General features: G+C 37.6%; 57 protein-coding genes (2 of these 57 running past the window's edge). 55 read left to right on the top strand and 2 right to left on the bottom strand.

The genetic code is table 11. From position 1 onward, the window contains the following. The 15 genes from leuS to CRN97_RS00800 all read left to right on the top strand — a co-directional run. Window positions 1–1,701, top strand: partial view of a leucine--tRNA ligase gene (gene leuS, locus CRN97_RS00870; RefSeq protein WP_097075501.1) — the 3' portion only. The gene continues 705 nt to the left of window position 1, outside the view; only the last 1,701 of its 2,406 coding nucleotides appear in the window; its start codon lies beyond the left edge, outside the window; its stop codon occupies window positions 1,699–1,701. Between the two features lie 71 nt (window positions 1,702–1,772). After that, window positions 1,773–2,978 (top strand): NADP-dependent isocitrate dehydrogenase, encoded by a 1,206-nt coding sequence (locus CRN97_RS00865; RefSeq protein ID WP_097075500.1) that lies wholly within the window; start codon window positions 1,773–1,775, stop codon window positions 2,976–2,978. 218 nt (window positions 2,979–3,196) lie between these two features. Further along, the gene (locus CRN97_RS00860; RefSeq protein WP_074788952.1) at window positions 3,197–3,952 is read left to right on the top strand and encodes a segregation and condensation protein A; all 756 of its coding nucleotides are present in this window, start codon (window positions 3,197–3,199) and stop codon (window positions 3,950–3,952) included. A gap of 24 nt (window positions 3,953–3,976) precedes the next feature. Continuing rightward, window positions 3,977–4,549, top strand: a complete 573-nt coding sequence (scpB, locus tag CRN97_RS00855) for an SMC-Scp complex subunit ScpB (RefSeq protein ID WP_074788951.1) — start codon at window positions 3,977–3,979, stop codon at window positions 4,547–4,549. A 201-nt stretch (window positions 4,550–4,750) separates the two neighbouring features. Then, complete coding sequence (locus CRN97_RS00850; protein WP_097075499.1) at window positions 4,751–6,085, top strand: carboxyl transferase domain-containing protein; 1,335 nt, start codon at window positions 4,751–4,753, stop codon at window positions 6,083–6,085. 18 nt (window positions 6,086–6,103) lie between these two features. Continuing rightward, a complete protein-coding gene (locus CRN97_RS00845) occupies window positions 6,104–6,829 on the top strand; it encodes an OadG family protein (RefSeq protein WP_097075498.1) in 726 nt (241 codons plus the stop codon). Between the two features lie 18 nt (window positions 6,830–6,847). Next, a complete protein-coding gene (locus CRN97_RS00840; RefSeq protein ID WP_033154167.1) occupies window positions 6,848–7,204 on the top strand; it encodes a biotin/lipoyl-containing protein in 357 nt (118 codons plus the stop codon). A 14-nt stretch (window positions 7,205–7,218) separates the two neighbouring features. Continuing rightward, on the top strand, window positions 7,219–8,367 hold the full coding sequence (locus CRN97_RS00835; protein WP_097075497.1) for a sodium ion-translocating decarboxylase subunit beta: 1,149 nt from the start codon (window positions 7,219–7,221) through the stop codon (window positions 8,365–8,367). Window positions 8,368–8,402: 35 nt separating this feature from the next. Beyond that, complete coding sequence (locus CRN97_RS00830) at window positions 8,403–9,821, top strand: oxaloacetate decarboxylase subunit alpha (RefSeq protein WP_074788948.1); 1,419 nt, start codon at window positions 8,403–8,405, stop codon at window positions 9,819–9,821. 92 nt (window positions 9,822–9,913) lie between these two features. After that, on the top strand, window positions 9,914–10,828 hold the full coding sequence (locus tag CRN97_RS00825; protein WP_044934565.1) for a MurR/RpiR family transcriptional regulator: 915 nt from the start codon (window positions 9,914–9,916) through the stop codon (window positions 10,826–10,828). Then, window positions 10,828–12,057, top strand: coding sequence for a BaiN/RdsA family NAD(P)/FAD-dependent oxidoreductase (locus tag CRN97_RS00820; RefSeq protein ID WP_097075496.1), 1,230 nt, complete (start codon window positions 10,828–10,830; stop codon window positions 12,055–12,057). Before CRN97_RS00825 ends, CRN97_RS00820 begins: the two co-directional genes overlap by 1 nt. 23 nt (window positions 12,058–12,080) lie before the next feature. Beyond that, window positions 12,081–12,737 (top strand): (d)CMP kinase, encoded by a 657-nt coding sequence (cmk, locus tag CRN97_RS00815; protein WP_097075495.1) that lies wholly within the window; start codon window positions 12,081–12,083, stop codon window positions 12,735–12,737. 11 nt (window positions 12,738–12,748) lie between these two features. Further along, window positions 12,749–13,594 (top strand): 4-hydroxy-3-methylbut-2-enyl diphosphate reductase, encoded by an 846-nt coding sequence (gene ispH / locus CRN97_RS00810; protein ID WP_044934558.1) that lies wholly within the window; start codon window positions 12,749–12,751, stop codon window positions 13,592–13,594. After that, complete coding sequence (gene rpsA / locus CRN97_RS00805; protein ID WP_044934556.1) at window positions 13,582–14,700, top strand: 30S ribosomal protein S1; 1,119 nt, start codon at window positions 13,582–13,584, stop codon at window positions 14,698–14,700. The genes ispH and rpsA overlap by 13 nt, the downstream gene beginning before the upstream one ends. A 161-nt stretch (window positions 14,701–14,861) precedes the next feature. Continuing rightward, a complete protein-coding gene (locus tag CRN97_RS00800; RefSeq protein WP_097075494.1) occupies window positions 14,862–15,635 on the top strand; it encodes a CheR family methyltransferase in 774 nt (257 codons plus the stop codon). On the opposite strand, the gene CRN97_RS00795 is transcribed toward CRN97_RS00800, so the two are convergent. Continuing rightward, on the bottom strand, window positions 15,632–16,690 hold the full coding sequence (locus CRN97_RS00795; RefSeq protein ID WP_097075493.1) for a ribonuclease H-like domain-containing protein: 1,059 nt from the start codon (window positions 16,688–16,690) through the stop codon (window positions 15,632–15,634). The two genes, CRN97_RS00800 and CRN97_RS00795, sit on opposite strands and share 4 nt — an antisense overlap. A 160-nt stretch (window positions 16,691–16,850) precedes the next feature. On the opposite strand from CRN97_RS00795, the gene rsxC reads away from it, so the two are divergent. From rsxC to recG, 23 genes are all read left to right on the top strand, one after another. Beyond that, window positions 16,851–18,170 (top strand): electron transport complex subunit RsxC, encoded by a 1,320-nt coding sequence (gene rsxC / locus CRN97_RS00790; RefSeq protein ID WP_097075492.1) that lies wholly within the window; start codon window positions 16,851–16,853, stop codon window positions 18,168–18,170. A gap of 17 nt (window positions 18,171–18,187) precedes the next feature. Beyond that, window positions 18,188–19,126, top strand: coding sequence for an RnfABCDGE type electron transport complex subunit D (locus CRN97_RS00785; RefSeq protein ID WP_074788941.1), 939 nt, complete (start codon window positions 18,188–18,190; stop codon window positions 19,124–19,126). Next, window positions 19,119–19,742 carry an RnfABCDGE type electron transport complex subunit G gene (locus tag CRN97_RS00780; RefSeq protein WP_097075491.1) on the top strand — a complete coding sequence of 208 codons (624 nt, stop codon included), beginning with the start codon at window positions 19,119–19,121 and terminating at the stop codon, window positions 19,740–19,742. The genes CRN97_RS00785 and CRN97_RS00780 overlap by 8 nt, the downstream gene beginning before the upstream one ends. After that, window positions 19,735–20,592, top strand: coding sequence for an electron transport complex subunit RsxE (rsxE, locus tag CRN97_RS00775; protein ID WP_044934544.1), 858 nt, complete (start codon window positions 19,735–19,737; stop codon window positions 20,590–20,592). The genes CRN97_RS00780 and rsxE overlap by 8 nt, the downstream gene beginning before the upstream one ends. Next, on the top strand, window positions 20,592–21,176 hold the full coding sequence (rsxA, locus tag CRN97_RS00770; protein WP_033154153.1) for an electron transport complex subunit RsxA: 585 nt from the start codon (window positions 20,592–20,594) through the stop codon (window positions 21,174–21,176). The genes rsxE and rsxA overlap by 1 nt, the downstream gene beginning before the upstream one ends. A 13-nt stretch (window positions 21,177–21,189) precedes the next feature. Further along, window positions 21,190–21,981, top strand: coding sequence for an RnfABCDGE type electron transport complex subunit B (locus CRN97_RS00765; protein WP_044934543.1), 792 nt, complete (start codon window positions 21,190–21,192; stop codon window positions 21,979–21,981). A 9-nt stretch (window positions 21,982–21,990) separates the two neighbouring features. Continuing rightward, window positions 21,991–23,760 (top strand): flavocytochrome c, encoded by a 1,770-nt coding sequence (locus CRN97_RS00760; protein WP_097075490.1) that lies wholly within the window; start codon window positions 21,991–21,993, stop codon window positions 23,758–23,760. Window positions 23,761–23,874: 114 nt separating this feature from the next. Next, a complete protein-coding gene (locus tag CRN97_RS00755) occupies window positions 23,875–25,782 on the top strand; it encodes an EAL domain-containing protein (RefSeq protein ID WP_097075489.1) in 1,908 nt (635 codons plus the stop codon). A gap of 37 nt (window positions 25,783–25,819) precedes the next feature. Next, window positions 25,820–26,653 carry a glutamate 5-kinase gene (proB, locus tag CRN97_RS00750; protein ID WP_074788937.1) on the top strand — a complete coding sequence of 278 codons (834 nt, stop codon included), beginning with the start codon at window positions 25,820–25,822 and terminating at the stop codon, window positions 26,651–26,653. A gap of 2 nt (window positions 26,654–26,655) precedes the next feature. Next, window positions 26,656–26,877, top strand: a complete 222-nt coding sequence (locus CRN97_RS00745; protein ID WP_179670634.1) for a DUF896 domain-containing protein — start codon at window positions 26,656–26,658, stop codon at window positions 26,875–26,877. Next, the gene (locus CRN97_RS00740) at window positions 26,858–27,451 is read left to right on the top strand and encodes a 5-formyltetrahydrofolate cyclo-ligase (protein WP_097075488.1); all 594 of its coding nucleotides are present in this window, start codon (window positions 26,858–26,860) and stop codon (window positions 27,449–27,451) included. The genes CRN97_RS00745 and CRN97_RS00740 overlap by 20 nt, the downstream gene beginning before the upstream one ends. Then, the gene (locus tag CRN97_RS00735; RefSeq protein ID WP_097075487.1) at window positions 27,448–28,692 is read left to right on the top strand and encodes a glutamate-5-semialdehyde dehydrogenase; all 1,245 of its coding nucleotides are present in this window, start codon (window positions 27,448–27,450) and stop codon (window positions 28,690–28,692) included. The genes CRN97_RS00740 and CRN97_RS00735 overlap by 4 nt, the downstream gene beginning before the upstream one ends. A gap of 12 nt (window positions 28,693–28,704) precedes the next feature. After that, on the top strand, window positions 28,705–30,135 hold the full coding sequence (gene miaB / locus CRN97_RS00730; protein ID WP_097075486.1) for a tRNA (N6-isopentenyl adenosine(37)-C2)-methylthiotransferase MiaB: 1,431 nt from the start codon (window positions 28,705–28,707) through the stop codon (window positions 30,133–30,135). Further along, complete coding sequence (gene ruvA / locus CRN97_RS00725; protein ID WP_097075485.1) at window positions 30,132–30,740, top strand: Holliday junction branch migration protein RuvA; 609 nt, start codon at window positions 30,132–30,134, stop codon at window positions 30,738–30,740. Before miaB ends, ruvA begins: the two co-directional genes overlap by 4 nt. A gap of 12 nt (window positions 30,741–30,752) precedes the next feature. Further along, the gene (ruvB, locus tag CRN97_RS00720; protein ID WP_033154145.1) at window positions 30,753–31,766 is read left to right on the top strand and encodes a Holliday junction branch migration DNA helicase RuvB; all 1,014 of its coding nucleotides are present in this window, start codon (window positions 30,753–30,755) and stop codon (window positions 31,764–31,766) included. A 66-nt stretch (window positions 31,767–31,832) separates the two neighbouring features. Next, window positions 31,833–32,258 (top strand): cell division protein ZapA, encoded by a 426-nt coding sequence (locus tag CRN97_RS00715; protein ID WP_044934527.1) that lies wholly within the window; start codon window positions 31,833–31,835, stop codon window positions 32,256–32,258. Between the two features lie 43 nt (window positions 32,259–32,301). Continuing rightward, a complete protein-coding gene (locus CRN97_RS00710) occupies window positions 32,302–34,410 on the top strand; it encodes a U32 family peptidase (protein WP_179670633.1) in 2,109 nt (702 codons plus the stop codon). 53 nt (window positions 34,411–34,463) lie between these two features. Continuing rightward, the gene (locus tag CRN97_RS00705; protein WP_179670632.1) at window positions 34,464–35,741 is read left to right on the top strand and encodes an FtsW/RodA/SpoVE family cell cycle protein; all 1,278 of its coding nucleotides are present in this window, start codon (window positions 34,464–34,466) and stop codon (window positions 35,739–35,741) included. Beyond that, the gene (locus CRN97_RS00700) at window positions 35,734–37,164 is read left to right on the top strand and encodes a peptidoglycan D,D-transpeptidase FtsI family protein (protein WP_097075482.1); all 1,431 of its coding nucleotides are present in this window, start codon (window positions 35,734–35,736) and stop codon (window positions 37,162–37,164) included. The genes CRN97_RS00705 and CRN97_RS00700 overlap by 8 nt, the downstream gene beginning before the upstream one ends. A gap of 135 nt (window positions 37,165–37,299) precedes the next feature. After that, complete coding sequence (rpmB, locus tag CRN97_RS00695) at window positions 37,300–37,485, top strand: 50S ribosomal protein L28 (RefSeq protein WP_015549663.1); 186 nt, start codon at window positions 37,300–37,302, stop codon at window positions 37,483–37,485. Window positions 37,486–37,625: 140 nt separating this feature from the next. Then, on the top strand, window positions 37,626–37,985 hold the full coding sequence (locus CRN97_RS00690) for an Asp23/Gls24 family envelope stress response protein (protein WP_033154141.1): 360 nt from the start codon (window positions 37,626–37,628) through the stop codon (window positions 37,983–37,985). 13 nt (window positions 37,986–37,998) lie between these two features. After that, window positions 37,999–39,534: a DAK2 domain-containing protein gene (locus CRN97_RS00685; RefSeq protein ID WP_097075481.1), complete on the top strand. Its 1,536-nt coding sequence runs from the start codon at window positions 37,999–38,001 to the stop codon at window positions 39,532–39,534. Window positions 39,535–39,538: 4 nt separating this feature from the next. After that, window positions 39,539–41,587, top strand: a complete 2,049-nt coding sequence (recG, locus tag CRN97_RS00680) for an ATP-dependent DNA helicase RecG (RefSeq protein ID WP_242961980.1) — start codon at window positions 39,539–39,541, stop codon at window positions 41,585–41,587. On the opposite strand, the gene CRN97_RS00675 is transcribed toward recG, so the two are convergent. Continuing rightward, window positions 41,555–43,306 carry an Rqc2 family fibronectin-binding protein gene (locus CRN97_RS00675; RefSeq protein ID WP_097075480.1) on the bottom strand — a complete coding sequence of 584 codons (1,752 nt, stop codon included), beginning with the start codon at window positions 43,304–43,306 and terminating at the stop codon, window positions 41,555–41,557. The genes recG and CRN97_RS00675 overlap by 33 nt on opposite strands. A gap of 140 nt (window positions 43,307–43,446) precedes the next feature. Here CRN97_RS00675 and CRN97_RS00670 point away from each other — a divergent pair, with 140 nt between their 5' ends. From CRN97_RS00670 to hisD, 17 genes are all read left to right on the top strand, one after another. Next, on the top strand, window positions 43,447–44,325 hold the full coding sequence (locus CRN97_RS00670) for a YicC/YloC family endoribonuclease (RefSeq protein ID WP_074788927.1): 879 nt from the start codon (window positions 43,447–43,449) through the stop codon (window positions 44,323–44,325). Between the two features lies 1 nt (window position 44,326). After that, window positions 44,327–44,587: an extracellular matrix/biofilm biosynthesis regulator RemA family protein gene (locus CRN97_RS00665; protein WP_044934514.1), complete on the top strand. Its 261-nt coding sequence runs from the start codon at window positions 44,327–44,329 to the stop codon at window positions 44,585–44,587. Then, window positions 44,583–45,218, top strand: a complete 636-nt coding sequence (gene gmk, locus CRN97_RS00660) for a guanylate kinase (RefSeq protein ID WP_044935020.1) — start codon at window positions 44,583–44,585, stop codon at window positions 45,216–45,218. Before CRN97_RS00665 ends, gmk begins: the two co-directional genes overlap by 5 nt. A gap of 2 nt (window positions 45,219–45,220) precedes the next feature. Beyond that, the gene (gene rpoZ / locus CRN97_RS00655; RefSeq protein WP_044934512.1) at window positions 45,221–45,463 is read left to right on the top strand and encodes a DNA-directed RNA polymerase subunit omega; all 243 of its coding nucleotides are present in this window, start codon (window positions 45,221–45,223) and stop codon (window positions 45,461–45,463) included. Between the two features lie 3 nt (window positions 45,464–45,466). Continuing rightward, window positions 45,467–46,795, top strand: a complete 1,329-nt coding sequence (gene rimO / locus CRN97_RS00650; protein WP_097075479.1) for a 30S ribosomal protein S12 methylthiotransferase RimO — start codon at window positions 45,467–45,469, stop codon at window positions 46,793–46,795. A gap of 11 nt (window positions 46,796–46,806) precedes the next feature. Next, the gene (gene pgsA, locus CRN97_RS00645; RefSeq protein ID WP_044935017.1) at window positions 46,807–47,349 is read left to right on the top strand and encodes a CDP-diacylglycerol--glycerol-3-phosphate 3-phosphatidyltransferase; all 543 of its coding nucleotides are present in this window, start codon (window positions 46,807–46,809) and stop codon (window positions 47,347–47,349) included. Between the two features lie 2 nt (window positions 47,350–47,351). Continuing rightward, window positions 47,352–47,831 carry a CinA family protein gene (locus tag CRN97_RS00640; RefSeq protein ID WP_097075478.1) on the top strand — a complete coding sequence of 160 codons (480 nt, stop codon included), beginning with the start codon at window positions 47,352–47,354 and terminating at the stop codon, window positions 47,829–47,831. Between the two features lie 13 nt (window positions 47,832–47,844). Further along, entirely contained in the window at window positions 47,845–48,396 is a 552-nt protein-coding gene (gene rsmD / locus CRN97_RS00635) for a 16S rRNA (guanine(966)-N(2))-methyltransferase RsmD (protein ID WP_097075477.1), read from the top strand. 1 nt (window position 48,397) lies between these two features. After that, window positions 48,398–48,886 carry a pantetheine-phosphate adenylyltransferase gene (gene coaD / locus CRN97_RS00630; RefSeq protein ID WP_033154133.1) on the top strand — a complete coding sequence of 163 codons (489 nt, stop codon included), beginning with the start codon at window positions 48,398–48,400 and terminating at the stop codon, window positions 48,884–48,886. A gap of 5 nt (window positions 48,887–48,891) precedes the next feature. Continuing rightward, on the top strand, window positions 48,892–49,605 hold the full coding sequence (locus CRN97_RS00625) for an ATP synthase subunit B family protein (RefSeq protein WP_179670631.1): 714 nt from the start codon (window positions 48,892–48,894) through the stop codon (window positions 49,603–49,605). 68 nt (window positions 49,606–49,673) lie between these two features. Further along, window positions 49,674–51,572: a YgiQ family radical SAM protein gene (locus tag CRN97_RS00620; RefSeq protein ID WP_097075476.1), complete on the top strand. Its 1,899-nt coding sequence runs from the start codon at window positions 49,674–49,676 to the stop codon at window positions 51,570–51,572. Continuing rightward, complete coding sequence (locus CRN97_RS00615) at window positions 51,541–52,476, top strand: RluA family pseudouridine synthase (RefSeq protein WP_097075475.1); 936 nt, start codon at window positions 51,541–51,543, stop codon at window positions 52,474–52,476. Before CRN97_RS00620 ends, CRN97_RS00615 begins: the two co-directional genes overlap by 32 nt. After that, the gene (locus tag CRN97_RS00610) at window positions 52,463–52,993 is read left to right on the top strand and encodes a Holliday junction resolvase RecU (protein WP_097075474.1); all 531 of its coding nucleotides are present in this window, start codon (window positions 52,463–52,465) and stop codon (window positions 52,991–52,993) included. Before CRN97_RS00615 ends, CRN97_RS00610 begins: the two co-directional genes overlap by 14 nt. A 161-nt stretch (window positions 52,994–53,154) precedes the next feature. Then, entirely contained in the window at window positions 53,155–54,693 is a 1,539-nt protein-coding gene (locus CRN97_RS00605; RefSeq protein ID WP_097075473.1) for a methyl-accepting chemotaxis protein, read from the top strand. Window positions 54,694–54,804: 111 nt separating this feature from the next. Further along, entirely contained in the window at window positions 54,805–55,794 is a 990-nt protein-coding gene (gene hisZ, locus CRN97_RS00600; RefSeq protein ID WP_044934496.1) for an ATP phosphoribosyltransferase regulatory subunit, read from the top strand. Continuing rightward, the gene (gene hisG / locus CRN97_RS00595) at window positions 55,791–56,450 is read left to right on the top strand and encodes an ATP phosphoribosyltransferase (protein ID WP_033154127.1); all 660 of its coding nucleotides are present in this window, start codon (window positions 55,791–55,793) and stop codon (window positions 56,448–56,450) included. Before hisZ ends, hisG begins: the two co-directional genes overlap by 4 nt. After that, window positions 56,437–57,671, top strand: the 5' portion of a protein-coding gene (gene hisD, locus CRN97_RS00590) for a histidinol dehydrogenase (RefSeq protein ID WP_097075472.1). It continues 52 nt past the right edge of the window; 1,235 of the gene's 1,287 nt are visible here — the first part of the coding sequence; the start codon lies at window positions 56,437–56,439; its stop codon lies off the right edge, out of view. The genes hisG and hisD overlap by 14 nt, the downstream gene beginning before the upstream one ends.

The raw sequence follows: 57,671 nt of genomic DNA, 5'->3' as shown, positions 1-57,671 counted from the left end.
GGAATCGAAGATAAGCTTGAGATTTACACAACACGCCCAGATACACTTTGCGGTGTTACATTTATGGTTATTGCTCCTGAGCATCCATATATTGATAAATATGCAGACAAGATTTCTAACATGGACGCTATCCTTGCTTACAGAGCAGAGTGCCAGAAGAAATCTGAGTTTGAGCGTACACAGCTTGTTTCAAAGGATAAAACAGGTGTACGTGTTGAGGGATTTGATGCAATCAACCCAATCACAGGAAAGAAGATTCCTGTATTCATTTCAGATTACGTAATGATGGGCTACGGTACTGGTGCAATCATGGCCGTTCCTGCTCATGATCAGCGTGACTGGGACTTCGCTACTAAGTTTGGTATCGATATCATCCCTGTTATCGAGGGTGGAGACGTTACAAAAGAAGCTTACACAGGCGAAGGAAACATGATTAACTCTGAGTTCCTTAATGGTCTTAACAACAAAAAGGACTCAATCGATAGAATGATTCAGGAGCTTGAAAAGCTTGGCTGTGGTAAGGCTGGTGTTCAGTTCAAGATGAAGGATTGGGCATTTAATAGACAGCGTTACTGGGGCGAGCCTATTCCAATCGTACATTGTCCTACATGTGGCGATGTTGCAGTTCCATATGAGGAGCTTCCACTTAAGCTTCCTGTAATGGAGAAGTTTGAGCCTGGTACAGATGGAGAGTCTCCACTTGCTAGAGTAGAAAGCTTTGTAAATTGCAAATGTCCTAAGTGTGGCGGCGCTGCAAAACGTGAGACAGATACTATGCCTCAGTGGGCTGGTTCTTCTTGGTATTTCCTTCGTTACATCGACCCACATAATGACAACGAATTTGCTGCTAGAGAAAAGCTCAACTACTGGATGCCAGTAGATTGGTACAACGGTGGTATGGAGCACGTTACTCGTCACTTGATTTACTCACGTTTCTGGCATCACTTCCTTTATGACCTTGGTGTTGTTAATACTCCAGAGCCATATAAGAAGAGAAGTGCTCAGGGTATGATCCTTGGCGAGGACGGACAGAAGATGTCTAAGTCTCGTGGCAATGTAATTGATCCACTTGATATTGTTGATGCATACGGTGCTGATACACTTCGTACATACGTATTGTTCATGGGTGACTATGGTGCAGCTGCTCCTTGGTCAGATGCTTCAGTTCGTGGATGTAAGAGATTCCTTGAGAGATTTGCTGGTCTTACAGACATCATTACAGATGAAGCAAATAGCGAAAAGATTGAAACAGGAATTCATAAGACAATAAAGAAGGTTACAGAAGATATCGAAGCTATGAAGTTCAACACAGCTATTGCTGCAATGATGGGACTCCTTAACGATATCGTAGCAGAAGGTCATATTACAAAGGATAACCTTATGCTTCTTGTAAAGATTCTCAGCCCATTTGCACCACATCTTTGCGAAGAGATGTATGCAGAACTTGGCGGTGAGGGATACTGCTCACTTTCACAGTGGCCAGAATTTGATCCTAAGAAGATTGTAGAATCTTCAATTGAGATTGCTGTTCAGGTTAACGGAAAGCTTAAAGCTACAATCACAATCCCTAACGGATGCGATAAGGATGAAGCTCTTGCAAGCGCAAAGGCTGATGAAAATGTAGCAAAAGCTCTCGATGGCAAGAACCTTGTAAAAGAGATTTACGTTCCAAACAAAATCGTAAACCTCGTGGTTAAGTAGTACTGTAATTTGATTGTTAATTGAGCCAGTAGCTTGATAGCTACTGGCGGACTGGGTTAAGGAGATAATGTATGAGCAAAATTCAGATGACGACACCTTTGGTTGAGATGGACGGAGACGAGATGACTCGTATCCTTTGGCAGATGATTAAGGACGAGCTACTTCTTCCATTCATTGATTTAAAAACTGAGTATTATGATTTAGGTTTAGAGCACAGAAATGAGACAGATGACAAGGTTACGGTGGAGTCAGCTGAAGCTACAAAGAAATATGGTGTTGCTGTAAAGTGCGCCACCATTACTCCTAATGCTGCACGCATGACTGAATACAACCTTAAGGAAATGTGGAAGAGTCCAAATGGTACAATTCGTGCAATCCTTGATGGCACAGTATTCAGAGCTCCTATTGTTGTAAAAGGAATCGAACCAAATGTTAAATCTTGGAAGAAGCCTATTACAATTGCTCGTCACGCTTATGGTGATGTCTATAAGAATACTGAGATGGTTGTTCCAAAGGCTGGTAAGGTTGAGCTTGTATACACGGCTGAGGACGGAACAGAAGAGAGAGCTTTAGTTCATACATTTAATGGACCTGGTGTGGTTCAAGGTCAGCACAATCTTAATGATTCAATTGAGAGTTTTGCTCATAGCTGTTTTAAATACGCTTTAGATACAAAGCAGGATTTATGGTTTGCTACAAAGGATACAATTTCTAAAAAGTACGACCATACATTCAAAGATGTATTCCAGGAAATCTTTGATAAGGAGTACAAAGAAGCATTTGATAAGGCTGGTATAGAATATTTCTATACACTTATTGATGATGCTGTTGCTCGTGTTATGAAGTCTGAGGGTGGATTTATATGGGCATGCAAGAACTATGATGGTGATGTTATGTCAGATATGATTTCATCTGCATTTGGTTCTCTTGCTATGATGACTTCAGTTCTAGTTAGTCCAGCAGGCTATTATGAATACGAAGCAGCTCATGGTACAGTTCAGCGTCATTATTACAAGCACTTAAAAGGTGAAGAGACTTCTACAAACTCTGTAGCTACAATTTTTGCTTGGACTGGCGCTCTTAGAAAGCGCGGTGAATTAGACAATATTCCTGAGCTTTCAGCATTTGCTGATAAGCTTGAGCAGGCTTGTATTAAGACAATCGAAGATGGTAAGATGACCAAAGACTTGGCTCTTATCACATCTATTGAGAACCCAACAGTCCTTAATTCAAGGGATTTCATCATTGAAATCCGCAAGACTTTAGAGTCGCTTTAAAATTGTCTGACAACTACATATAGTGGTATATCGTGTTGACATACACAATATAGTCTTTTATAATGGTCTCATACGTGGTCTAAGCGTAAGGGACCATTTTTTATTTTTAATGAGCATGTAGCTAACAAGCTATTATATTTCTTAAGCGAGACATCATGTCGAGCGAAGAAATCATAATGCTTGTGAGCGTAACATGCGGACTATAGGGAGAGAAAAACTTGGAAATGAATGTTAAGCTTCAGGCATTTGAAGGTCCTTTGGATTTGCTTCTTCACCTGATAGATAAGAATAAAGTTGATATTTACGATATTCCTATTGTTGAGATTACAGATCAATATATGGAATATGTCCGTGCTATGGACCAAAGCAATTTGGACGTTATGAGTGAGTTCTTGCTCATGGCAACAACTCTTTTGGATATCAAAAGCCGTATGCTTCTCCCTCGAGAAGAAAAAGAAGAGGATGGAGAGGAAGCTGAGGATCCTCGCGCAGAGTTGGTACAGCAGTTGTTGGAATACAAAATGTACAAAACAATTTCTTACCAGCTTAGGGATAGACAGATGGATGCTAGCCTTGTATTCTACAAGGAGCCTACTATTCCTGAGGAAGTTCTCAAATATGAGCAGCCAGTTGATTTAGAGGAGCTCATGAGCGACTTAACTCTTAACAAGCTTAACGACATTTTTAATCAAGTTCTTAAGAGACAGGATAATCGCCGAGATCCAATTCGTTCTACATTCGGCAAAATCAAAAAAGAAGAAGTTAGCCTTGAGCAGAAAATGGAATGGACCATTGCATTTGCAAAGGCTCACAATACATTTAGTTTTAGAAATCTTCTTGAGGCAGCTCATTCAAAGACAGAGGTTATCGTTACATTCCTTTGCATTCTTGAAATGATGAAAGCTGGTCAGATTAATATTACTCAGGAAGATACATTTACAGATATTCTTATAGAATCAAAGATAGCTGCTTAGAAAGCATATTTTTGAGGAGGATTTATGGAAATCAAAGAAATTGAAAATATAGTTGAGGGTATTCTTTTTGCAATGGGTGGCACTGTTGAGCCATCTAAGATAGCAAAGGCTCTTGAAATAGAAGAAAAGCAGGTAGTTGAAGCTATTGAATCTTTAAAAAATAGCTATAAAGAACAAAATAGAGGTATTACAATTACAGAAATCGATGGGGCTTATCAGATGTGCACTAGCCCTGATATTTACGAATACCTTATTCGTATAGCAAAGCAACCTAAGAAATACGTTCTTACTGATGTTTTGCTGGAGACACTTTCTATTATTGCTTACAAACAGCCAATCACTAAATCAGAAATCGAAAAGATTCGTGGTGTTTCCTGCGATTTTGCTGTATCAAAGCTTGTTGAGTTTGGTCTTTGTACAGAGCTTGGCCGTCTCGATGCACCTGGTAGACCTATGCTTTTTGGTACTACAGAGGAGTTCCTTCGTTCGTTTGGCGTTAGTTCAATCGAAGAGCTTCCTGAGCTTTCTCAAACTCAAATCGAAGAGTTTAAAATCGAGGCTGAAAACGAGGCTAGCAAGGTTGAAGTTACCATTTAATTTTATATGTATTTTATATAGCCAATCCATCCTTTGGATTGGCCATTTTTATGCCTATTTTTCAAGGAAAATAATGACCAATCTTTTCCTTATAAATTTATGACAATTTTTTAACACATTCGCATTGAAATGGGTGGTAAAAATGGTTATCATTAAACTTGCGAGAAATTTTGAAATAATTTATATAAATGGAGGTATAAGATGGGTAATGATTTAAGTCAGGCTCAGGCTAGAATTAACGCGTTACTTGATGACAACAGCTTTGTTGAGCTTCAGTCATTAGTAACAAGTCGCAACACTGATTTTAACCTTGATGCGAAAAAGGAACCATCAGACGGAGTAATTATTGGACATGGTCTTGTGGATGGAACTTTAGTATTTGTATTTAGCCAGAATGCCGATGTTTTGGGTGGCACAATTGGTGAAATGCACGCTAAAAAGATTCTTTCTGTATATGACATGGCACTTAAGGTTGGTGCACCAGTAATCGGCTTTATTGATTGTGGTGGAGTTCGTCTTCAGGAGTCGTTCGATGCACTTGAAGCACTTGGTTCTGTTATTGAAAGAGCCGCTGATGTTAAAGGGGTTATTCCACAGCTTATTTGTGTAGCTGGCAACTGTGGTGGAGGTCTTTCAGTATTACCTGCACTTGCAGATTTCACATTTATGGTTGATGGAGCAAAGCTTTTCATTAACTCACCAGATACAATTTCTGGAAACAGTTCTGATAAATGCGATACTTCTTCAGCTACATTCCAGTTTGAAGAAGCTGGTACAGTAGATATGCATGGTTCACTTGCAGAGGTTGTTTCATCTATGAGACAGGTTATTTCTATGATTCCAAACGACATCGTAGAAGCAAGTGATGATCTTAATAGAGCAGCAGAAGGCCTTGAGGGTAAGCTTACAGATGCAGCTGCAGTTGCTACAGAGCTTGCTGATAACAGACAGTTTGTTGAACTTAAGGCTGGTTTTGCAAAAGAAATGGTAACAGGTCTTATTAAGCTTGATGGTGTTACTATCGGCGTTGTTGGTAATAGAGAGGTTGATGGCGAAGCTGTTCTTTCAGCTGCTGGCTGTGAGAAGGCTGCTGATTTCGTAGATCTTTGTGATATGTATGAAATCCCAGTTCTTTCAATTACAAATGTTGCAGCTTTCAAGTCTTGCACATGTCAGGAAAAGAGACTTCCAAGAGCTCTTTCACAAATGACACAGCGCTTTGTAGATGCTAGCGTTCCAAAGATTAATCTTATTACAAAGCAGGGCTACGGAACACCTTATGTACTTATGAATTCTAAGTCACTTGGTGCAGATTTAGTTTATGCTTTTGAAAGCACATCTGTTGGAGCAATGGAAGCTTCTAAGGCTGCAAAGATTCTTGCAGATAATGGTACAGATGCTGCAGCAATCGAAAAAGATTATGCTGAGCTTCAGGATAGTGCCCTTACAGCAGCTGCTCACGGACATATCGATAGAATCGTTTCAATGGCAGATGCTAGAAAATATATTATTGCAGGATTTGAAATGTTCTTTTAAGAGCAGGAAGGTGAACATATGAAGAATAAATTAAAGATTTGCTTATGCACCTTAGCGCTTGCTCTTGGTTTGATGGCGTGTGGCGGCCAAAAGGATGATACATTAGGTGGTCGTACAGAAGCTGACTATCAATCAGAATTGTCTAGCATGCTTACACAGCTTTCAACACTTGATGAAGCAGCAATTGACTACAATATTTCATATATTTCGTCATATGAAGATGGTGCAACACTTGTAACACTTCTTGAGGATTACAAGGACTGTTACGATGAGTCCAATGAATATGTTGGAATCGGCGAATTTAATGTCGAGAAATCTGGTAAGACAATCACTGCAACACTTATTGGAGATTACTCAAAAAGAGATTTAAAGATGACTTTTGTTTACAGTACATTAGATGCATCTACTCCAACTGCAATGAATATTGAGCCAGTATACACTTTAGGTGAGACAATGCAGAAGGCTGCTTTGAATACAGTAATGGGTATCCTTATTGTGTTCTTTATGCTTGTTGTAATGTCTGGCGTAATCAAGCTTTTTGAAATTATTCCAAAGCTTGAAAAGAAGTCAAAAGAAAAGAAAGAGGGTGCTGTGGCTGCTCCAGTTGTTAGCAAGACACCTGCACCAGTTAAAAACGAAACAGATGATTTACAGCTTGTTGCTGTAATTGCCGCAGCAATCGCTGCTAGTACAGGAGCTTCTACAGATTCGTTTGTAGTTCGTTCTATCAAGAAAAGACATTAGAATTAGGAGGATTTTTCCATGAAAAATTATACAATCACTGTTAATGGAACAGTATATGATGTTACTGTAGAAGATAAGGGAGGTTCTGGTGTTTCTCCAGTTACTCCTGCAGCTGCACCTAAGGCAGCAGCACCAGCTCCAGTTGCTACAGGCGCTGCAGGCGGTGTTAAGATTGAAGCTGGAGCAGCTGGTAAGGTTGTTAAGATTGCAGCTGCAGCTGGTACAGCAGTTAAGAAGGGTGATCCAGTTGTAGTTCTTGAGGTTATGAAGATGGAAACACCTGTTGTTGCACCACAGGATGGAACTGTTGCATCAATCAATTGTAACGAAGGACAGCAGGTTGAGGCTGGCGCATTACTTGCAACTATGAACTAATAGGAGGATTACACATGAGTTACGTTGGAGAGACATTGTTAAATCTCGCCGGTCAAACTGCATTTGCAAATTTGACTTGGGGAAACTTTGTCATGATAGCGGTTGCCTGTGTTTTCCTTTATCTTGCAATTAAAAAGGGATATGAACCACTTCTTTTATTACCAATCGCATTTGGTATGTTATTGGTTAATATTTACCCTGACATTATTGCATCACCAGAGGAAACATCTAATGGTGTAGGCGGCTTGCTTTATTATTTCTATACTCTTGATGAGTATTCAATTCTTCCTTCGCTTATTTTCATGGGCGTTGGAGCAATGACTGATTTCGGTCCACTTATCGCTAATCCAATAAGCTTTTGGCTTGGCGCTGCAGCACAGATTGGTATTTTCACAGCTTACCTTCTTGCAATCCTTTTAGGATTCTCAGATCAGGCAGCAGCTGCTGTATCAATCATCGGTGGAGCAGATGGACCTACATCTATTTTCTTGGCTGGTAAACTTGGACAATCAGCACTTATGGGACCAATTGCTGTAGCAGCATACTCATATATGTCACTTGTTCCAATTATTCAACCACCTATTATGAAGGCACTTACAACAAAAGAAGAGCGTTCAATCAAGATGGCACAGCTTAGACCTGTATCAAAGCTTGAAAAGATTCTCTTCCCAATCGTTGTTACAATTATTGTATGCTTGATTTTACCTACAACAGCTCCTCTTGTTGGTATGCTTATGCTTGGTAACTTATTCAAGGAGTCTGGTGTTGTAAATCAGCTTACAGAGACAGCATCAAATGCACTTATGTACATCGTAGTTATTTTACTTGGTACATCAGTAGGAGCTTCTACATCAGCTGAAGCATTCTTGAATCCAGCTACTCTCAAGATCGTTGTTCTTGGTCTTGTTGCATTCGTATTCGGTACAGCTGCTGGTGTATTATTTGGAAAGATTCTTTGCCATGTTACAGGTGGAAAAATCAATCCACTTATTGGATCGGCAGGTGTTTCTGCTGTACCAATGGCAGCCCGTGTTTCACAGAAGGTCGGTGCAGAGGAAGATCCTACAAACTTCTTACTTATGCACGCTATGGGACCTAACGTAGCAGGCGTTATCGGAACAGCCGTAGCAGCCGGTGTATTTATGGCGATATTCGGTGTTTAGTTCTTACATATTAATTATTCAGGAGGGAATTACAAATGGCAGATATTAGTCCAAAGCCAGTTAAAATTACAGAGACAGTGCTCCGTGATGCGCATCAGTCTCTTATAGCAACACGTATGCCTACCTCAATTATGCTTCCTATCATTGATAAAATGGACCAGGTTGGATATAACGCAGTAGAGTGCTGGGGTGGTGCTACATTTGATGCATGTCTTCGTTTCCTTAAGGAAGATCCATGGGATAGACTTAGACAGCTTCGTGATGGATTTAAGAATACAAAGCTTCAGATGCTTTTCAGAGGTCAGAACATCTTAGGATACAGCCAGTATCCAGATGATGTTGTTGAATACTTCGTTCAGAAGTCAATTGCAAATGGTATTGATATCATTCGTATTTTTGACTGCCTTAACGATATCAGAAACCTTCAGACAGCAGTTAATGCTACAAACAAAGAGAAAGGACATGCACAGGTTGCCCTTTCATACACTCTTGGTGAGGCTTATACACTTGATTACTGGAAGGATATTGCAAAGCGTATCGAAGATATGGGTGCATCTTCAATCTGTATCAAGGATATGGCTGGTCTTCTTGTTCCAGCTAAGGCTTCAGAGCTTGTTTCAGCATTAAAGGAATCTACAAGCCTTCCTATCGAGCTTCATACTCACTACACATCAGGTGTTGCTAGTATGACATACTTAAAGGCTGTAGAAGCTGGTTGTGATATTATCGACTGCGCAATGTCACCATTCGCACTTGGTACATCTCAGCCTGCAACAGAAGTTATGGCTGCTGCATTCGAAGGAACACCTTACGATACAGGATTTGATCAGGAACTTCTTTCAGAAATTGCTGATTACTTCAGACCATACAGAGAAGAGTGCATCGAAAGTGGTCTTATGTCAACAAAGGTACTTGGCGTAAACATCAACACACTTCGTTATCAGGTTCCAGGTGGTATGCTTTCAAACCTTATCAGCCAGCTTAAAGAGCAGGGTAAGGAAGATAAGCTTCGCGAGGTTCTTGAGGAAGTACCACGTGTACGTAAGGATCTTGGTGAGCCACCACTTGTTACACCTTCTTCTCAGATCGTTGGTACACAGGCTGTATTCAATGTTCTTATGGGTGAGAGATACAAGGTTGTTACAGAGCAGACTAAGGATATTCTCCTTGGAAAGTATGGTCAGACAGTTAAGCCTTTCAACCCAGAGGTTGTAGAGAAGGCACTTGGTGCTGACAAAGATAAAGCTATCACATGCCGTCCAGCAGACTTACTTGAGCCAGGACTTAAGAAGTTTGAAGAGGAATGTGCTAGATGGAAACAGCAGGATGAGGATGTGTTATCATACGCATTATTCCCAAAGGTTGCTACAGAGTTCTTCGAGTATCGTGAGGCTCAGCAGACAAAGGTTGATCCTGCAAAGGCTGATAAGGAAAATAAAGCTTATCCAGTTTAATTTCAATAGTGATGAGGCAATGCAAGATTTCTTGCATTGCCTTTTTTTGCATAGTATAATAAATATCTCAATGATTGGTAAAAGGAGTATTTATGGCTACTACAACTGATTTAATTTCAAAGATTAATGAAAATTACGGCAGAATGTCAAAGGGACAAAAGCTTCTTGCAAATTATATTATTGATAATTTTGATAAGGCTGTTTTCCTTACTGCAGCAAAGCTCGGAGATATTATTGGCGTATCTGAATCTACTGTAGTACGTTTTGCTTCTTTTATTGGGTATAAGGGTTATCCAGAGTTTCAGCAAGCATTAGAGGAAATGGTTAGAACAAAGCTTAATACTACAGATAGAATTGAGCTTACAAATGGAGGCATCGAGCAAAATGGAGTTTTGCGTTCTGTATTATCTGCAGATGCCTTAAAGGTTAAAAACACCATGGAATCTATTGATGAAGCTGCTTTTGAAAATGCAGTTGAAGCAATTAATAGTGCAAGAAGAATATACATCGTAGGTCTACGTACATGCGCGCCGTTGGCTTCATTTTTAGCATTTTATCTAAATATGATTTTTGATAATGTAATTAATCTTCAAACAAGTTCTACTTCAGAGCTATTTGAACAGATGATTCATATTAACGAGGAAGATTGTATCATTGGTATTTCCTTCCCACGCTATTCAATGCGTACATTGAAGGCTTTGGAGTTTGCAAATAATCGAAGAGCTCATGTAGTGACTATTACAGATTCAATTCATTCACCTATGAATCTTTACAGTTCTTGCAATCTCATTGCAGAAAGCGGAATGCATTATGTGGTAGATTCGCTAGTGGCCCCTCTGTCTGTAATAAATGCGTTAATCGTTGAGCTTTGTAATCGTAATCAAGCTACGGTTGCAAACAATCTAGATATGATTGAAAACATATGGAATGATTATCAATTCTACGAAAATGATGAAATAGATTTGGTGGATGATTCTATTAAAATGAATTATTCAGGAGATTTTTAATGAGTAAAGTTATTGTTGTTGGCGGCGGTGCTGCCGGCATGATGGCAGCTTATGCTGCTGGTATGTGTGGCCATGATGTCACTTTGTTAGAGAAAAACGAAAAGCTAGGAAAAAAGATTTATATTACAGGAAAGGGTAGATGTAATTTTACTAATGCCTGTGATGAGACAGATTTTTTCAAGAATGTTGTTAGCAATCCTAAGTTTTTGTACAGTGCATTATATACCTTTAATTCAGATGCTATGATTGGCTTCATTGAAATGCATGGCACCGAGACAAAGGTTGAAAGAGGAAATAGAGCCTTTCCGGTTTCGGACCACGCTTCGGATATTACAAAGGCCTTAAAAAACGGTCTTGATGAATACAATGTAAATATTCTTCTTAACACAGAAGGTTCTAATATATTAATTGAAAATGATACAGCTGTTGGAGTATCACTTAAGGATAAAACTCAGTTAAAGGCTGATCATGTTATTGTTTGTACCGGAGGGCTTTCATATCAGACTACCGGTTCTACAGGTGATGGTCTTCGCTGGGCTAAAAAAATCGGCATAGGTGTTACCGATACAAGACCGGCTTTAGTTCCACTTAATGTTAAAGAAGACTATGTTATGTCTATGCAGGGCCTTTCTCTAAAGAATGTAAATCTTTCTATATATAATGGAAAGAAAAAGCTTTATGACAATTTTGGTGAAATGCTATTTACTCACTTTGGTGTTTCCGGCCCGCTGGTGCTTTCAGCAAGCTCTATAATTGGCAAGACTCTACAGAGTGAAGGTAAGCTTAATGCTTTTATCGACTTGAAGCCTGCGCTTTCTGTTGAAGAGCTGGATGCCAGAATACTTAGGGACTTTAATGACAATATGAATAAGCATCTTAGTTCAGTACTTAGAGGGCTACTTCCTTCGTCCATGGTTCCTGTCTTTATCGAACTATTAGATATCGACGATAGTAGACAAATCAACTCAATCACCAAGGAAGAGCGAAACAATATTATTAAGCTCCTTAAGAATTTTCCTTTTACTATTTCGGGACTGAGAGAATTCAAAGAAGCAATTGTCACTCAGGGTGGAGTTTGTGTCAAGGATATTGACCCATCCACTATGAAATGTAAAAATATAAATGGCCTTTCTTTTGCTGGAGAGGTTCTGGATTTGGATGCCTTTACAGGTGGATTCAATCTTCAGATAGCATGGTCTACAGGTTATCTTGCTGGACTTAGTATTTAATTATTTTACGGAGGATATATATTATGGCAATGAATGTTGCAATCGACGGACCTGCAGGTGCAGGTAAATCTACAATAGCTAAAGCTGTTGCAGCAAAGAAAGGATATGTATATGTAGATACTGGTGCTATGTATAGAGCAATGGCACTTTATTTTCTTAGAGCAGGTATCGCTTCAGATGACGAGAAATCTATTTCTAAAAAGGTAGATGAAATAGTTGTTTCTATTAAATATGAAGATGGTGCTCAGCATGTAATCCTTAATGGCGAGGATGTTACTGGTCTTATCAGAACAGAAGAGGTTGGAAACATGGCCAGCGCAACATCAGTTTATTCTGCAGTTAGAACAAAGCTTGTTGCTTTACAGCAGGAGCTTGCTAAAACTACAGATGTAATTATGGATGGAAGAGATATTGGTACAGTAGTTCTTCCTAACGCAGATGTTAAGGTTTTCCTTACTGCTTCTGTTGAATGCAGAGCGAAGAGACGTTTTGATGAGCTTAAGGCTAAGGGTGCTAATCCTGATTTTGATCAAATCGCAAAGGATATCGAAGAGAGAGATTACAGAGATTCTCACAGAGAAATAAGCCCATTGAAGCAGGCTGATGATGCAGTATTAGTTGATAGTTCAGACATGACTATTGATGAAGTAGTTGCTGCAATTATAGATTTATGTAAATAAAGGTATTATATATGGAAGTAATCTTAGCTAAATCTGCAGGTTTTTGCTTTGGAGTGCAAAGAGCTGTTGATGTTGTAAACAAACAAATAGAAGAGGGAGTTTCTCCACTTTATACCTATGGTCCCATTATTCATAATGAAGAAGTTGTAAAAGACTTCGAGAGCCATGGAGTTCAGGTTATGGACGAGGATTCCAATAAGAATTATGAGCCAGGAACTGTTATCATTCGTTCTCACGGTGTTACAAAAGCTGTTGAGGAAGGTTTGAAGGCTGCTGGTCACAATGTTATTGATGCTACATGTCCTTTTGTAAAAAAGATTCATCGTGCAGTTGATGAACATTCTAAGAATGGCGAGTACATTGTAATCATTGGAAATCCGGATCATCCCGAGGTTCGAGGCATAGTTGGTTGGATTAACGGAGATAAGTATACTGTGATTTCAGGAGAGCAAAGCGCTAAAGACTTTTCAGTTAATTCTCACGATACTATTTGTATTGTTTCTCAAACCACCTTTAACCACAATAAATTTCAAGAATTAGTTGAAATTATAAAGCAAAAAGGTTATCATATTATTGTTTTGAATACAATATGCGATGCGACTAATAAAAGGCAGGTTGAGGCTTTTGACATTGCGTCACAGGTCGATGCTATGCTTGTTATTGGAAGTAAAAATTCATCCAATACACAAAAGTTGTACGAGATATGCAAAACACGATGCAACAATACTTACTATATACAGACGGCTGATGATTTCCAGCCATCTGACCTTAGTTCCATTGAAAGTGTAGGTATTACCGCAGGGGCATCCACCCCAAACAATATTATTGAGGAGGTTCAAAAGAAATGTCAGAAATGAGTTTTGAACAAATGTTGGAGGAATCATTTAAAACTATACACAATGGAGAGGTAGTAGACGGTACTGTTATTAGCGTAAAGCCAGATGAAATCGTTTTAAATATCGGTTACAAGTCAGATGGTATCATAACACGTTCAGAGTACACAAATGAATCAAACGTCGATCTTACTACTGTAGTTAAAGTTGGTGATCCTTTATCAGCTATCGTAATCAAGGTAAATGATGGTGAGGGTCAGGTTCTTCTTTCATACAAGAGACTTGCTCAGGAAAAGGGCAACGAAAGACTTGCAGAAGCTTTTGAAAGCGGAGAGGTTCTTACAGCTACAGTTGATAAGGTTCTTAAGGGTGGCCTTACAGTTGTTGTTGATGAGGCTAGAGTATTTATTCCAGCTTCATTTGTATCAGATGTTTATGAAAAGGATCTTGGAAAGTACCAGGGTCAGGAAATCAGCTTTGTAATCACAGAGTTCGATCCAAAGCGTCGTAGAATCATTGGTAACAGAAAGACGCTTCTTGTTGCTGATAGAGCAAAGGCTCAGGAAGAGCTTATGTCTAAGATTGCTGTTGGACAGGAATTCGAAGGAACAGTTAAGAATGTTAAAGACTTCGGTGCATTCATCGATTTAGGTGGTGCTGATGGTCTTCTTCATATCTCAGAGATGAGCTGGGGCCGTGTTGAGAATCCTACAAAGACTCTTAACGTTGGCGATACAATCAAGGTATTCGTTAAGGAAATCAAGGATGGCAAAATTGCTCTTTCTTGCAAGTTCGATAACGAGAATCCATGGAACGGCGCTGCAGATAAGTATGCAGTAGGTTCTGTAGTAAAGGGTAAAGTAGTTCGTATGAAAGACTTTGGTGCTTTCGTAGAGCTTGCTCCTGGAATCGATGCACTTCTTCATGTATCTCAGATTTCTAAGGATCGTATTGAAAAGCCTTCAGATGTTCTTACAATTGGTCAGGACATTGAAGCAAAAGTTGTTGAATTCAACGATGCTGAGAAGAAGATTAGCCTTTCTATCAAGGCTCTTCTTGAGCCAGAGGCTGCTGATGATGCAGATGTTGCAGATGTAAATATCGAAGAAGTAGCTGCTACAGAAGAATAATCTTTTGACTATTTTTAAGGTCTAGGTTTTAAATCTAGACCTTTTTTCTATTTCAAATGCAATTATTCTTAGAAAAATAACAATAAATACACAAATAATGTATATAATGTATCTATTCCGAGTTACAGAAAGAAATATAAAAATAGATAGGAGAAGATTATATGGACAATTACGATGGATTCAAGAAAGAGGTTTATGATCTTACTAAAATCGATTTAAGTTCCTATAAAGAGAAGCAGATGCGTAGACGTATCGATTCTCTTGTTACTAAACATAAATGCAAGGAGTATCACGATTATGTTGCTCTTTTAAAGAGTGATAAAGAAGTTTTTGATGAGTTCGTTAATTTCCTCACTATAAACGTTTCTGAGTTTTATAGAAATCCAGAGCAGTGGGATCTTCTTACAAAAGAATTCATTCCAGAGCTTATCAAACATTCTGGTCAGAATCTTAAAATTTGGAGTGCTGCTTGTTCTACTGGAGATGAGCCTTATTCTTTGGTAATGGCTTTATCGCAGCATCTTCCTCTTAATAAGATTAAGATTCTTGCAACTGACATTGATAAGCAGGTAATTGCAACTGCAAAGGTTGGCTTATATAATGCCAAAAGCATTGCAAATGTTCCTGCAGATTTAAAAAAGAAGTACTTTACACCAGTAGGAAATTCATTCCAGATAAGTGAAGATATAAAGAAGTGTGTAGAATTTAAAGAGCATAATTTGCTTCGCGATACATATCCTACAAACTACGATATGATTGTTTGTCGAAATGTATTGATTTACTTTACAGATGAAGCAAAGGACGAAGTTTATGACAAATTCTGCAAATCACTTCGTCCTGGTGGCATTTTATTTATTGGCTCTACAGAGCAGGTTATTAATTATAAAGATCTTGGATATAAGCGTCGTTACTCTTTCTATTATGAGAAAAACTAGTGCTTAAGCATGTATCTTACAACCTTCAGTAGAAGATTAGGAGTTATGTCATTGACATCCACAAATGCCTCCTTTGCTTCATACGAAGGTTTGAATAATCGGGTAGTTCCGATATCGATTTTTTCAGGGAGGGCAAGGAATTGTCCTTCCTTTTTTACTTTACAATCTTGTTTTTTAGCTGGACGTCGACTGTTTTTATCCATGCTTTCTCCTAATGATTTAGGAATTATCATATCCTCATTTATCAGATAGTAATAATTCTTGTAATCGGGCAGGAAGGTAACCAGTTCTCCGTCAAACAAATCCAACGTAACGTATATACGATTGTCCTTTATAATATATAAACCGTAATCTCGCTGCTTATTAATTGAATTCGGAATTGCGATATCAGTTTCTACTATAAATCTGAGTTTATTAGATTCGAGTTCATGAGAAATATATCGTAATTGCGAATTAAACAAATCAGGGTATGCCAAAATATCGGTAATATATATCATACCTTGAACATCTTCATAATTATGGAGAAGAATAAGTTTTTTGGACTCTAAATCGCCTGTTTGAGAGTATTTTTCGTATACAGGTATAAGTTCTCCTCCGTTGTATTTATCATCGCGATTTAACCCTAGATATTGCTCGATAGTCTTTTGTTTATAGTTTGGAAGATCAAGAAGGCATCTGGCTTTTGTAGTTTTTAAATACATATCCATATGATTCTTAGATTTAATCTTGGTGTTGAAATTGTATTTTCTACATCTTTCTACAATAAAAGATTCATCGAATCGTGTAGAGTTGAATCCGAGCAGATTTTCATACCCAGACATGACGTTTTCAAATTCTTTAATAATATCGATTTCTTCGGATTCATTTGCTGCCAATAACTGTGTGATAGTGACAGAATTTTCGTTTCTTGTAGCATATCCAATTAAATAAATGAAAGATTTCCTAGGAGATAGGCCTGTACACTCAATATCAAAGAAAAGTGTGGTTTTATCAAAATATTTGTCAATTGCATAGCTTAAGTTATCTAATTCGTAAGTATTTTTAATTATTTCCATAATATAACGCGCCTTTTAGAGTTTTTTTCGTTAAATTATACACAAATTTTTCATACTTTGGTATTTAAAAATGTACAATATTAATGATAAATTTTCTCTACTTCAGTATTTTAAATGATATAATCTAATTAACGTTAAAGAAAGAGAGGAGTAAATGCTAATGGGCCTTAGAACATTTAAAGGTGGCGTTCACCCTTATGAAGGCAAGGAACTTTCCAAAGAAAAGCCTATTAAGGATATTAAGCCACAGGGCTTAATGGTATATCCATTATCCCAGCACATAGGTGCACCAGCACAAGCATGTGTCGCAGTAGGCGATAGTGTGCTCAGAGGTCAGAAAATTGCTGAAGCAGGCGGATTTGTGTCTGCACCAATTTTCTCAAGCGTTTCCGGTACAGTCAAGGCTATTGAGCCAAGACGCGTCGCAACAGGCGACATGGTTAATTCTATCATAATTGAAAGCGATGGCCAATTCATTGAAACAGGTTTTGAACCTTGCGAGGATTTCACAAAACTCTCCAATGAAGAAATCATCAAGAAGATTCAGGATGCAGGTATCGTAGGCATGGGAGGAGCTGGTTTCCCTACTCATGTTAAGCTTTCACCTAACAATCCTGAGAAGATTGAATATATTATTGCAAACTGTGCTGAATGTGAACCTTATCTTACATCAGACTATAGAAGTATGGTTGAAGAGCCAGAAAAGCTTATCACTGGCATGAAGATTATTCTTCAGCTTTTCCCAAAGGCAAAAGGTTTACTTGGCGTAGAAGACAACAAATCTGATGTTATTGCATCATTAGAGAAGCTTGTTGAGAATGAGCCACGTATCGAAGTGGTTCCACTTCTTACAAAGTATCCTCAGGGTGGTGAGCGTCAGATTATCAAGGCGTGCACAGGTCGTGAGATTAACTCAAAGATGCTTCCTGCTGATGCTGGATGTATCGTAGACAACGTTGCTACTATAAATGCTATCTATACAGCAATTGTTGAAGGAAAGCCAGTTATGGACCGTATCTTCACACTTACTGGTGATGCAGTTATGGAGCCACGCAACTACAGAATCTGCATCGGTATGAGCTGCAAGGAAATCCTTGAAGCAGCTGGCGGATTCGTTAGAGAGCCAGCAAAAATCATTTCAGGTGGTCCTATGATGGGATTTGCTGTTATGGATGCTGATATCCCTACAACAAAGACATCTGGCGCACTTGTTTGTTTATCAGAAGATGAAGTTTCAATGTACGAAACTACTGCTTGTATCAATTGCGGTAGATGTGTTGAGGCTTGTCCTGAAAAATTAATACCTTCTAGACTTTCTAAGTTCTCTGATCACGGAGACAAGGAAACGTTCGAAAAATGGTATGGTCTTGAATGTATTGAATGTGGTAGCTGCAGCTTTGCTTGCCCAGCTAGAAAGCCACTTGCTCAGTCAATTAAGACTATGAAAAAACAAATTCTTGCAGATAAGAGAAAAAAGTAGAAAGGATGGGGTAGAAAGTGAGTAATTTATTAAAAGTTTCTTCATCTCCACATGTCAGAGCGAAGGACGACAGTAGTATTATCATGTTATATGTGATAATTGCCCTTATGCCAACTACACTATTTGGTATTATCAATTTTGGAATTCGTGCATTATTACTTATAGCAGTATGTATCACATCTTGTGTATTATCAGAGTTCTTATTTGAAAAAGCAGTAGGGAAGAAGAATACAATAGGCGATTTAAGTGCAGCTGTTACTGGACTTCTTCTTGCACTCAACTTACCACATACACTTCCTGTATGGCAGGCAGTGCTTGGTAGCGTTTTTGCAATCGTAGTTGTAAAGATGTTATTTGGCGGATTAGGTCAGAACTTCATGAACCCAGCACTTGGTGGACGTGTATTCTTGCTTATTTCATTCGCGGGAACAATGACTCATTTCGAGTACGATGGCGTTGCTGGTCCTACACCTCTTACATCAATCGGTGGTGGTAATGTAAACACTCTCGATATGTTGATTGGTCGTACAGCAGGTACAATTGGTGAGACTAGTGCTCTTTGCATTCTAATTGGAGCAATTATCCTTATTTTATTAGGAGTAATTGATTTAGTTATTCCTGGTGTTTATATTCTTACATTCTCCATTTTCGTTATTTTATTTGGAGGACATGGATTAGATACAACATTCCTTGTTGCACATCTTTGCGGTGGTGGATTAATGCTTGGTGCATTCTTCATGGCGACAGATTATGTTACATCACCAATCACACCTCTTGGCAAAGTCCTTTTTGGTATTTGTCTTGGTGTTTTAACAGGTATCTTCAGATTCTTCGGAAACAGCGCAGAGGGTGTTAGCTACGCTATCATCTTTAGCAACCTTCTTGTTCCACTTATCGAGAAGATTACAGTACCTAGAGCCTTTGGAATTTCAAAGGAGGTGAAGTCTAATGAATAAATTGGTAAAAGACGCTTTAGTCCTTACCTGTATTACTCTTGTAGCAGGCTTCGCTTTAGGACTTGTATACGAAATCACAAAAGCTCCTATTGAAAAAGCTCATCAGGACGCTATGAAGGAAGCATATTCTTCAGTATTTGCAGATGCAGCTTCATTCGCTGAAATTGAGGATTTTGATTCTTCAGCTGCAACTGATTATGTTAATCAGGCAGGATACGGTACAGAGACAATCGATAATTGTGTAGAGGCACTTGATGCGTCAAACAACGTAATCGGATATGTTCTTACAGTTACTACATCTGCTGGTTACGGCGGAAATATTACATTTTCTGTTGGTATCACAAATGATGGTATTATCAATGGCTATTCTATTACAGATATCTCTGAAACAGCTGGTCTTGGTATGAAGGCTAAAGATACAGGTGATGGTTCATTCTCAGCTCAGTTCATTAACAGAGCAGCAGAAATCTTTACAGTTACAAAGACTGGCGCATCTTCATCAAGCGAAGTAGATGCTATTTCAGCTGCCACTGTAACATCACGTGCTATGACAGGTGGTATTAACGCATGTGTCACCTACTTCGAATCTATTGTAGGAGGTGCTTCTAATGAATAAGAACCTAGAAAGAGTTTATAACGGACTTTGGAAGGAGAATCCTACCTTTGTATTAATGCTTGGTATGTGTCCAACACTTGCTGTTACCACATCAGCAATTAATGGTATTGGTATGGGTCTTTCTACAACAGTTGTTCTTGTTTTATCTAACATGCTTATTTCTGCACTTAGAAATATCATTCCAGATAGAGTAAGAATGCCAGCTTTCATCGTTGTAGTTGCATCCTTCGTTACAATTGTTCAGTTTTTGATGGAAGGTTTTACACCTTCATTATACGAATCACTTGGAATTTATATTCCACTTATCGTAGTTAACTGTATCATCTTAGGACGTGCAGAGAGCTACGCTAGCAAGAATCCTGTTATACCTTCAATGTTCGATGGTATTGGTATGGGTCTTGGTTTCACAGTAGGACTTACTCTTATTGGTATTGTTCGTGAAATTCTTGCAAACGGATCTATCTTTGGAGCAGTTATTGCACCTCTTAATGATTATCACATCACATTATTTGGTCTTGCTCCTGGAGCTTTCTTCGTACTTGGTTGTCTTGTTGCAATTATGAACGTTGTTAGACGCAACATGGAAGCAAAGGGCAAGCCACTTCCAGCAGTGCAGGGATGCTTAGGCGGAGATTGCTCAGGTTGTAGCTTATCAAGTGCATGCACAGGAAAGTCTTTGGTTCACAAGGCTGATGAGGTTCCACCGGTTGATCCTAAGGATGTTGCTAAGCCACAGGCTGTTCCTACAGAAACAAAACAGACTGCAAATGCAAAGAATACAGAAGACGTAGAGAAATCTGGTTCTGATTCTTCATATGCTGACGATATCGCTGGAAAGGAGGAGAAATAATGAGTTACGTAACAAGCTTAATTCTTTTATTAGTAGCTTCAGCTATTGTTAACAACGTTGTTCTTTCTCAGTTCCTTGGTCTTTGTCCATTCCTTGGAGTATCAAAGAGGGTTGAGACAGCAGCAGGTATGGGTGGAGCAGTAATCTTCGTAATTACTATTTCATCATTTGTTACATCACTTATTTATAAGTTTATTTTAGCTCCTACTGGATTTGAATATATGCAGACAATCGTTTTCATTCTTGTTATTGCTGCACTTGTTCAGTTCGTAGAGATGTTCCTTAAAAAGAGCGTACCTTCACTTTATAAGTCACTTGGTGTATACCTTCCACTTATCACAACAAACTGTGCAGTGCTTGGTACAGCTATCAATAACGTAACTAAGGAATATGACATTCTCGAATCAGTAATTAACGGTTTTGGTGTTGCACTTGGTTTCACAATTGCAATCGTAATCATGGCTGGTATTAGAGAAAAGATTGAATACAACGATTTTCCACAGGCCTTCAAGGGCTCAGCTATCGTTCTCGTTACAGCGGGACTTATGGCTATGGCTTTCATGGGCTTCGCTGGAGTAATTTAAGGAGGGCTAACAAATGAGTATAACAGGAATTTTACTGGCAGCTGTTATAGTTGGCGCTACCGGTTGTATAATTGGATTTTTCCTTTGCTTTTCATCTGAAAAGTTTAAGGTTGAAGTTGATCCACGTGAAGAGGCTGTTCTTGCAGCACTTCCAGGAAATAACTGTGGTGGTTGTGGATATGCTGGATGTTCCGGCTTGGCTGCAGCTATCGCAAAGGGAGAGGCACCTGTAAATCAGTGCCCAGTTGGTGGAGCACCTGTTGCGGCTCAGATTTCTGAGATTATGGGTGTAGCTGCTGAAGAAGGTGTTCGTAAAGTTGCATTTGTAATGTGTCACGGAACATGTGAAAATGCTACTCAGCTTTACGATTACACAGGCGTCGAGGATTGCCAGGCTATGGCATATGTGCCAGGTGGCGGTCCTAAGGCTTGCTCTTATGGTTGTATGGGCTTCGGCTCATGCGTTAAGGCTTGTCCATTTGACGCTATTCATATTGTTGACGGTGTAGCTTTAGTTGACAAAGAAGCTTGTAAGGCTTGTGGTAAGTGTGTGGCTGTATGTCCAAATCATCTTATCGAGCTTATTCCTTACGATTTTGGTCACGCTGTTCGTTGTCACAATAATGACAAGGGAAAAGATGTTATGAGCGTTTGTAAAGTTGGCTGTATTGGTTGCCACAAGTGCGAAAAGGTCTGTGAAAGCGATGCTATTCATGTTGATGGATTCTTTGCTCACATAGATCAAGATAAATGTACAAGCTGTGGCAAATGTGCAGAAGCTTGTCCAAGAAAGATCATTTTGTAAGGAGGAAATATGCGTAATAGTACAAAGAAAATTTTAGGTGTAACAATCTGTATATTACTTGCATTATTCTGTGGTTTAGCTCCACTCGTAAAGAAAGGAGCTTCTGGTAAGTCTTATGTTGCTAATGCACAAGGCTTTGGCGGTAACATCGAAGTTACAGTATTTGTTGATGGTGATACTATCACAGATATTACTTACGATGCTCCTGATGAAACACCTTCAGTTGGTGGTGTTGCAATGAGCAACTTAAAGACTCAAATTATTGAAGAGCAGAACAGTAATGTAGACGTTATCGCTGGTGCTACATACAGTTCTACAGGTTTCCTTGAGGCTGTAAATGCAGCTCTTAATGAAGCTGGCGTTGTTGCTGATGGTTCTAATGGTACAAAGACTGTTGCTGAGGACTACGAAGGAACAGCTGATATCGTAGTTATCGGTGGTGGTGGAGCTGGTATGACAGCTGCTATCAGCGCTGCAGAGGAAGGAAAGTCAGTTATCCTTCTCGAGAAGAACTCAATCCTTGGTGGTAACACTGCACGTGCAAGTTCTGGTATGAACGCTGCTGAGACTCATTATGAGGAAGAGCAGGGTGTTGAAGATTCAGTTCAGTCATTTATCGATGATACAATGGCGAGTGGTAAGAACATGAACGATCCTGAGCTTGTAAAGGTATTAGCTGAAAATACATCAGGTGCCATCGATTGGCTTGATTCAGAGGGTATCGAATTAAACGGACCTCTTGCAACTATGGGTGGTTTAAGTGCAAACCGTACACATAGACCAGTAGATGCTGACGGAAACATTATTCCAGTTGGTTCTTACCTTGTAGATAAGCTTTCTGCAAGAATGGATGAGCTTGGAATCGAGGTACATACTAACACAGCTGCTACAGAAATCATTATGGAAGATGGTAAGGCTGCAGGCGTTAAGGCTACAGGCTCATCTGGAAACAATGTTACAATTCATGCTGATGCTGTTATTGTAGCTACAGGTGGTTTCGGTGGTAACATGGATAAGGTTACAGAATATCGTCCTGACTTAGAAGGATACATTTCTACAAACGTTACTACAGCAAGTGGTGATGCAATTGATTTCTTAGGAGATCTTAACGCTGATTTTGTTGATCTTGATCAGATTCAGCTTCATCCTACAGTTGTTCCAACAGATGGTACATTAGTTGGTGAGGCTCTTCGTGGTGATGGTGCTATCCTTGTTAATAAGGAAGGCCACAGATTCTTCAACGAGACAGGTACTCGTGATGAAGTTTCAGCAGCAGAAATCGAGCAGCCTACAGGTAATGTATGGCTTATCGTAAACCAGGATATGTATGAAGGTTCAGCTGTTATTTCTAAGCTTGAAAAGGGTGGATACCTTGTAAATGGTGATACTCTTGATGATCTTGCAAAGGCAATGGAATTTGATGCTGATGCAACTGCAGCTTTAAAAGAAACAGTAGAGACATGGTCTGGTTACGTTGCATCTGGAGTTGATGAAGACTTCGGACGTGAAATCGGTGCTGTAAAGACTGACCTTTCTTCTGGTCCTTACTATGCAGTAAACGTTGGACCTGGTATCCATCACTGTATGGGTGGTGTTAAGATTAACACTTCTGCAGAGGTTATTGATACTGATGGCAATCCAATCGAAGGCTTATATGCTTGCGGTGAGGTTACTGGTGGTATTCATGGTGCAAACCGTCTTGGTGGTAATGCTGTTGCTGATATCGTTGTTTATGGTAGAATCGCAGCTGAAAGCGCAATTGAATATATTGAAAAATAATTAAGTATTTCTTATGCTCCTCGTTTTTACGGGGAGCATTTTTTTGTTAACAAACGAATAAATATTTGTTAAAATTATCTTTGCTTTTTTAATTATTTCTACCGGAGGAATTTGATGATAATTATTAGAAATCAATTTCACATAGCGTTTTATGCGGCAGCATTAGCAATTTCAATTTCGATTTTATTATTTACTCTTTTACAGAAAAGAACTGATAAATCACAAAATAGATGGTTTTTATGCTTACTTTTAATTATTACACTTAATTCAATCTCAGAGATTTCTACAGCTGTTTTTGAAATTATCGGAAATGAATCCGATTATAACCATTTTATGCTATTGGCGTCACAAAATTCCTATTTCATTTTGCATACAGCTCTTTGCCCAGCACTTTATAACTATGTATGTAGTGTAACTGGAAAAAACCGCAGAAGAGAATTTGCTAGAGGAATGCTTTTACAGGTTCCTTTTTTTATTACAGAGTTTCTAGCTATATTAAATCCTGTATTTAATTGGGTATTCTATTACGATGAAAATTTAGTATTCCATAGAAACAATGCCGAGCTGGTTATTTATTGGGCTGCAATTTTTTATTTCATTCTTTCTATTTTTGAAATTTTATTTGCCTGGAAGGCTGTTACAAAAAGAAAGAGTATAGCTTTAATATATTTCTTTTTTATTACCTTTGCAGGCGTGTATATTCAATACAAATTCATTGATATTAAATTCGAATTGTTGGCAGAAGCGTTAGCTCTAATGGGTGTTATGCTTGCGATAGAAAGTGAAGATAATAGAATAGATGCCGACACTCATATTTACAATAGACTAGCTCTGCAAGCGGATTTAAATAACATTCTTACTATGAATGAAAAGGCAACTATTATATTTATTAAAATATTGAATGCCAAAACTCTCGAAAGAATTACTCGTTCATCTAATTATGATTTGCTGACAACTGAATGTGCAGAGTTTTTAAAAACACTTGTCCCTAGGTATAAAATTTATCATCCAATTAAAGAGACTTTCATTATCATTTGCGATAAAAACGACTACAAGCATATAGACAACTTGACAAACGCTATTACAAATCGCTTTAACAACGTTTGGAATATAGCAGAAGCATCTATCAAACTAAATGCTATCGTTTTAAAGGCTGATACATCCAATGAATTATGCTCTGTAGATGATATTATGTACATTTCGGACTCTATCATTCCTTCCACAATTGCTGCAGAAAATATTATGGATTGGATTTTACGTAGATCCGAAATTGAGCAGGCTATTAAAAGAAATATTATTAATGATAATCTTGAAGTTTACTACCAACCAACAGTTTATCTGGATGACTATAGAATTCACGGAGCCGAGGCGCTTCTCAGAATGCAGGACAATACAATCGGATATATTTCTCCAGAGGAATTTATTCCAATAGCAGAACAAATCGGTTTAGTTGAACATATGGATGACTTTGTGCTTCGAGAAGTATGCCGTTTTATTAAATACGACATCGAACCAAAGGATAATATTGATTGCATTAATGTAAATCTATCGGTTATTCAATGTCTTAGTCCCGGATTCTTTGAGCACATTAAAGGAATTGTTGATGAGTATGGAATAGATCATTCTATGATTAACTTTGAAATTACTGAAACAGTAGGAGCAGAGGATTATGATGTTCTTTCTATTGTTGCTCACAACTTGAAAGCTGCAGGATTTTCAATATCGATGGATGATTATGGAACCGGCTATTCTAACATGGAGGGTATTTTCTCTCTAGATTTTGACGTTATAAAAATTGATAAGACCATTTTATGGAATGCGGAGAATGACAAGCGTGGAAAAGTTATATTAGAGAACACAGTAAAGATGATTCATGATTTAGATTGCAAGGTTTTAATAGAAGGTGTTGAATCAGAAAAACATCTTAATATGTTAAAGAAACTTAATGTAGATTATCTTCAGGGGTTCTATTTTGCAAAACCAATGCCAAAGTCCCAATTTATTGAATATCTGCGAAAATAGTGTTATTATGTAGCGGATAATATTTCGGGGGAAGAATATGTACGGTGTAGATTTTACAAAAAAGAAAAGAGTTATTGTAAAGGTTGGTTCATCAACCATAACCCATGATGCAACTGGAAATATTGATTACACGAAGTTGGAGCGACTAGTTCGCCAGCTCTGTGATTTGCGTGCTCAAGGCAAGGATGTATGTCTTGTATCTTCAGGTGCGATTGCTGTTGGACGATATGCAATTGGTTTAAAGGAACGTCCTTCAGATTTGGCTACAAAGCAGGCTTGTGCTTCTATTGGCCAGGCTTATCTTATGTCGGTTTATCAAAAGCTTTTTTCTGAGTACAATCAAAGAGCCGGACAGATTCTTATGACCAAAAAGACAATGACCGATCCAGAATCTAGAGAAAATGCTCGTAATACTTTTGAACAGCTGTTTAATCTAGGGGTTATTCCTGTAGTTAATGAAAATGATACTGTTGCCACTCATGAAATTCAGTTTGGCGACAATGATTCATTGTCGGCTATTGTTGCAGCCCTTGTTAACGCTGATGCACTGATTCTTTTATCAGATATAGATGGTCTTTATACTGACAATCCAAACACAAACCCTAATGCTGAGTTTGTGCCAGTTGTAAAGGATATTGATTCTGTTTTTGAAATGGCTTCATCTGATAGTACATCAAACGTTGGCACAGGAGGAATGACTGCAAAGCTTAGAGCAGCACAAATAGCTACATATTCTGGTGCGGATATGGTTATTACAAACGGCACACATATAGGAAATATTCATCGTATTTTCGAAAATAAAGATAAAGGCACACTCTTTACTGCAAATAAAAGAGATGATGTCCATATATTAGATTTGTTAGAGGATTAATTATGATTACAGAGAAAGATATCGCAAGAATTAATGAACTTTACCATAAGCAGAAAGGTGAAGGTCTTACTGATGCTGAAAAAACAGAGCAGGCTAAGCTTAGAAGAGCTTATATTGATGCAATTAAGGGCAATATCAGAACCCAGCTTAACAATATCGATATCGTAGACGAAGATGGTAAGGTAGAAAACCTTGGCGAAAAATATGGAAGTAAGTCAAACTAGTAATGATATTAGATTAACTTATAAAAGTATTAGAGATGGTATTTCAATTTCAGAAAGAAATCGATTGTCATCCCTTATTAGTGAAAATGTTTTGGCTCTTTTAGAATTTGATTTTAAAGGAGCTAATATTTTTTTATGCTATTATCCATTCGGAAGCGAAGTTGATTTAAAACAGTTATATTCCATTTTATTACAGCAGGGAAAGCATCTATATTTCCCAAAATGTGATAAAAAGAATCATCAGTTGTATTTCTATGAAATAGTCGATTTAGAAAAGGATTTTTCTATTGGTTCATACAATATTATGGAACCGAAATCTGACATGAATTTACTTACTGATTTCAATCAGTCAATTATTTCTATAACCCCAGGGTTGATATTCGATAAAAAGCTTAATAGAATTGGTTATGGAGGCGGCTTTTATGATAGATTTTTCGAAAAGCATCCAGAAATAACAAGCATTGCGCCTTGCTTTTCAAAGCAGCTGGCGGAGAATATTCAAATCGAATCCCATGATATACCGATGGATTATATTGTTACTGAAAACTTGGTTTTGAAAGGAAGTAGATCATGACATTAATTGAGCAGGCAACAAAAGCAAAGGCAGCAAAGTACAAAGTAGCTTTATTATCTACCGAGGCTAAAAACAAAGGGATATTAGCAGTTGCAGATGCCCTTGAGGAAAATAGCACTGATATTATTAGTGCTAATAAAATCGATATGGCTAACGGTGAGAAAAAGGGATTATCCCAGGGATTGTTAGATCGATTAAAGTTAGATGAATCTCGAATTAGCGGGATGGCAGAGGGATTGCGTCAGGTTGTAGAACTGGAGGATCCAATCGGAAAAATCACCGAAGAATGGGATAGACCTAACGGGCTCCATATAGCCAAAAGGCTTGTGCCAATTGGTGTTGTTGGCGTCATTTACGAGGCTCGTCCTAATGTAACTGCCGATGTGTTTGGCTTATGTTTCAAAACTGGCAATGCAACTATCTTAAAAGGCGGTTCAGATGCTCTTGAATCAAACAAGGCTATTGTAAAGATTATCAGGGATACTCTTGTGAAGGAAAATCTTCCAGTTGATGCAATTACATTAATCGAAGATACTACAAGAGAATCTACAAATCAGCTTATGCGAATGAACGGATATGTAGATGTTCTTATTCCTCGTGGAGGAGCTGGCCTTATTAAATCAGTTGTAGAAAATGCTTCCGTCCCAGTAATAGAAACAGGATCTGGCAACTGCCATATTTACGTTGATTATGATGCAGATATCGATATGGCTATATCTGTTATCGAAAATGCGAAAACACAGAGAATTGGTGTATGCAACGCCTGTGAATCTCTTGTTATACATAAAGATATAGCAGCCAAGCTTCTTCCTGCTCTAAATGCAAAGCTTAGAGAGCACGGCGTACAAATATTTGCCGATGCTGATTCTAAACAGTACCTTGAGGGTTCTTTTGATGCAACAGAGGAAGATTTTGGTAAGGAATATTTAGATTATATAATTTCAGTTAAGACTGTTTCTTCAGTAGAAGAGGCAATTGAACATATTAATAAATACAATACCGGTCATTCAGAATCGATCATTACTAATGACGAAGCTAATGCAAATATGTTCTTAGATGGCATTGATGCATCTTGTGTTTATGTTAATGCTTCAACCAGATTTACAGATGGATTTGAGTTTGGGTTCGGAGCAGAAATAGGTATTAGCACACAAAAACTTCATGCAAGAGGCCCTATGGGACTTTTAGCATTAACAAGTTATAAATATACAATCCGTGGTAACGGACAAATTAGAAAATAGTTAGGAATTAAAATGAGTATTACAGATTTATTAAACAATGCTCCAACAGAGGAGCCGGAACGCCAATATTATTTCATTAAGGAGGCTGCAAAGATTGTAGCTAAAAGAGAAGAAGAGCTTGGAAGAAAGCTTACTTGCTGTGTTGTTACATTTGGTTGTCAGATGAACGCAAGAGATTCTGAGAAGCTTCTTGGTGTTCTTAAGGAAATTGGTTATGAAGAAACAACAGATGAGAATGCTGATTTTGTAATCTACAATACATGCACTGTTAGAGAGAACGCAAATAATAAAGTTTACGGTCATCTTGGTATTCTTCACGGTTACAAGAAAAAGAATAAGAATATGATGATTGGTCTCTGCGGTTGTATGATGCAGGAGCCTACTGTTATCGAGCACTTGCAGAACAACTACAAATTTGTAGATTTAATCTTTGGAACACACAACCTTTACAAGTTTGCAGAGTTATTTACAACAGCGTTACTCAATAAAAAGGGAATGATTATTGATATTTGGAAGGATACCGACAAAATCGTAGAGAATCTTCCAATTTCTAGAAAATTCCCATTCAAATCTGGTGTAAATATCAGTTTCGGATGTAATAATTTCTGTACATATTGCATCGTACCTTATGTTAGAGGAAGAGAACGTTCTAGAAAGCCAGAAGATATCGTTAACGAAATTAAATCATTGGTGGCAGATGGCGTAGTTGAAATTATGCTTCTTGGTCAGAATGTTAACTCATACGGCGTAGGCCTTGAAGAAAAGGTTACCTTTGCAGAGCTTCTTAAAATGGTAAACGATATCGAGGGTCTTGAGCGAATTCGTTTTATGACTCCTCATCCAAAGAATCTTTCAGATGACCTTATTGAGGCAATGGCTACACTTCCAAAGGTATGCAAGCACATGCATTTACCTCTTCAGTCTGGAAGTAGCGAAATCCTTAAGAAAATGAACAGACGTTACACAAAGGAGCATTATCTTGGCTTAGTAGAAAAGCTTAGAGCTCGCATTCCTGATGTAGCGATTACTACAGATATTATCGTTGGTTTCCCTGGTGAAACAGAGGAAGATTTCCTTGAGACAATGGATGTAGTAGATAAGGTTCACTATGATAGCGCCTTCACATTCATTTATTCTAAGCGTACTGGAACTCCAGCAGCTACTATGGATAATCAGGTTCCTGAAGACGTAATCAAGGATAGATTTGATAGATTACTTGCCTTAGTACAAAAGCATGGACACGAAAAAGTAAAATCTCTTGAAGGAACTGTTCAAAAGGTTCTTGTTGAAGAAGTAAATGAGCAGGATTCATCATTGGTATCAGGCAAACTTGAAAACAATACAACAGTACATTTCCCAGGGGATGCATCTTTGATTGGAAAAATCGTTGATGTTAAGTTAAACTGTTGTAAAGGATTTTATTTTATTGGGGAGAAAATATGATAGCATTCATTCGAGGCACACTTACAGATATTGATGGCAACGTCATTATCGTTGACAATAATGGAATAGGTTATGGTGTTAATTCTTCAATGAATACAATTGGCAGCCTTCCTGCTATTGGTTCAGAAATCAAGCTTAACACCAAGCTGATTCCAAAAGAGGATTCTCTTACTTTATATGGATTCTATGACAAGGAGGAGCTTAAGATGTTTGAGCTTCTTCTTTCTGTCAGCGGAATTGGGCCTAAGGGGGCTCTTGCAATCCTTAGTTCCATGACCGTTTCAGACATTCGTTTTGCTGTAGCAGGAGGTGATTCCAAGGCCTTTGCTAAAGTTCCTGGAGTAGGAAAGAAAACAGCAGAAAGAGCAATAATCGATTTAAAGGATAAAGTTGATATTGTAGATGCATTCGAAGGCAAGCTTTCAGCAGGCCAGGCAAAGATTGCCACCACTTCAACTGTAAAAGAAGAAGTACTAGAGGCCCTTGTAGCACTTGGTTATTCTCCAAGCAATGCTGCTAGAGCTTTAGACAAGATGACAATTACAGATTCTACAACCACTGAACAGTTGCTTTCTGATACACTAAAACAAATGTCATTTATTTAAGGGTGAGAATATATGCTTTCAAACAAACAAATAACATCTACAATTGCATCTCACGAGGATTTAGTTACAGATAACGCTCTTAGACCAAAGAGCTTTGATGGCTACATTGGTCAGAATAAAGTCAAAGAGAACATGCAAATCTATATCGAGGCTGCAAAAAAGCGTGGTGAGGCGCTGGATCATGTGCTCTTATATGGACCTCCAGGTCTTGGCAAAACCACTCTTGCAGGGATTGTAGCGTCCGAGATGAACTCAAATATTAAAGTTACATCTGGCCCTGCGATTACCATACCAGGTGAAATAGTAGCTGTTCTTATGACTTTGAAGGATGGTGATGTTTTATTTATTGATGAAATTCATCGTCTGTCAAAGCCAGTAGAAGAGACTTTGTATTCTGCAATGGAGGATTTCGCTGTAGATATTGTTATGGGCAAAGATACAACAGCTCGTTCAATCCACACAAAGCTTCCTCGTTTTACACTTATTGGAGCAACCACAAGACCGGGTCTTTTATCAGCTCCACTTCGTGATAGATTCGGAATAATCGGCCATATGGATTATTACACTCCAGAGGAGCTATCAACAATCGTCACAGCTTCTGCTGGAAAGCTGGATGCCCCTATAGATTATGAGGGTGCATACCAAATAGCTCTTAGATCAAGAGGGACCCCTCGTTTGGCAAACAGATATTTAAAACGAGTGCGAGATTACGCTGAAGTTAAATTTGATGGTGTTATCACAAAGGATGTAGCTGCCGCCACACTAGATTCTTTAGAGGTTGACACATTAGGATTGGATAATAACGACAGAAACATATTGCTTGCAATAATCGAGCGTTTTAACGGTGGTCCAGTTGGCCTGGACAATCTTGCTGCCACAGTAGGAGAGGACTCAGGGACAATTGAGGATGTTTACGAGCCATATCTTCTCCAAAACGGCTTAATTATTCGTACTCCAAAGGGACGAGTTGCAACAAAAGAAGCATACGAACATTTTCACATGCCAATTCCAGAAAATGTAATGTGAAATCTTGTTTTTATGCAAAATAATATATATAATTATAAGTGATTTTCTACAGGGAGGATGCGGTATATGGTTTCCGAGAAGAGCGCAAAGGTGCTTATAGGCGGAAAAGTTTATACGTTGAGCGGTTACGAAGAAGAGGAATATCTTCAGAAGGTTGCCAACTACATAAATTCAAAGCTTGACGAGTTTAATTCAATAGACGATTACAAACGTATTTCTGCTGATTTAAAGGCTACTTTGCTTGAGCTAAATATTGCTGACGATTACTTCAAGGCGAAGACCCAGGTTGAATCCCTTGAATCTGATTTAGATATTCGTGATAAAGAAATTTACAATCTCAAACACGATTTAATATCAGCACAGCTTAAGACAGAGACTTTAGAAGAAACAATTACAAAGCTTGAAAGGGAGAACAAGGAGCTTCTTCTTCACAAGACAAAGCTTGAGGCTTCCCTAGAGGATGCCCTTCTAGGTTCTATTTCAGATGTATAATAATTGGGTCCCTTGATGGGGCCCTTATTTTATGAGGATATCTATGAATAAATTAGAATTACTTTCGCCAGCAGGCGATTTACAAATATTTAAAGCTGCTATCAATTCAGGAGCTGATGCAGTGTATTTTGGTGGAGATTTATTTGGCGCCAGAGCTTATGCTAAAAACTTCTCAATCGAAGACGCCAAAGAGGCTATCAAATATGCTCATTTACACGGTGCGAAGGCTTATCTTACTGTAAATACTTTGCTTAAAAATCTTGAAATCGAAGGCAAGTTATACGAATACCTAAAAGCATACGTGGAAAATGGAATAGATGCATTTATCGTTCAGGATTTTGGCGTATTTAATTTCATAAGAAACTATTTTCCGGATACTCATATTCATGTGAGCACCCAGGCCAGCCTTTGTACAGAATATGGCGCTAAATACTTTGAGGATTTAGGTGCATCTCGTATTGTTACAGCTCGTGAGATATCTATCGATGAAATTAGCAGAATTCATCGCGCTTGCCCTGATTTGGAAATCGAATCTTTTGTGCACGGTGCTCTTTGCGTTTGCTATTCCGGACAATGCTTGATGTCATCAATTTTAGGTGGGAGATCTGGCAACAGAGGAAGATGTGCTCAGCCTTGTAGACTTCCATACGAAGCTTTTGATGATAAAAATAATAAGCTTAACAAAAAAGGAAATTACATCCTTAGCCCTAAGGATTTTTGTACTATAAAGTATCTTCCTGAAATGATTGAAGCAGGTGTGATGTCCTTTAAAATCGAAGGAAGAATGAAGCAGATAGACTATGCAACGGGAGTTTTATCTGTATATAGACATTATGTAGACCAGTATTTATACAAGGGTGCTGCTAATTATTCTGTATCAGATGAGGACATAACACGTCTTTTAAATTCAGGAAACAGAAGCGGATTTACAGATTTATATTTGCATTCCCACAACGGCCCTGAAATGATGACTTTCGAGGCCCCATCCCATACAAAAGCAGAATCTTCTAATGCAGAAATATCAGAAAGAAAAATAAAAGTTAACTGCAAGGTTAGCGCAAATCTAGGAAAAGAGCTTCAGGTTACTTTCATGGATGATAACGGAAATGAAGGTAAATTTACAGGAAGTGTTATTGAAAAAGCTCAAAATAGAGCCACTAGCAAAGAAGATATCGTAAAAGCGATATCTGGTCTTGGAAATACATCATTTGAAATTGATAAATTAAACATTGATTATGATGATGAGATTTTCTTGCCTGTTTCGGCTTTGAAGAATGCCAGAAGAGAAGCCATTGGCCAGTTAACTGCTGTTTTATCTACTGAGAAGAATAAAATAGTGGTCCCATTTGAGGAATTAAAGGTTCAAAGCAATATTCAGGCTTCACCAAAGACTTTCATCACATTGCTAAAAGAAGAGCAGATTAAAGCATTGAAAAACTTTGATTTTATTGATGCTATTGCGGTTCCATCCCATTTATTCGAGACTGCGAAACAATATTTCTCTGGCAAAGTATATATTTACCTGCCGGCAGTGTTTAGAAACAGCAAAATCAAGTCTTTAGATATAGACGATAGAGCAGATGGTGTAATAGCAGCAAGCTACGATGAGCTAGGTTATTTATCTAGTATTAATTATCCTCAGGAAAAAGTAATACTGGATCACAGGTTATATACTTTCAATAACCGAAGTGTTAAATCATTCGAAAAGCTTGGATTCAATTATAGCTGTATCCCTTATGAGCTTTCATTAAAGGAATTAAAGCACAGAGATAATCATAATTCTCAGATGATTATTTACAGCCGCATTCCTATGATGATTACAGCTAATTGCACTGTAAAGAATACTATCGGTTGTAAAAAGGCCAACAGCCAGATTACGCTAGTAGACCGAAAAAATGAAAGCTTCATTGTAGCATGTGACTGTAATAATTGTTACAACACTATCTACAACAGCAAGAGATATATGGCATTTGATTTAAAGGATGAATTATTATCTCTCGGTGTTAAAGAATTCAGATTAGATTTTACTGTTGAATCTGAATCAGAAACCGAAGAAATACTTAATCTTTATAAAGATGTATTTATCAAGAATCAACCTTTTAAATTCAAAGAAGACTTTACTAAAGGACATTTAAAAAGAGGAGTAGAATAACGTTGGTTAGCGTTCTGATAACTTTTTCCAGAATTACAATTTTAATCTTTGTAATGGTGTTTACACTATTAGATGTTATACAGATATTTGAGGCAAAAATCGGTGAAGATTTATCGGGGATTTTTTCTACTATTCAGTCTATCATGGTGGTCTGTTTTCTGATAAACGGCTCCATCATTTTATACTATGTAAAAGAAGACCCTAGAATTATTATTTTGGCTATTTTTCAGCTGGCTTTATTTATTGCAATAAGCATATCAATGACCAAACTAAACTATGGCAAATCCGGAGCTCTTTTAAATAATATGTTGATGCTTCTAAGCTTTAGTTTTATTGCGCTAGAAAGACTTGATATGAGCAGGGCAACCAGACAGTTTGTTTTTGCCATTGCATCTGCCGGAATTGCTATTTTAGCTATGCTGGTACTTAAAAACATCAAGCATATCAATCGAAAGCTATTTATTTTTGCCCTTGTTGGTATTGCGCTTCTATTAATAGTGCATTTCACAGGAAAGGTGGAGTATGGCGCAAAGCTTTCCCTTTCGTTTGGAGGCATAAGCATACAGCCTAGTGAATTTGTTAAGCTTACTTATCTTTTCTTTATCAGCGGCTGTATAGTGACTTACAAAGATATGCGCGGCTTTCTGTTTTCTACAATAGGAGCTGCATTACATGTTTTGGTATTAGTTTTTTCGAAAGATTTAGGAACAGCTATGATATTTCTTGTTGCCTATGTTTTTATCATTTTCATAGCTTACAAGAATTATATTGTTTTATCGTTGGAATTTATTGTGGCTTTTGCAGGCGGAATATTCGCATACAATAGATTTCCTCATATACAATCTAGATTTATTGCATGGTCTGACCCATTATCAGTTATCGATGATAAAGGATATCAAATTACACAGTCATTATTCGCAATTGGATCTGGAGGATGGTTCGGCTCCGGACTCACAAATGGTCAGCCAAATAAGATACCGGTTGTTACCAAGGACTTCATATTTGCAGCTATTTCAGAGGAATTAGGGGCAGTTGTAGCTATATGCTTAATAGTTATTGTAATGTGCACTAGCATTATGCTTTTTAATAGAGCTTTTGCATGTTCTAGTAGCTTTTATATGTTGATTATCAATGGAATCGCAATTATTTTTTCGATTCAAGCTATATTAAATATTGGTGGTGTAATCAAATTTATACCATCCACAGGTGTCACCTTACCTTTTATCAGCTATGGTGGCAGCTCTTTACTTTCAATGTTTATTTGTTTCTACATCGCACAGTGTTCTGATGAATTAATTTATATAAACAAAGGCAGAAGACGTTATGACTAAAAAGAAGACTACTAAGAAAGCAATTCGAAAAGAAATATATGTTATAGCAATTATGTTTGCCACGGTTTTTATTGCTATGATTGTCTACCTTTCTTATTACGTGAAAGAAGGAGCAAAAGATTTCATATATAATTCTTATAACTCAAGATTTTCAGCTTTTTCAGATGATGTAACCAGAGGTAGCATATATACCGCAGACGGGCATATTATAGCCAAAACAAGCTACGATGATTCCAAACAGGAAATACGTGTATATCCAGACGAAAGGCTGTTTAGCCATGCTGTAGGCTATGTAGATCAGGGAATGGCTGGGCTAGAAGCCTATTATTCATTCGATTTGCTAAAGAGCCACATTTCGCTTAAAGATCAGATTAACAATAATCTCAGCGGCAAGAAAAGCCCGGGAGACGATTTATACACTACATTTGATTATGAAACTCAGGTAGCTGCTTACGAAGGTATGGGAATGTACGACGGGGCAGTAATAGCAATCGAGCCATCTACAGGAAAAGTTGTTGCTATGGTATCCAAACCAGATTACGATCCAAACACAATTGCAACATACTGGAATGACATCAATAGTGAATCAAACAGCAAATCAGTTCTTTTAAACAGAGCTACACAAGGAGCGTATCCTCCTGGTTCAACATTTAAAATTGTTACCACTATAGCCTATTTAAGAGCTAACAATGGTAACTCAGATTTTAGCTACAATTGCAACGGTTCTCTTAAAGTAGGGGATTTTACAATTCATTGTAGTAGTAATAAATCTCACGGTTCAGAGAATCTGTTAAAAGCATTTTCAAATTCCTGCAACAGCGCATATGCATATATGGGAATAAATCTTAATAAAGATGAGTTCACTGAAACTGCAGAGGAATTATTATTTAACGATACATTGCCTACTCAGATTGAAGCTACTAAAGCATCCAATTTTTCTCTTGCAAATAGTGACGATAAGCTTGTTGGTCAAACATCCATAGGTCAGGGTAATACCACAGTTTCACCACTTCATATGTGCATGCTTGTTTCTGCAATTGCAAACGACGGCGAGTTGATGGAACCGTATTACGCTGATAAACTGGTAAGCGCCGAAGGCGATATTGTTAGTCAGACAGATGAAAAGAGTTACGGACAAATTATGTCCGATTCTGAGGTAGATTTACTTAATGAATATATGGAAGCTGTTGTAATGGATGGAACTGCCGATAGCGTAGATTTTGGCGATTTAAAAGTATACGGCAAAACTGGAACAGCAGAGTATACAACAAATAAAAGTATGACCCATTCCTGGTTTGTTGGATACGCAATAGATAATACTGGAAAAGAACTGGCTATTGCTGTTATAATGGAAGGAGCAGGATATGGAAGTAAGCATGCAGCTCCATTGGCAGCAAAGGTTTTTAATGCATATTTCCAGTAACACACTATATTTAAAAAATAAAATCAAGATATAGTGAAAAAATCATTGCAATTTACAATTTGCTTTGCTATAATTCGTTTGTTGCGTTTAGTCAATGCAATTTGTTTTTGAAATAAATTACAAGGAGGTGCAATCATGGCAAAATGTGCAGTTTGTGGAAAAGGCGCTCATTTCGGTAACAATGTGAGCCATTCTCATAGAAGATCCAATCATATGTGGAAGTCTAATGTGAAGTCCGTTAAGTGTAATGTGAATGGAACACCTAAGAAGTTATATGTATGTACTTCTTGTTTACGTTCTGGCAAGGTTGAGCGTGCTTAATCTTACACACGATATTGAAAGTCACTCGGAAGGGTGGCTTTTATTTTTTGTTTTAGGCATTAATCCTTACTTTCATTTTTAGTAAACATAGTATATAATGTTCTCATCATGAGTAAATATGCGAATTTGGAGGTAATTTTATGCAAGGTCAAATGGAAACAGAGCTTGGTAAGATTGTTATAGACACAGATGTTATTGCTACTTATGCCGGTTCAGTTGCAGTAGAGTGCTTCGGCATTGTAGGCATGGCTGCTGTCAATATGAAAGATGGCTTGGTTAAGCTTCTCAAGAAAGATTATTTAAATCACGGAATTAGTGTCAATATCAATGAGGACAACACAATTTCGTTAGATTTTCATGTTATTGTTTCATATGGTGTTAGCGTTGCTGCAGTAGCAGAAAACCTCATCGAAACAGTAAAATATAAAGTTTCGTCTTTTACTGGTTTAACTGTTGATACAATCAATATCTACGTTGAAGGCGTAAGAGTTATTGACTAAGGAGGATTTATACGTGGAGATTCAAACTATCGATGCGTCTTTATTATCAAAGATGTTCCTTTCGGGCGCAAAAAATCTTGAATCTAAAAAGGAATGGATTAACGAATTAAACGTTTTCCCAGTTCCTGATGGTGATACAGGTACAAACATGACTATGACTATCATGTCTGCAGCAAATGCTGTAATGGAGCTTCAGGATCCAGACATGAAGACATTGTCTAAGGCTATTTCATCTGGCTCACTTAGAGGCGCTAGAGGTAATTCAGGTGTTATTTTGTCTCAGCTTTTCCGTGGTTTTACAAAGGTTATTTCAAGCCACGACGAAGTTGATATTCCACTTTTAAATGAGGCCTTTGAAAAGGCTGTTCAGACTGCTTACAAGGCAGTTATGCAACCAAAGGAAGGTACAATTCTTACAGTTGCCCGTGCTGCTGCTGACAAGGCTGCAGAGATGGCTACAAAGACAGACAATATCGTTGAATTTGCTGAAGCTGTTATTGCAGAAGCAGAGGATACACTTGCAAGAACTCCAGATATGCTTCCAGTTTTGAAGCAGGCTGGTGTTGTAGATTCAGGCGGACAGGGTCTTGTTCAGGTTCTTAAGGGTGCTTACGATGCCCTTATTGGTAAGGAAGTTGATTACACAACAGAAGCTGTAGAGGCTCCAAAGGCTAAGCCAGCTATTTCAAAGTATGCTGTTGAATTCGTTATCGAATCCGAGAAGCCACTTGCTTCATACCAGATCAAAGAATTAAAAGCAAAATTAGAGAAGTTAGCATCTGGAAAGGTTTCTGATCTTACAATCACAGAGACAAATTCTGATGAAGTAGTATTCTCTAGCGAAAAAGAAGATGTTAAAGAAGAAGCTCCAAAGTTTACAGAGCCTGCAAAGGAAATGGGATTCGTTTCAATTGCTACAGGTGATGGTCTTACATCTATCTTTACAGAGCTTGGTTGTGACTACATGATTCCAGGTGGTCAGACAATGAACCCTTCTACAGACGATATTCTTTCAGCTGTAGAAAAGGTTAATGCAAAGACTGTATTTGTTTTACCAAACAATAAAAATATCATTCTTGCAGCAAATCAGGCAGCTGCTATTTGTGAGGATAAAAAGATTATCGTTATCCCTACAAAGACAATTCCTCAGGGAATTACAGCTCTTATTTCATTCGCTGCAGACGCTAGCGTTGAAGATAACCAGGCAGCAATGACAGAAGAAATTTCTAATGTAAAGACTGGTCAGGTTACATACGCTGTTCGTGATACTGTTATTGATGACAAAGAAATCAGAAAAGACGACTGGATGGGTATGGGTGATTCAGGCCTCCTTTCTGTAAATGCTGATATTTCAACTGCATTCCTCGAGATGATCGACGAGATGGTTTCTGATGATTCCGCTGTAGTTTCTATCTACTGGGGCGAAGGTTCAAATCAGGATGATGCTCAAGCTCTTGGAGACAAGATCCTTGAGAAGTATCCAGATCTTGAAGTTGAAATTTCAGAAGGCGGACAGGCTGTTTACGCATACATCGTTTCAGTGGAGTAATATTATGGAGTTGTTATCACCGATTGACACTATTAAGGGCGTTGGAGAGAAGACAACTAAATTATTAAATAAGTTAGGAGTATATACCATAGAGGATATACTCCTTTTTTTTCCGCGTACCTATTTAATTTATCCTGAAGTATCTATACCAAACAAAGATAACGTCAATTCACTTGTTAGTATAGCCGGGCGCATCAAGACAAGCCCAAAGATATTTAGAACAAGAAACAAACTGGATGTATTATCAGCAACAGCCTATGTGGATGATATAGCAGTTGATTTAGCCTGGTTTAATTCAAATTATATTAAATCCAGCCTGGAGCCAGGCAAAATATATGTTTTCTACGGAAGGCTATTATTTGACAAGGGTCGATACAAGATTACACAGCCTTTAATATTTGAAAGAGATAAATATGAGGAGATCCGCAAGCAAATACAGCCTATTTATCATTTAACTAAAGGCTTAAGCAACAATCTTGTATTAAAATCAGTTAAAAGTGGATTTGAGCATTGTAACATTCCAGAAAACAGGTTACCTGAGGATATAGAATCCAAAAATGATTTTATGTCATATAAGGATGCGATTTACGCATATCATTTTCCTAAGGATTTTGATGAGCTGGTAAAAGCACGCCGTCGCCTTGCTTATGAAGAAATGTTTTTCTTTATACTTAATTCCCGTTTACAGGAAGAAAAGGGCGTTTCATATCCGAATACATTCAACATCATACATCATCAGGAAACAGACGATTTTAGAAAATCATTACCTTTCGCTTTAACTAATGATCAATTAAAGGTTATTGATGACATTTCTAGTGATTTAACAGGAGAATACATTACTCAAAGATTAATTCAAGGTGATGTAGGAAGTGGTAAAACCATCGTTGCCTTTTTGGCTATGTTGGATGTTGCGTTATCTGGATATCAGGCAGCAATCATGGCGCCTACAGAAGTGCTTGCAAAGCAGCACTATGAAAGCTTTAAGAAATGGGGTGATGATGCTGGATTAGATATTCCAGTAGCTTTATTTACAGGCTCTATGAAGGTTTCTGAAAAGAAAGCTATGCAGAAGCTTGTTGATGAAAATGAGCAATGCTTAATCATTGGCACCCATGCCTTGATTTCAGAAGGCCGAACTTTTGGAGAATTGGCATTAGTAATCACCGATGAACAGCATAGATTTGGCGTACAGCAACGAGATAAGCTTTCCTCAAAGGGAAATCATCCTCATATTGTTGTCATGTCAGCAACCCCAATCCCTAGAACCTTGGCTATGATTCTCTATGGAAATATGCATGTTTCTGCAATCAAGGAGCTTCCAGCTAATCGATTACCTATAAAAACATGCGTAATCAAAGAAAGTATGAGAGCAACCGCTTACAAATTTGTTTCCGATGAAATAGCAAAAGGGCATCAGGTATATATAATTTGCCCACTTGTTGAGGCATCAGAAACAACTGAAGCACAAAACGTTACGGATTACAGCAAGAAACTAAAAGAGCACTTTAAAGATAAATATCAGATTGGTGTATTGCATGGAAAAATGAAGCCTGCAGAAAAAAATCAGGTAATGGATGATTTTGCTAATCATAAAACTGATATATTAGTTTCTACAACTGTTGTAGAAGTAGGTGTAAATGTTCCAAACGCAACAGTCATGATGATTGAAAACGCCAATAGATTTGGTCTTGCAGCTCTTCATCAATTACGAGGACGAGTTGGTAGAGGCGACGCTCAAAGCTACTGTATTTTGATGAATTCAAGCTCTGATAATCATGAATCAGAGCGCTTGAATATTATGCTTAAGTCAAATGACGGCTTCTATATCGCTAAAGAAGATTTGAAATTACGTGGTCCAGGCGATATGTTTGGAGTTCGTCAAAGTGGCGAATTCAGCTTTAAGGTTGCAGATATTTATCAAGATGCTGATGAGCTAGAGATGGCTTCATCTGATGTAGATGAGATATTAAAAAAGGACCCTGAACTGGAAAAACATCCAACTCTAAGGTCCACATTAAACTCATTCTTGGCTAATCAATTTTACGTGCTCTAAGGTAGGAGTAGCCATAAGAGAGTAATTAGTGTAATAAACTACAAAGCCTGCTACAGCGCTAGCGGGCTTTTTTACGTTCTTCTTTTGTAAGTAATCAATCTCAACTTTTTGAGAATCACGACCAGAAGAATAGTAAGCGGCCAACTCTGCAGCATATTCATATGTACTGTCTGGTAATTCCTTACCATTTGCTTTAACAATTACATGACTGCCATGTATCTTTTTTGTATGGAACCACCAATCATTTCCTGTAGCAAATTTAAAAGTAAGTTCATCGTTCTGGTAGTTGTTTTTGCCAACATAAATATCGAATCCATTATCATCAACAAAATGTAATGGTTTGCTTTTCTTGATTTTTTCTTTTTTATTACCAGAATGTTTCTTAATGAATCCGTGATCAGATAATTCGTGTCGAATTTCAGCTAAATCATTTTCATTTTCGGCGATATTCAAAGCAGCCTCGATAGATTGTAGTAATTCCAATTCTTGCTTTGACTGTTCAATATAAATATTGAGAGCTTCTGCTGTTCTTTTTAACTTTGCATATTTATCAAAGTATTTCTTGGCATTTTCGGTAGCAGACAAATCAGGATCAAGAGGTATGGTTAATTCCTTATTGTCATAGTAATTAATAACAGTAATGGATTTATCCTTTGGCTTTGCTTCGTAGCCGTAGGTGTGCAGCATTTCACCGTAAATCTTGTATTTATCGCGTTTCTCTGTATCTTTTTGTTGTTTTAATTGCAAATCAAGCTTCTTAGAAGCTCGCTCTATGTGATTTGTAATAATCTTACGTAAATCAGAGGATTTCTGACGAATGTTTGTGTATTGATTACGCTTAGCGTAAAACTCAATTAATACTTCAGACATTGTCTGGAAAGATTTTGCTTCCATATCCTGATACATTGTAAGGTTAACAGGCGCATATTCAATTGGCTTGCCATTTGCTCCATCTACAATAATATTGTATGAGTAGTTATCATTTCTAATATCATCCATCAAGCCGGTAAAGCTATTCCAAAGCTTATCTTTGTGTTCGTCAAAAAGAGAAGCGCAGCTTGCATCAGAATCAATTCCCGCTCTGAAACAAATTTCATTGGCAATTGTAGGGCTTATACCAATATATGATGACATAAGTTCCCTAAACACGGATTCACTTCGTTTAAGAACTGTATTCTTAAACGAATCCTCTGATGACTCCAAAGGATTTGTTTTGCCTTCCTGGGTTGGAATAAAGTAGTCTCGCCCAGGCAAAACTTCTCTTACTGAACTAACTGAAGATGGAATATGCTTTATGGAATCCAAAATCATATTATCTTCGTTGCAAAAGATTATGTTAGAATGCTTACCCATAATCTCAATATAAAGATATTTGTATGTAATATCACCCATTTCGTTTAAATGCTGGATTTTAAAGCGAACGGCGCGTTCCATTCCCATTTGAGAAATTTCAATAATTCTTCCTGCGCCTATATGCTTTCTAAGCAACATACAAAATCCAGGAGCTTGGGCTGGTGCAGTTTTATTCTCATCTGTGATATACATAAATGGAAGAGAAGCGTTTGCTGATATTAACAATCGTTTGTTTCCATTTTGAGTATTTATAGTAATCAATAATTCCTCTTTTTCAGGCTGAGAAATTTTATTGATTTTTCCATTCAAAAATGTCTCGTTAAATTCATGTACTAAAGCATGAATAGAAATACCATCTAATGCCATTTTCTTGTCCTTTCAAAGTAGTAGTACTTCATCCTTTATTATTGACTATCATGATACATTTAATTATAATTAATTACAACTGTGTACACTTCAGAGTAATGTAATTTTTATTATAAAATTCTAAGGAGAGACATCTTCACATGGTTCGTAGTATGACTGGATACGGCAAGGGCTTTGCTGAAAATTCTGATGCCCGTGTCACAATAGAAATGAAGTCTGTTAATCACAGATATCTTGATTTAAATATCAAACTCCCAAAGAAACTTAATTTTTTAGAGAGTGTAGTTCGCAACAAAATTGGCGAAAGTATTTTTAGAGGAAAGGTAGATGTTTACATCACTTTACTCGAGCATTCTGATGCCTGCTATCAGGTATCTATCAACGATGCTATGGCAGCTAAATACTATGAATCTATTTCTGCTATGGCTGAAAAGCTCGGTGTAGACAACGATATGAAGGCTAGCAGCATTGTTCGTCTTCCAGATGTTATTGAGCTTACAGAAAATGATGCCGACGAAGATAGTCTGAAGGAATTAGTGCTTTCAGCTCTTTCAGATTGCATCGATCAATTCGTAGAGTCAAGAATAGCAGAGGGCCAGCGTTTAGAATCTGATTTAGTTTCTAAGATGGATGACATGCTTGTTCTCGTTGACAAGCTTGAAAAACGTAGTCCACAGATTATCGAAGAATACAAAGCTCGTCTTACTTCAAAGATTCAAGAGCTTCTTGATGATACTAAAATCGACGAAGCACGTATCGCTCAGGAAGTCACTATGTACGCAGATAAGATTTGTATCGATGAAGAAATGGTTCGTTTAAAGAGTCATGTAGCTGAAACCAGATCAGTATTTGATTTAGATAAGGAAGTTGGTAGAAAGCTCGATTTCCTTGCACAGGAGCTCAATCGTGAAGCAAATACCATTCTTTCAAAATCAACAGATGTTGAAATTGCTGATATCGGCATCACTCTTAAAACACTTATCGAAAAGGTTAGGGAGCAGATCCAAAATATAGAATAATATGGCTTTTATAAATATAGGTTTTGGAAACATTATTAATAGCAATAAAATTGTATCGATGATCACCTCCGATTCGGCACCTTCAAAGCGTATAGTTGCCAATGCAAAAGAAAAAGGCAACATAATTGACGCAACACAGGGGCGTCGCACTAGATGTGTGATAATATGCGATGAGTATGTGGTTTTATCTGCACTTATGCCAGATACAATAGCAAATAGAATTAGCGATAATTCATTTAAGGAGGAGATAGACAATGATTAGTGATAAAGGTCTTGTAATTGTCCTTTCAGGCTTTTCAGGAGCTGGTAAAGGAACAATCATGAAGCATTTGCTTGAGGCACATCCTAATGATTACAATCTTTCAATTTCCGCTACAACACGTGATATTCGTGCAGGAGAGAAGGATGGAAGAGAATACTTCTTTAAAACAAGAGAAGAATTCGACAAAATGATAGAAAACGACGAGTTACTTGAGTATGCAACTTTCAATGGTAACTCATACGGAACACCTCGTGCTTACGTTGAGCAGTTAATCGAGCGTAAAAAGGATGTTATCCTTGAAATAGAAATCCAGGGTGCACTTCAGGTTAAGAAAATGTTCCCTGATGCACTTTTACTTTTCACAATGCCACCATCAGCCAAGGAGCTTGAAAACAGACTTGTTGGCAGAGGCACAGAAACAGATGAAGTAATCAAAGAGAGACTAGCAATTTCATGCAAGGAATCTCAAAACATGGACAAGTATGATTACCTGATTGTAAACGATTCATTGGAAAAAGCTGTAGATCAGGTTCATAATATAATTCAGGCTGAACATTATAGAGTAGAAAGAAATCATTCAGCTATTAAAGAAATGCAAGAAGAATTAAAGATATTTGAAAGGAGTAATTAATTATGATACATCCATCTTATGTTGAACTTATGGAAAAGGTAAATGAAAATGTTGAGGTTGGAGAGGAGCCAGTTGTAAACAGCCGTTACACAATCGTTGCTGCTACAGCAAAGCGTGCTCGTCAGATTATCGACGGAGCTGAGCCACTCATCAACTGCCAGAAGGGTGAAAAGCCACTTTCAATCGCTGTTAATGAACTTAACGAAGGCGCTATTAAAATTATTAATGAGGATGCAAACAACTAACCTATGAATGTATTATTTGTTTCATTAGGCTGCGATAAAAACCTTGTTGATTCAGAGCATATGCTTGGTGATCTTATTGACCACGATTTCACAATTTGTGACAACGAGGAAGACGCAGATATCATTGTTGTTAATACATGTTCTTTTATCGCTGATGCAATGGAGGAAAGTATCCAGACTATCATCGATTTAGGAGCATATAAGGAGTCAGGCAAGCTTAAGGGACTTATTGTTTCTGGGTGTCTGGCTCAGCGTTTTACTGAGGATATTCTCGAAGAGCTTCCTGAGGTTGACGCTATCATTGGAACTAATTCCTATGATGAATTAATAAATGCAATCAATATAGTCTTAGAAAAGAACGGTGAAAAGCCTGTTTTCAAGAAAGAATTAAAAGGGCTTCCTAAGGATGGCCGAAGAGTTCTTACAACAGGTGGTCACTATGCGTACCTTAAGATTGCTGAAGGCTGCAACAAACGCTGCACCTACTGTATAATTCCATTCTTACGCGGCGATTATCGCTCTGTACCTATGGAAAAGCTTTTGGCAGAAGCAAAACAGTTGGCTGCAGATGGAGTAAAGGAACTCATTCTTGTTGCCCAGGAAACAACAGTCTACGGTATGGATATTTATGGCAAGAAATCACTCACAGATCTTCTTCACAAGCTTTGTGAAATCGATGGGATTGAATGGATTCGTATTCTTTATGCTTACCCTGAGGAAATCACTGATGAGCTTATAGAATGCATGGCATCTGAGCCAAAGATTTGCCACTATATCGATATGCCTATACAGCATTGTAATGATCAGCTTCTCCATAATATGGCTAGAAAGACAAATAAAGCTGACATTATGAATATAGCAGACAGATTGCGCAAGGCTATGCCAGATATTTCCCTTAGAACCACTTTGATTTGTGGCTTCCCAGGGGAAACAGAAGAGATGCATGAAGAGCTTTTACAGTTTATCAAGGATATGTCTTTTGATAGACTTGGCGCTTTTGCCTACTCAAAAGAAGAAGGTACTGTAGCTGCTACTTGGGACAATCAAGTAGATGAAGATTTAAAGAAAAAATGGTTAGATGAGGTTATGCTTTGCCAAAAAGATATATCTTTATCTAACAATAAAAAATACATCGGAAGAACCCTGAGAGTTTTCATTGAAGGAAAGCTTCCAGAAGATGGAGTCTTTATAGGTAGAACATATCGCGACACACCTTCAGTGGATGGTTTTATTTTTGTAAATAGCGATACTGAGCTTACCAGCGGACAGTTCGTAGATGTTGAAGTTACAGGTTTTGACGAATATGATTTAATAGGAGATGTAAAGTTATGAATTTAAAGGAAATGAATTTACCTAACAAACTTACATTATTCAGAGTTGTACTTATTCCTTTTTTTGTTTTATTTTTACTTATCAACCCTGAAAATCAAGCACTTCGTATTATTGCTGATTTAATCTTTATTGTAGCATCTCTAACAGATATGTTAGATGGAAAGATTGCACGTAAATACAATCTTGTTACAAATTTTGGAAAGTTTATGGACCCATTGGCAGATAAGCTTTTAGTTTGCTCAGCAATGATTTGTCTTATTTCTACAGGCCAGTTATATGCTTGGATTGTTATTATTATTGTAGCGAGAGAGTTTATTATTTCCGGCTTTAGACTTATAGCTGCTGAAAATGGTGTTGTTATAGCTGCAAACATTTTTGGAAAGCTTAAGACTGTTTCACAGATGATTATGATTATCATCCTTGTTGCAAACCTTCCATTCGGTTGGTTGCAGGTATTAGGACAGGTGTTCATTTGGGTATCACTTGTACTTACAGTTCTTTCACTTGTAATATACATTTACCAGAATAGTGAAGTTCTCAAGGAGCAGAACTAATTATGGAAATTTCCAGTATTCTTGAAAGATTGATAGCTAACAAGCTTACAGTTTCAACTTCTGAATCTTGTACAGGTGGCATGATTGCAAGCTCTATTGTAGATTTTCCAGGAGCTTCAAATTGTTTCAATGAAGGATATGTTACATATTCCAACGAGGCCAAAATCAAGAATTTAGGCGTAAAAGATGAAACACTTATGGCATACGGTGCTGTTAGTGAACAGACTGCAAAAGAAATGGCTATCGGAGTCAAGAAAAAGGCAAAGGCTGATTTCGGTTTATCCTCAACCGGTATAGCTGGTCCAGGAGGCGGTTCTCCAACTAAGCCAGTAGGCCTAGTTTATATTGGATGTTCATATGGTGAGTCCAACGTAAAGGTTAAAGAATTGCATTTGACTGGAAGCAGAACAGAGGTTAGAGCGCAGGCTACAAATCTCGCATTTCAGCTTCTAGATGAATGCATGAGAGAACTTAACATATAATGAGGTAATAATTTTGAGAATAATTTCCGGAAGTAAACGTGGGATGAATTTACAGACTCCCGAAGGCCTCGGCACCAGACCTACTTCTGATAGAATCAAAGAAACATTATTTAATATGATTTCTTTTGATATACCTGGTTGCAGATTCTTAGATTTGTTTTCAGGTAGCGGTCAAATGGGTATCGAAGCTCTTAGTAGAGGAGCAAGTGAAGCTGTTTTTGTAGAAAAAGATAAAGCAGCCATCTCATGCATCGAAAATAATTTATCCAAAGCAAAGTTCACAGATGAAGCTACACTTTACAAAGAGGACGTATTTTCTGCTTTGAACAAGCTAAATGGAAATGAAGAATTTGATTTTGTTTTTATGGATCCTCCATATAACAAACTTATAGAAAAACAGGTTCTAGAAGTATTGGCAAACAAAAGCTATATTTCTAACGAAACCACCATTATAGTAGAAGCCAGTCTTGATACAGATATAGACTATGTTTCAGAATTAGGCTATACAATTACCAAAGAAAAACTATACAAAACTAATAAGCATATATTTTTAAAGAAGGCGTAAAATGAGACGAGCAATTTATCCAGGAAGCTTTGACCCAATCACTTATGGGCATCTTGACATTATTAAAAGGGCTAGCAAGCTTTGTGATGAACTTGTTGTTGGCGTTTTAAATAACAAGCAAAAAAATCCGTTGTTTTCCATTGATGAACGTGTTAACATGATAAGAGAATTGACTGAAAATTTAGACAATGTAAAGGTCGATTCTTTCGAAGGACTTACAGTAGACTTTGCAAAGGCAAAGGATGCACAGGTAATAATTAGAGGGCTTAGAGCTGTTACTGATTTTGAAATAGAAATTCAAATAGCTCAATCTAATAAAGTTCAATATCCTGATTTAGAGACTTTATTTATGCCTACATCTTTAAAATATTCTTATTTGAGTTCTACAGTCGCAAAGGAATTTGCGTCTTATGGAGGAGATATCAGCCTATTTGTTCCACCTCAGGTTATACCTCTCATAGAAGCCAAAATTAAAGACAAGGAGAAGTAATTACCATGGCAAGTACAAGCAAAATTGAAGATATCATTGACGAAATCGAAGCTTATATTGATGATTGTAAGCCATCTGCTTTTTCTACAAACAAAATCGTAGTTAACAAGGACGAGCTTGAATCACTTTTACAGGAGCTTAGAACAAAGACTCCTGATGAAATCAGAAAATATCAGCGAATGATTGCAAACAGAGAACAGATTCTCGCAGATGCAAAAGCAAAGGCTGATGAAATAATTAGTCAGGCACAGATTCAGACAAACGAACTTGTTTCTGAACATCAAATTATGCAGCAAGCATATGCTCAGGCTAATGAAGTTATTCTTATTGCGCAGAAAAACGCTCAAGAGAAAATCGATAGAGCTACAGAAGATGCTAACAACATCAGAATGGGGGCTATCGCTTATACAGATGAGCTATTAGCAAATATCCAAACTATACTTGCAAATGCAATTGACACAACAAGAGCACGTGACGAGGCATTCCTTGGCACAATGCAGGTTTACTTAGATACAGTTAATGGAAACAGAGCAGCGCTTGTTCCTGATTCATTAAATGACGGCGATTCTGATCCAGCTCAGAGTTTAGATTCTACAGGTGATGCAGCTGTGAATGAGCCAGCTCCACAACAGCAGGCAGATGTCACTTCAAACAGTAATGATGCTGATGAGGATTTACCAGCACTTGATATTCCTGAGCAGTTCTTTAACAAGGAATAATCATAAGTTTAGATTTTACAGCCAACTTGTATTACATACAGTTGGCTTATTTTATTTAAGAGGTTTATATGGCACAATTTTTACCAATTAGTAAGCAAGATATGAAAGATAGAGGTATCGAACAGCTAGACTTCGTCTATGTCTGCGGAGATGCTTATGTAGATCACCCATCCTTTGGTGCTGCAATTATCTGCCGTATACTTGAACTACATGGATATACAGTGGGTATTATTGCTCAACCAGACTGGAAGGATGATAATTCTATCAATATACTTGGCGAGCCACGACTTGGCTTTTTTGTTAGTGCTGGAAACATGGATTCAATGGTTAATCATTATAGTGTTTCAAAGCACCGTAGAGATTACGACAACTATTCTCCAGGTGGCAAAATTGGTCTTAGACCAGATTATGCAACAGTAGTTTACTGTAATTTAATTAGACATACATATAAAAAGAAGCCAATCATTATAGGTGGAATAGAAGCATCCCTTAGAAGACTAGCTCATTACGACTATTGGTCAAATAAGGTTCGTCGTTCTATACTTTTAGATTCTGGTGCGGACTTGATTTCTTATGGAATGGGAGAGCGTTCTGTAGTAGAAATAGCTGATTGTCTTGCATCTGGAATGGATGTTAAGGATATTACATATATCGATGGCACTGTATTTAAAACTCGAGATAAATCCTTCACTGAAGATGCAATCATGTTACCTTCTTATGAAGATATAAAAGCAGATAAAGCTACATACGCAAAAAGCTTCTATACTCAGTACGTAAATACGGATGCCTTCACAGCCAAAAAACTGGTTGAGACTTACGATGGCGCAATGTATGTAATTCAAAATCCGCCACAGAAGCCTTTAACAAGACAGGAGATGGATGATGTATATGCTATAGAATATATGCGCACATATCATCCTATCTATGAAAAAGATGGTGGTATCCCAGCTATCAAAGAAGTTAAGTTTTCATTGATTAGTAACCGCGGCTGCTTCGGCGGATGTAATTTTTGTGCCTTAACATTCCATCAGGGGAGAATTATTCAATCACGAAGTCATGAATCTATTATAAATGAAGCAAAGCTTATAACTCAGGACCCAGAGTTTAAGGGTTATATCCATGATGTTGGTGGCCCTACGGCCAACTTCAGGAATCCTTCTTGTAAAAAGCAGATGGAAAAGGGCGTATGTATGCATAGGCAGTGTCTATTCCCTACTAAGTGTCCTAATCTAGAAGTAGATCACAAGGATTATGTAAGCCTTCTCACAAAGCTTCGCAAGCTTCCAAAGGTAAAAAAAGTCTTTGTACGTTCCGGCGTCAGATTCGATTATGTAATGTATGATAAAGATGACACCTTCCTTCGTGACCTGTGTAAGTATCATGTTAGTGGCCAGCTGAAGGTAGCTCCAGAACATATTTCAAACAATGTACTTAGCTACTTAGGAAAGCCTGATATTTCCGTTTACAATAGTTTCTGCGATAAATATGCCAAGATTAATAAAGAGCTTGGTTTAAAGCAGTATTTGGTGCCATATTTGATGAGTTCTCATCCGGGAAGCACATTAGATGATGCAATCGCCTTGGCAGAGTATCTTCGAGACCATCATTTATCACCAGAACAGGTACAGGATTTCTATCCAACACCTAGCACAATCTCTACAACAATGTACTATACAGAGATTGACCCAAGGGATATGAAGCCCGTTTATATATGCAAGAATCCTCATGAAAAAGCAATGCAAAGAGCTCTTATACAGTACAAGAGACCTGAAAACTATGATCTCGTAAAAGAAGCTCTTATCAAAGCAGGAAGAGAGGATTTGATTGGATTTGGAGAAGAATGCTTGATTCCTCCTAGAAAGATTAAAGGCAAGGAATTCAAAAAGAATAATAAAAATACTAGAAAACAGACTTCTGGAAAACAAAGTAAGACAAATGAAAGAACTAAAAATAGACGTAAACGATAGTAATCAGCGTTTTGACAAATATCTGAAACGTGTTCTTAGCGAAGCAAGCTCCAGCTTTATATACAAAATGCTTCGCAAAAAGAACATCACACTTAACGATAAAAAAGCTGATGGTACAGAAAAACTTAATACAGGCGACATTGTAAAAATTTGGTTTTCGGATGAAACATATGCCAAAATGACTGGAGCTGGAGAAAGAGATGAATTGTATCATTCTCTTAAAGAAGTAGACCATAATATCAATGTAATTTACGAAGATGATGAAATGATTATCATCAACAAACCAGCTGGTATTAAGTCTCAAAAAGATACACCATCAGATATCTCGATTAATGAGATGGCTATATCTTATTTGATAAACGAAAAAGGCCTTACAGAAGAAAGCTTCAAGCACTTTCACCCTAGCATATGCAACAGGCTAGATAGAAATACTTCAGGCATCGTTTTATTTGCTAAGACATTAAAGGCTGCCCAGGAACTTGGGGAAGCTTTGAAGGAGCGTAGCTGTAAGAAATTGTATCGTGCAGTTGTGCTTGGTAATATCGAGCAAAATCAGCAGATAGAAGGCTTTTTATCAAAGGATGAAGCAACTAATAAGGTTTCTATAACCCAAACCGAAACAAAGGATTCTAAGCCTATTAAAACAGCTTATAGACCTATAGCCCATGTCGGCGATAAATTTACCTTACTGGAGATTCACTTAATCACAGGTAGAACCCACCAGATAAGAGCACACCTAGCTTCAATTGGTCATCCTATATTAGGTGATAACAAATACGGAAACACATCAATTAATAAAAAAGAAAATGTTAGAGGACAGCTTTTACATGCGTACTCAATAGAGTTTGAAGATGGTAGAAAGTTTGTCTGTGATTTACCAAGGGAGTTTAATGGCTACATATAAATCACGTGGGCTTCGCGGTTCCACATTTGAAGAATTTATTAATAAAACAAATGAGGTGTACGCCGAAAACGGTTTGGCCCTCATTCAAAAGATTCCAACACCAATCACACCTATTGATATGGATAATAAGGGTCATATAACACTTGCTTACTTTGATCAAAAATCCACTGTCGATTATGTAGGTGCTATCCAAGGGATTCCTGTGTGTTTTGATGCAAAGGAGTGCAATAAAGATACATTTCCTCTCCAAAACATACATGAGCACCAGGTAAATTTCATGGGAAATTGGGAGGCACAAGATGGCCTAGCGTTTATTCTGATTTTCTTTAGCGAGAGAGATGTATATTATTACCTGACCTATGAAAAGCTAAAGGAATTCTGGGATAGAATGCAAGAAGGCGGCAGAAAAAGCTTTAGAATAGAAGAGCTTGATGAAAAATATTTCTTTACCACAAAGCCTAATCTGCTAGTACCTTATCTTGATATGATAAATATTGATTTGTCTTCAAGATTATAAAGCATTATAAATAAACATAAAAAAGAGTTGCCTGATTGCAACTCTTTTTTTTCTTTTTATAAAATCTTCAATTTACAAAAAATGGTGATTATTGTTAACAACTTTGTCATAATCCATTGATACAATCTTTCTTGATAAATATATTGAGGAGGTTATATTCAATGGGTGCGAAAAAAACTGCTTTTGAAGTATACTTGTCAGCTGTATTTAAATGGGGGATTATAGCTTTGACAGGTGCATGTATGTTTGCTACTTGTATGTTTATAGTAGAAAAACTATTAGGCTTCTACCAAACAATGCCATGGCTTGCTGTAATTTGTTTTGCTTTAATGGATGTAGGCTTCCTTGTAGCAGGCATGTTAATTTTAAAAACATCCTTTGATGACGAAGGATATCTTCTTGACGGAAAGTTACAATTAGGTAAGATTTTCTGCTCATTAGTTCTAATCATTCAATGGACTTACATTGTATACATGTGTCCAACCCGTAATTTCTGGGGATTTTTAGCGTTCTTTTTAACACTTATAGGCTTTTTCTTAGACATAAAACAGTTGTTAACAACCGGTGTTATTTGTATTATTTCGCTAATAAGTGGATGGATAGTTAGAGGGACACAGCTTCTTCCTGCAAAGGATGAATTATTTGTAACTGATATCATAATGTGTATTGTAGGCTTAACCATTTCATTAGCTGGCATTACATTATTTATCTTTTTCGTTTCTCACTTCCTTGTTACTGCAAAAAAAGACGAATTAGAAGAAAATAACAGAAGAGTTGTAGGCGTTATGGATGCAGTAAAAAGCATTTCTGAAAAAATGGTTACTGCAGGCTCGGCGCTACTTGATATTGCCTCAGATGAAAGTGCTTCAGCAGAAGAATTATCTGCAACCAGTGATGATCTTGTTGAAAGTAGTAATCAGCTGAGTGTTAAAGCAGATGAAAGCATGAATAACCTTTCTGAGCTTAGCGATTGTGAGAACATCGTAGAAGAAAATGTAGGAAAGGTAGAAACAACTTCAGATAATCTCCTAAGCAAATCTAATGAAAACGAAAGATCTCTTAATGATTTGCAAGGAATTAACACCGAAGTTTCTGAATCTATGGCTACTACAACTGATGTAGCGGAAAGATTATCAAAAGCAGTAGAAGAAATAGGAACTACCTTAGAATTAATTCAAGGAATTTCATCTTCAATAAGCCTTCTTGCATTAAATGCATCAATTGAAGCAGCTAGAGCTGGTGAAGCAGGCAAAGGATTTGCAGTTGTTGCAACAGAAGTTGGTAAGCTTGCTGAAAGCACCTCTAATTCACTAAACGATGTAGGAGCTGTAATTGATAGAGTTCAAATGAATGTTAAAGAAATTACAACTCAAGTAGAAAACAATGCAACTAAGCTAAACGAACAGAATGAACAGTTCAAGAAAGTATTTGGCGATATTCGAGATATGAGCGGTATGTTACGTGATTCCGTTGACGCTGTAAATGAAATGAATACCGCTATCAAACGGCAAGCTGATATCATCAGACAAACTGTAGATATTAACCAAAACATTGCAGAAAGCATAAGAGATGAAAATGAGCAATTTGTTGCTATCAGATCTATGGCAGAAAGCAATGCCAAAAATACTGAAGAAGTAGCAGCCCAAGCTAAGACTATCAATGAAATGGTAGATGAAATTAGCAGATTGTTGAACAGCTAATATCCAAGAAATAGAGTGCCCCGAGGCCATGTTGACTTCGGGGCTTTATTAAAGTATAATAACTTTAGTTCTTTATCACGCTAAAGTGTAGTTTTGTACAAGAGGTGCGAAATGAAAAATTTAACTTTACACACTCCAGAAGGAGTTCGAGACATTTATAACAGTGAATATGAGCAGCGTTTAGATGCCCTTTATAACCTTAGAAAGTGTTTTAAGGAGGCAGGATATTCTCCAATATCTACCCCTACATTTGAATATTTTGATACTTTTTCAAAAGAAGTAGGAAGCTGCAAATCAAACGAGATGTTCAAATTCTTTGACAGAGACGGCAATACACTTGTTCTCAGGCCTGACATTACACCTTCAGTAGCTAGAGCTGCTGCAATGTATTTTTCGGATACAGATGAGGCAGTAAAACTTTCCTATGAAGGAAATGTTTTTATTAATTATCATAGTCTGCAGGGTCGATTAAAAGAAAGCACCCAAGCTGGTTGCGAATTTATCGGAGATAGCTCTGTTGATGCTGATGCAGAGATTCTTACAATTACCGTAAATGCGTTAAAGAAGCTAGGCTTAAAAGAATTCGAAATTGGCGTGGGCCACATCGATGTTGTTAGAGGATTAATTGAAGCAGCAAACCTTTCTGACGACCAGGAAGAAAAGCTTATCAATCTTATCTCAAATAAAAATTTCTTTGGAGCAAAGGAGCTATTGCAGCAAGCAGAAGTAAGCAAGGGTTTAATAGATTTGTTTGATATTACAGGCAAAATCATGAATTCCCCTAAAGAATGGGCTCCTTATTTGGAGAAGGCAAAGAAATATAAAAAAGTATATGATGCCTTGGAATACCTTACAAAGCTTTACGAGCTTTTAAATAAAAATAAAGTAATGGATTACATCTCATTTGAGCTTGGAATGATTTCTGAATACAAATACTATACAGGCATCATTTTTACCGGATATTCCTATGGTGTAGGGGAGCCTCTGGTAAAAGGAGGTAGATATGATTCCCTCCTAAGCCACTTTGGAAAGGAAGCTCCAGCCATTGGTTTTGCAATTACAGTTGATCAATTAATGTTAGCACTTAGGAGACAGTCATGAGTGAAGATAGATATTTAACATTTGCCCTCGGAAAGGGACGTTTAGCAAAAAAGACCTTAGAGCTCTTTGAAACTATTGGTATTACTTGTGAAGAAATGAAAGATCCTGATACAAGAAAGCTTATCTTTGTTAATGAAGACTTAAAGCTTAAATTTTTCCTAGCCAAAGGCCCTGATGTGCCTACATATGTAGAGTATGGTGCTGCTGATATTGGAGTAGTTGGTGAAGATACAATCCTAGAAGAAAATAGAAATATTTACGAAGTATTGGATCTTGGCTTTGGAAAATGTCGCATGTGCGTCTGTGGACCAGCAGAAGCAGCAGAGCTGTTAAAGCATCATGAGCTTATTCGTGTAGCAAGTAAATATCCTAGAATTGCAAAGGACTATTTTTATAATATCAAAAATCAAACAGTAGAAATAATAAAGCTAAACGGTTCTATTGAACTAGCACCTATTGTTGGTCTATCTGAGGTGATTGTAGATATTGTAGAAACCGGATCAACACTTAGGGAAAATGGCCTTGTGGTTCTGGAAGAGGTTTGTCCATTATCAGCCAGAATGGTAGTAAACCAGGTATCGATGAAAATGGAAAACGAAAGAATTACTGACCTTATTGAAAAGCTGAAGGGAGCATTAGAAAATGAGAAAGCTTAAGCTCACTAAAGACACAATTAACAACATACTAGAATCACTACTTAAGCGTAGTCCTAGTCAATACACTGAGTACGAAAGCACTGTAAATGATATCGTAAATACGGTACGTGAAAAGGGAGACGAAGCAGTATTCGCATATACGAAGCAGTTCGACGGAGCAGATATTAACGCTACTAATATTATTGTAACAAAAGAAGAAATAGAAGAGGCTTACAGTCTTGTTCCAGAAGAGCTTGTTGAGGTAATAAGAAAAGCCCTGGTAAACATCGAAAGCTATCACGCAAAACAAAAGCAGAACAGCTGGTTTACATCTGAGGAAGGTATTATCCTTGGCCAGAAAGTATCGCCTCTTGCAAGAGTTGGTGTTTACGTACCTGGAGGAAAGGCTGTATATCCATCATCGGTTCTAATGAATGTTATGCCAGCAAAGGTTGCTGGAGTTCCTGAAATATACATGACAACACCTTGTAACAAAGAAGGAAAAGTCAACCCAAGTACACTAGTAGCCGCTAATGAAGCCGGGGTTGATGTAATTTACAAGTGTGGTGGTGCACAGGCTATAGCAGCTCTTGCCTTCGGAACAGAATCTATTGCAAAAGTAGATAAGATTGTTGGACCAGGCAATATATTTGTAGCTCTTGCTAAGAAGGCTGTATTTGGATATGTTTCAATCGATTCTATTGCTGGTCCTTCTGAGATATTGGTACTTGCAGACGAAACAGCTAATCCAACCTATGTAGCTGCAGACCTACTTTCACAGGCTGAGCATGATGAATTGGCATCTGCCATTTTAGTTACAACATCTGCAGAGCTTGCAGATAAGGTTGAGAGCGAGATAGAGCGTTTTGTAAAAATACTTTCCAGAAAAGATATCATTCAAAAGTCTTTGGATAACTTCGGATATCTATTGATTGCAGAGAACAAAAAAGACGCCATAGAATGTGTAAATGCTATTGCATCAGAGCACTTGGAAATCGTAACCGCAAATCCATTTGAAGATATGACTTATATAAAAAATGCGGGAGCAATTTTCCTTGGTCAGTATTCATCTGAGCCATTAGGTGATTACTTTGCAGGACCTAATCATGTGCTTCCAACAAATGGTACAGCGAGATTTTTCTCACCTCTATCAGTAGACGATTTTATCAAGAAATCAAGCATTATTTCATACTCAAAGGAAGCATTAGAAAAGGTTTATCCAGATATTGTTAAGTTTGCAAA

Origin of the sequence: Pseudobutyrivibrio ruminis DSM 9787 (assembly GCF_900218035.1) — a bacterium.
Classification (GTDB): Bacteria; Bacillota; Clostridia; order Lachnospirales; family Lachnospiraceae; genus Pseudobutyrivibrio; species Pseudobutyrivibrio ruminis.
This window is presented reverse-complemented; position numbering and strand designations above follow the sequence as displayed.

Excerpts from the sequence above, each read along its gene's own strand:
- CRN97_RS00865 (WP_097075500.1), top strand. The coding sequence starts at position 1,773 with ATGAGCAAAATTCAGATGACGACACCTTTGGTTGAGATGGACGGAGAC.
- scpB (WP_074788951.1), top strand. The coding sequence starts at position 3,977 with ATGGAAATCAAAGAAATTGAAAATATAGTTGAGGGTATTCTTTTTGCA.
- CRN97_RS00850 (WP_097075499.1), top strand. The coding sequence starts at position 4,751 with ATGGGTAATGATTTAAGTCAGGCTCAGGCTAGAATTAACGCGTTACTT.
- CRN97_RS00845 (WP_097075498.1), top strand. The coding sequence starts at position 6,104 with ATGAAGAATAAATTAAAGATTTGCTTATGCACCTTAGCGCTTGCTCTT.
- CRN97_RS00840 (WP_033154167.1), top strand. The coding sequence starts at position 6,848 with ATGAAAAATTATACAATCACTGTTAATGGAACAGTATATGATGTTACT.
- CRN97_RS00835 (WP_097075497.1), top strand. The coding sequence starts at position 7,219 with ATGAGTTACGTTGGAGAGACATTGTTAAATCTCGCCGGTCAAACTGCA.
- CRN97_RS00830 (WP_074788948.1), top strand. The coding sequence starts at position 8,403 with ATGGCAGATATTAGTCCAAAGCCAGTTAAAATTACAGAGACAGTGCTC.
- CRN97_RS00825 (WP_044934565.1), top strand. The coding sequence starts at position 9,914 with ATGGCTACTACAACTGATTTAATTTCAAAGATTAATGAAAATTACGGC.
- CRN97_RS00820 (WP_097075496.1), top strand. The coding sequence starts at position 10,828 with ATGAGTAAAGTTATTGTTGTTGGCGGCGGTGCTGCCGGCATGATGGCA.
- cmk (WP_097075495.1), top strand. The coding sequence starts at position 12,081 with ATGGCAATGAATGTTGCAATCGACGGACCTGCAGGTGCAGGTAAATCT.
- ispH (WP_044934558.1), top strand. The coding sequence starts at position 12,749 with ATGGAAGTAATCTTAGCTAAATCTGCAGGTTTTTGCTTTGGAGTGCAA.
- rpsA (WP_044934556.1), top strand. The coding sequence starts at position 13,582 with ATGTCAGAAATGAGTTTTGAACAAATGTTGGAGGAATCATTTAAAACT.
- CRN97_RS00800 (WP_097075494.1), top strand. The coding sequence starts at position 14,862 with ATGGACAATTACGATGGATTCAAGAAAGAGGTTTATGATCTTACTAAA.
- CRN97_RS00795 (WP_097075493.1), bottom strand. The coding sequence starts at position 16,690 with ATGGAAATAATTAAAAATACTTACGAATTAGATAACTTAAGCTATGCA.
- rsxC (WP_097075492.1), top strand. The coding sequence starts at position 16,851 with ATGGGCCTTAGAACATTTAAAGGTGGCGTTCACCCTTATGAAGGCAAG.
- CRN97_RS00780 (WP_097075491.1), top strand. The coding sequence starts at position 19,119 with ATGAATAAATTGGTAAAAGACGCTTTAGTCCTTACCTGTATTACTCTT.
- rsxE (WP_044934544.1), top strand. The coding sequence starts at position 19,735 with ATGAATAAGAACCTAGAAAGAGTTTATAACGGACTTTGGAAGGAGAAT.
- rsxA (WP_033154153.1), top strand. The coding sequence starts at position 20,592 with ATGAGTTACGTAACAAGCTTAATTCTTTTATTAGTAGCTTCAGCTATT.
- CRN97_RS00765 (WP_044934543.1), top strand. The coding sequence starts at position 21,190 with ATGAGTATAACAGGAATTTTACTGGCAGCTGTTATAGTTGGCGCTACC.
- CRN97_RS00760 (WP_097075490.1), top strand. The coding sequence starts at position 21,991 with ATGCGTAATAGTACAAAGAAAATTTTAGGTGTAACAATCTGTATATTA.
- CRN97_RS00755 (WP_097075489.1), top strand. The coding sequence starts at position 23,875 with ATGATAATTATTAGAAATCAATTTCACATAGCGTTTTATGCGGCAGCA.
- proB (WP_074788937.1), top strand. The coding sequence starts at position 25,820 with ATGTACGGTGTAGATTTTACAAAAAAGAAAAGAGTTATTGTAAAGGTT.
- CRN97_RS00745 (WP_179670634.1), top strand. The coding sequence starts at position 26,656 with ATGATTACAGAGAAAGATATCGCAAGAATTAATGAACTTTACCATAAG.
- CRN97_RS00740 (WP_097075488.1), top strand. The coding sequence starts at position 26,858 with ATGGAAGTAAGTCAAACTAGTAATGATATTAGATTAACTTATAAAAGT.
- CRN97_RS00735 (WP_097075487.1), top strand. The coding sequence starts at position 27,448 with ATGACATTAATTGAGCAGGCAACAAAAGCAAAGGCAGCAAAGTACAAA.
- miaB (WP_097075486.1), top strand. The coding sequence starts at position 28,705 with ATGAGTATTACAGATTTATTAAACAATGCTCCAACAGAGGAGCCGGAA.
- ruvA (WP_097075485.1), top strand. The coding sequence starts at position 30,132 with ATGATAGCATTCATTCGAGGCACACTTACAGATATTGATGGCAACGTC.
- ruvB (WP_033154145.1), top strand. The coding sequence starts at position 30,753 with ATGCTTTCAAACAAACAAATAACATCTACAATTGCATCTCACGAGGAT.
- CRN97_RS00715 (WP_044934527.1), top strand. The coding sequence starts at position 31,833 with ATGGTTTCCGAGAAGAGCGCAAAGGTGCTTATAGGCGGAAAAGTTTAT.
- CRN97_RS00710 (WP_179670633.1), top strand. The coding sequence starts at position 32,302 with ATGAATAAATTAGAATTACTTTCGCCAGCAGGCGATTTACAAATATTT.
- CRN97_RS00705 (WP_179670632.1), top strand. The coding sequence starts at position 34,464 with ATGGTGTTTACACTATTAGATGTTATACAGATATTTGAGGCAAAAATC.
- CRN97_RS00700 (WP_097075482.1), top strand. The coding sequence starts at position 35,734 with ATGACTAAAAAGAAGACTACTAAGAAAGCAATTCGAAAAGAAATATAT.
- rpmB (WP_015549663.1), top strand. The coding sequence starts at position 37,300 with ATGGCAAAATGTGCAGTTTGTGGAAAAGGCGCTCATTTCGGTAACAAT.
- CRN97_RS00690 (WP_033154141.1), top strand. The coding sequence starts at position 37,626 with ATGCAAGGTCAAATGGAAACAGAGCTTGGTAAGATTGTTATAGACACA.
- recG (WP_242961980.1), top strand. The coding sequence starts at position 39,539 with ATGGAGTTGTTATCACCGATTGACACTATTAAGGGCGTTGGAGAGAAG.
- CRN97_RS00675 (WP_097075480.1), bottom strand. The coding sequence starts at position 43,306 with ATGGCATTAGATGGTATTTCTATTCATGCTTTAGTACATGAATTTAAC.
- CRN97_RS00670 (WP_074788927.1), top strand. The coding sequence starts at position 43,447 with ATGGTTCGTAGTATGACTGGATACGGCAAGGGCTTTGCTGAAAATTCT.
- CRN97_RS00665 (WP_044934514.1), top strand. The coding sequence starts at position 44,327 with ATGGCTTTTATAAATATAGGTTTTGGAAACATTATTAATAGCAATAAA.
- rpoZ (WP_044934512.1), top strand. The coding sequence starts at position 45,221 with ATGATACATCCATCTTATGTTGAACTTATGGAAAAGGTAAATGAAAAT.
- rimO (WP_097075479.1), top strand. The coding sequence starts at position 45,467 with ATGAATGTATTATTTGTTTCATTAGGCTGCGATAAAAACCTTGTTGAT.
- pgsA (WP_044935017.1), top strand. The coding sequence starts at position 46,807 with ATGAATTTACCTAACAAACTTACATTATTCAGAGTTGTACTTATTCCT.
- CRN97_RS00640 (WP_097075478.1), top strand. The coding sequence starts at position 47,352 with ATGGAAATTTCCAGTATTCTTGAAAGATTGATAGCTAACAAGCTTACA.
- coaD (WP_033154133.1), top strand. The coding sequence starts at position 48,398 with ATGAGACGAGCAATTTATCCAGGAAGCTTTGACCCAATCACTTATGGG.
- CRN97_RS00625 (WP_179670631.1), top strand. The coding sequence starts at position 48,892 with ATGGCAAGTACAAGCAAAATTGAAGATATCATTGACGAAATCGAAGCT.
- CRN97_RS00620 (WP_097075476.1), top strand. The coding sequence starts at position 49,674 with ATGGCACAATTTTTACCAATTAGTAAGCAAGATATGAAAGATAGAGGT.
- CRN97_RS00615 (WP_097075475.1), top strand. The coding sequence starts at position 51,541 with ATGAAAGAACTAAAAATAGACGTAAACGATAGTAATCAGCGTTTTGAC.
- CRN97_RS00610 (WP_097075474.1), top strand. The coding sequence starts at position 52,463 with ATGGCTACATATAAATCACGTGGGCTTCGCGGTTCCACATTTGAAGAA.
- CRN97_RS00605 (WP_097075473.1), top strand. The coding sequence starts at position 53,155 with ATGGGTGCGAAAAAAACTGCTTTTGAAGTATACTTGTCAGCTGTATTT.
- hisZ (WP_044934496.1), top strand. The coding sequence starts at position 54,805 with ATGAAAAATTTAACTTTACACACTCCAGAAGGAGTTCGAGACATTTAT.
- hisG (WP_033154127.1), top strand. The coding sequence starts at position 55,791 with ATGAGTGAAGATAGATATTTAACATTTGCCCTCGGAAAGGGACGTTTA.